Raw genomic sequence first — 57,671 nt, forward strand, 5'->3', positions numbered from 1 at the left:
ACTGGTCATTGCGGTCGGTGCCCGGCCTGACATCCTTGGCGTCCTGCAGCGTGTTGACGATGATGTCGACGTAGCTGCCGGGCAGCGCAAAGCCAGCCACGCCCACCACGTCGTTCACGCGCACGGTGATAGCGCGCTTGCCTTCGCCAATGACTGCGGACAATCCGCCGGCTGTTCCCACCGGGGTGAGCTTGGATTCGAGCACGGGCTCGCCGCGCGTGAGGCTGGCACGCACCACACGGCCGTCGAGCGCGTGCGAGTCGCTGATTGCGCCGGGTGGCAGGCTTGACGTTGGCCAATCGACCAGCTTGACGAAATCGGGTGAAAGGCGTTGGCCCAGGTCAATGTCTGCGGTAGCCACTGCTACCTTGGTGATGCCATTGCTGCTCTGCTGCGTGAGCCAGCGCGATGCGAATACCACCGCTGCCAGCGCGGCAATCGTGGCAATGAACAGCATGGAAAGGATGCGCAGGTTTTTCATTTCCCAACCCCTTCAGTCAATCCTCAATCCCAGCGCCATTTGGACCGCAGGCAGGCGATGGGCAGACAGGGCCGGCCAAGTCGCCGGTCGGCCGCGTGGCGTGTGGACACGGGGGGCGCATGCCAGGACGCACGTGGGCCGCATGTATGGCGAGGCGGTGCCGCGCAGGTCCTGGCTTGCCCATTGGTGCGACTGCATTGACGCATGGCTCTTCCCCTCGCCCGGGCCGCTGTTACGCGGCTCTGAATGTCTTCGTGATGCTGATGCGTGCCTGGGACGTTGTTGACCGATCAGGCTTGAGCGGTGGCCGTCTGCTGCTTGTGTTTGCGCAGCGCTTGGGCACGCACCAGTGTTGCTCCCCTCAACTACATCGCTCCCCACTTCACCAACAACGTGCCCGCTGCAAACGCCACCGCATAGGGCAACTGGATCGTTCCGCCGTGCTTGGGCGCTTGCGCCTCTGTGTGCACGGCTTTGCTACCGGATGCATGCAACATCGGCAGCGATAGCAGCAACGCCGAGACACCCGCCGCCGAACGGCGCGCCTCCTTGCGCAGCATCACCATGACGAGCGCCAGAACACCGCCCGCAAGAAAGCTCACCAGGGCCACGTGAAAGGCGCCGAATGGCCCCATGAACGCGCCGATTGCGCCCATCAACTTCACGTCGCCCGCACCCATGCCACCGAGCGCGTAGAGCCCGAAGCACAGCCCCATGCCGACAGCCGCGCCGCCGAGCCAAGCCAGGCTGCCGGCCCCCGCGCCCATCGTCATGCCTTGCGCGACGAGCGCCGCCACCAAGCCCACACCGACCAGCCAGTTCGGCACGCGGCGCGTCCGCACGTCGTACGCCGCCGCCGTCACCACGAGCAGGGTGAGGCAGAGATTGGCTAGGTTGGCTGAGGTGGTCATGTCAATGTCCTCGCGGGTGCCGTGTCTTGCTTCTCTGTCCGCGCGATGCCGGTGGCGTCGCGGGCCAGGATGGATTCGGCCGGATCAGGTCCGGATGTGCCGGACCTGACCTGGGCACAGAAAAGCTGCTCAGGCGGCGGCCGTCGACAGCTGGGTCGCGATGGTGCTCCAGATAGCGCCGACGGCAGTCTTGACGGTACCGCCCGAGGCCACCATCACCAGTGCCACAAATGCCAGCAGCAGTGCGTATTCCACGCCGGCTGCGCCGTCTTCTTCGCGCACGAAACGCTTGATCATGGCTTTCATGTCCAACTCCTTTGCGTCATGGTTCAAGGAAATGCGCTCCGCTGAAGATCGGGCGCGTTTTAGCCGGCAAGCCGGCTAGGGCCGAATCAGGGGTTCCGGGATTTCGCGAGCGAGTGCCGTCAGCATGCCGACCAAGATCGGCACGTTCCGGATCGCAACGTGATAGATGGCTCCCCCGACTTCACCGTTGCCCGGGAGCAGCGCGAGTGGGCCAGCCACCATCGCCGCTTCGCCGGACGCATCGCCGCAGATGCGACGGCTGCGCCATGGGTGCGGTGAATCGATCCGTATGACCTTCAGGAACCGGTTCACACCCCGGGCGTACTGCTAAACCACTGCTTGCGGTTGTCCGGCAACAGTGCCGGTGCACCGCGGTGGGCATGTGTTCGATGCCACTCGCCCTGTTTTGAACTTCCCCAAGACGCCGCACTTGGCGCCGAATTCTTTTGCTACGTTGGCCCCCTCAGCCCACTAGGGCTGGACGTGCCGCATACCGCATAGGTCAGCCGCCGTGGCCATGACCATGGCCGTTGCCGTTGCCGTTGCCGTTGCCGTTGCCGTTGCCGTTGCCGTTGCCGTTGCCGTTGCCGTTGCCGTTGCCGTTTCCGTTTCCGTTTCCGTTTCCGTTTCCGTTTCCGTTTCCGTTTCCGTTTCCGTTTCCGTCATCGCCGCCGTCACCTCCGGATTGACTTGAGCTGGCCACAGACGACAACCCCGTCGCCGTGTTGTTCCAGATCGTGCCGGTCGACGTTTTGACGCTCAGACGAAACCCGGCCATTGCCAGGGCGACGAACGTCAGCAACAACGCGTATTCAATGCCGGCGGCGCCGAGGCTCTTGCGTTTGCTCCCTGCTGTCTTGGTCTGCACGTCAGCTCTCCTGTGGAGGGGTGATTGCCAGAGGATGGTCCAGACATTCCGGAACAGTGCTCAGCGATGTTGGCGCGGACATATGAGCGATGACCGTGCCATTGCCGCTAAGTCCTTGATTTTCCTAGGCTGGGCAGGCATGCCAGCCTCCAGCCCAGGCAATCGGCCCGCGCTTGTATCCCACGCGTTACGGACACTTTGTGCCGCACACGACACAGCAAACGATGCTGCACATCTTCTTTGCGCAAATAGCAAACGTAAAAGTGGCGTATGCGTGTTGTGCAATGCAAAAAAGGCAGGGGAAACCCCGCTGCCGTGCCAGCGATGGCCGTTCGTGCATTGCTGAAACATGGGGGATCTTGCCGGGACAAGATGCCGCCCGCCGCAGTCGTCTGGCGCGATGTGAGCGCAACGTGACTTGCTGCCTGTCTTGCAGGAAGAGAGGAGTGCTTTATCGGACAGGCGGCCTACAGCGGAACGGCCACCTGATCTTGATGCCCGATGGCCGCGCGGCAGGCGTGTCGTACGGAAGGATTAGGTGGCTGGCCGACAAGGCCGGCGTTCTCAGGGGTATCAAAACCGTTTCAGTCTTGAAACATGGCCCGAAGAACGTGGGCAATGCGACACCCGAACGGGCATCGCTGCCGCTGCAAATGAGAACGGCTACAGCACCAGCGGACGGTCGCTCAGCTCATTGGCGCGCGGGGTGCCGTCGGCAGGAGCATGGGAGGCGAGAAGGTCGTTGATCTGCGCCAGCGCTTCCAGCACCGGCGCCATCGTCACGCGTTGCGCAAAGCCACGCGTGATGGTCTCGCAGGCCGCGCGCCAGGCATGCGCATCGACCTTGGCGGCGATACCGTGATCGGCCAGGATCTCGACCGCGTGGTCGGCCAGGTTGATGTAGAGCAGCACGCCCACGTGTTCGCGCGTGTTCCATACCTCCAGCAGGCCGAACAGCGTACGCGCGCGGTGGCGCGGCGTGACGCCCGCCCATGCATCGCGCACTGGCAGTGAGCTTTCAATGACGACGCGTACTTCACCGCGATGGCGTTGTTCGCCTTCGCGCACAGCGGCCTCAAGCTTTTGCAGCTCGGCCGGCGGAAAGGCACGCTTGGCGTGCGACGAGGTGGTCAGCAGGTGGGTAAGGGCACGGCGTGCGCCGCGAGGGTGTCGGGTTTGAGATGCCATGGTCGTGATTGCGCTCACCCGCTTTTACCAGTTGCCGGAGGCACCGCCGCCACCGAAATCGCCACCGCCGCCGCCACCAAAGCCGCCGCCGGAATCGCCGCCACCGAAACCGCCGCCGCCGCGTCCCCAGCCACCACCAAGTCCGCCACCAATGCCACCGCCAAGTCCACCGATGGTGCCCGGGCCCCAGCCACGGTTGCCCATCACCACGCGCGTGCCGGGCCGGCCACCGGGCAGGCTGCCCGTCACGCGCCCGCCCGAGCGCATGGCCGCGCTCAGCACGAAGAACACGATGATCGCCAGCGGAAACAGCACCGGCAGCCAATCGCCGATGCCGCCGCTGGCTTGCTGGTGCTTGGCGCGCTCGGCCGGCGGCAGACTCTCTTGCGCAACGATGGTCTGGATGGCAGAGATGCCCGCTGACAAGCCGCCGTAAAAATCACCCTGACGGAAGTGCGGCGCCATCACATCCTGCAGGACGCGTTTCGATTGTGCGTCCGTTAGTGCGCCTTCCAGCCCACGCCCGACCTCGATGCGCATCTTGCGCAGCGATGCCGGGTTGTCCTTGGCGATGAGGATGATGGCGCCATCGTCCACGCCCTTGCGGCCGGCCTTCCAGGCATCCGCCACGCGAATGCCGTAGGCCTCGATGGGTTCGGGCGCCGTGGACGGCACCATCAGCACGAAGATCTGGCTGCCGCGCTGCTGCTCGTAGTCGGCCAGTACCTGCTCGAGCGCGCTGCGCTGTTGGGCAGAGAGCGTGCCCGTCAGGTCGGTCACGCGCGCCGCCAGTGGCGGTACGGCCACCATGTCACTCTGCGCGCGCGCAGGCAACGCGGCGGCCAGCCAAAGGGCCGCTGTCAGCAGGAAGGCAAAGAAAGCACGCGCGCGCATCGACATGATCGTCAACTCGTCAGAACTTCACCGCCGGGGCGGTGGAGATGCCCTTCTCGTTCTCGACCGTGAAGTTCGGTTTGACCTGGTAGCCCATCACCTTGGCCGTCAGGTTGGTCGGGAAGCTGCGGGCCAGCACGTTGTAGTCCTGCACCGACTTGATGTAACGCTGGCGCGCCACGGTAATGCGGTTCTCGGTGCCTTCCAGTTGCGATTGCAGATCGCGGAACGACTGATCGGCCTTGAGCTGCGGATAGTTTTCCGACACCGCCATCAGGCGCGACAGTGCGCTGGAAAGCTGCCCCTGCAACTCCTGGAATTTCTGGAACGCCGCCGGATCGTTAAGCACCTCGGGCGTGATCTGGAAGCTGGTGGCTGCGGCGCGGGCCTTGGTCACGGCTTCGAGCGTGTCTTTCTCGTGCGAGGCGTAGCCCTTGACCGTGTTCACCAGGTTCGGGATCAGATCAGCACGGCGTTGGTATTGGTTGACGACCTCGGCCCAGGCGGCCTTGGTGGCTTCATCCTTGGCCTGGAAATCGTTGTAGCCGCAGGCGGACAGGAACGGCGCGGCCAGCACGGCCAGCGACAGCGCCAGCCAGCGCAGCACCGAAAAACGCGTCGAGCGAATGGACAGGGCAAGGGTCATGAATACCTCGTGATCAGACAGTCAGACAAACAATGTGGCATGAGACCGACATCGTCTCATGGTGTTCCGGCGAACTCTAGCCTATACGCTTGACGCTTCAGTCACACATCAGTACGGTGTGGGGACTTTTTTGACAATTTCCATGCGCGCAATTTCCCTTGCTTCGTCGATCTGCATCGCACCGGCACATAGCCTGTCGGTCGCGTCGGCGCGCGCGCATGCCAAAAAAGCCTCCAAACAGCCGCTCGTCTGACCGGAGTGCTGTTCCGTCAGATGGGCGACGGAACAGCGGCTGACCGCCACGTTGGACACGGTTGACCTCTACCCGCATCTCGCGGGCCTAGCATTCCCGATGCTCTCCTGATGGTTCTTGATCGGTCGTTGATTCGTCCAGGAGTGTTGTCGTGCTTGAAAATTCATCCACCAATCTGTCTGCCAGCGCGCGCCCGTCGTATGCCGGCATCTGGGTGCCCATCGTCACGCCGTTTGCCAATGATGCGACACGGTCCGTCGACTACGGTGCGCTGTATACATTAGTGGCGCGATATCGCGCGCAGGGTGTCGCCGGCTTTGTAGCCTGTGGCAGTACGGGCGAGGCTGCTGCGCTCACCGATCAGGAACAGGCTGACGTGCTCGATACGGTACGCGCTGCGGCTGACAGGTTGCCCGTGGTGATGGGCGTCTCAGGCAGCGCCCTGGCGCCCGTGCGTGAGCGCGTGCTCAGGCTTGCCGGGCACCAGCCCGCCGCATTCCTGATACCGGCGCCTTCCTACATCCGCCCGTCGCAGGAGGGGATCATCGAATATTTCACGGCCCTGGCTGATGCCTCGCCCGTGCCGGTGCTGCTGTACGACATTCCGTATCGCACGGGCGCGAGCATCGATGCCGAAACGCTGCTTGCGCTGGCCGCGCATCCCAACATCCACGGCATCAAGGATTGCGGCGGCGATGCCGACAAGACGCAGCGCGTGATTGCCGATGGGCGGTTGCAGGTGTTGGCAGGGGAGGATGCGCAGGTGTTCGGCACGCTGTGCGCGGGCGGTGTGGGGGCCATCATTGCGGCCGCGCATGTTCGTACTGAGCTGTTTGTGGAGATGGTGCGCGCGGTGCAGGAGCAGCGGTTGAATGATGCACGGCGGTTGCATCATGCGTTGGCGCCGGTGATTCGGTTGTTGTTTGCGCAGACCAATCCTGGGCCGTTGAAGGCTTGGCTGGCCGCTGAAGGGCAGGTGAAGAATGTGCTGCGGGCGCCGATGGTGGCGGCTTCTGAAGCGTTGGGGCGGGAGTTGGTGGAGGTGGTTGGGCGGGTTTGAGTTTTTGAATCGGGTCCATCCCCGGCAGGGGATGAAACCAGGGATGCACCATCAGGGCGCATCCCGAAGACCCAAAAATCAAACCGCCTTAAACGCCTTGCGAGCCGCAGCAAAAGTCGCATCCAGAATCGCATCGTCATGCGTGGCCGAAACAAATCCAGCCTCAAACGCAGACGGCGCCAGATAAACGCCCTCAGCCAACATGGCATGGAAGAACGCATTGAAGCGCCCCACATCACTCTTGGTCACTTCAGCAAAGCTGGTCGGCACACCTTCTCGGAAGTAGATGCCGAACATTCCGCCGACGCTGTCAGCGGCAAACGGCACGCCAGCTTCGCGGGCAATGTCGGACAGCCCATCCACCAGCTTGCGCGTCTGTGCAGCCAGGCGGTCGTGGAAACCATCCGCAGCAACCAGTCGCAGCGTGGTGAGGCCAGCCGCCACCGCCAGCGGGTTACCCGACAACGTCCCTGCCTGATACACGCTGCCCAGCGGCGCGAGGAAGCCCATGATGTCGCGGCGCCCGCCAAAGGCTGCGGCCGGCATGCCGCCACCGATGACTTTGCCCAGGCACGTCAGGTCCGGCGTGATGCCGTACAGCGCCTGCGCGCAACCCAGCGCCACGCGGAAGCCCGTCATCACCTCGTCGAAGATCAGCACGGCGCCGTTCTCAGTGCACAGCGAGCGCATGGCCTGGTGGAACTCGGTGCTGCCACGCACCAGGTTCATGTTGCCGGCCACTGGCTCGACGATCACGGCGGCGATCTCGTTGCCATGGCGCGCAAACGCTTCGCGCAGCGCGGCAACGTCGTTGTACGGCAGCACCATCGTGTGCTTGACCACGTCTTCCGGCACGCCGGCGGACGACGGCGCGTTCTGCGTCGTGTCGGCAAAGGTCAGCAGGCCCGAGCCGGCCTTGACCAGCAGGCTATCGGCGTGGCCGTGGTAGCAGCCCTCGAACTTGACGATCAGGTCGCGGCCGGTAAAGCCGCGGGCCAGGCGCAGGGCGCTCATGGTCGCCTCGGTGCCGGACGACACCAGCCGCACTTGCTCGATCGACGGCACGAGCTTGCAGATCTCTTCGGCCATGACGACTTCAGCCTCGGTCGGGGCACCGAACGAGAAGCTGTCGGCCGCCACTTCCTGCACGGCACGCACGACGTCCGGATGCGCGTGGCCGACGATCATCGGGCCCCACGAGCCGACGTAGTCGATATAGCGGGCGCCGTCGGCATCCCACAGGTAGGGGCCGGCTGCCTTGGCAATGAAGCGCGGCGTGCCGCCCACCGAGCGGAAGGCGCGCACCGGCGAGTTCACCCCGCCGGGGATGGTCTTCTGGGCACGTTCAAACAGGGCAGCGCTGCAAGGAGTGGCCAATGAGGGTGTCGACATGGATACAGTTGGAGGAGAGAGGCGCCGCGCAGAACGATGCTGCGGCACGGTTTAAAGACAGGTTTGCGGCGATTATGCGGTGGTTTGACGCAGATCCAGGTTGGATACAGTCAAACACGCTGCGTGCCCGGCGCCTGTTCTGGCGCGCGCGAGCGTGATTCGGTACCATCTGGCCTGCCATTTTAATAGACGGAACCCACCGAAGCTTTACCCTATGAGCGATACCAATACCGAACTCAAGACGTGGATGTGCCTGATTTGCGGCTGGATCTACGACGAAGAACAAGGCGCGCCGGATGACGGCATCGCGCCCGGCACGAAGTGGGAAGACGTGCCCATCAACTGGACGTGCCCCGAGTGCGGCGCACGCAAGGAAGACTTCGAAATGGTGCAGATCTGAGCCGGATCTGACCTGTCTCTCGTTGGCAAGTGAGCGGTTGCCCTCTTGCCGACAGCCAAATATCAGGAAGTGACGGTTCGATCGAATCAAAAACTTCGGGCTCGTCGCTTCCATGCCACAGGCGCTCGGCTAAGGGCTGGCGCCATTAACGGCATCATTGACGGCAGATGGGTGACTTGTCACACTTCGTCAAATTCTGAGCTTTACACTTCATAAGCGGGCCGGGGGGCGTAGTTTTGAAGTCGTCGCCAGCGTGGGCCCTTGCAGCACTTTTGGGGGCACGCTGCGCGTCGATTTGCCGCGATCCATCCGGTCAGAATGGCGTGGCGACCCGTGGTCGCCGTAGTTGCGTATGGCGAGAACATGATGCAATCCGCGCGGGTGGAACAACTGACCGAATCCCAACCGCTGGCGACTTCACCGCTGGCGAACTCCTCGGCACCCCTCACGGGCTGCAAAGTGCTGGTCATTGATGATTCCAGCACCATCCGCCGTACTGCGCAGATTTTCCTGACCCAGGCAGGCTGCCAGGTCGTGCTGGCCGAAGACGGTTTCGACGCCTTGGCTAAAGTTGGCGACCTGAAGCCCGATCTCGTGTTCTGCGACATCCTGATGCCGAACGTGGACGGCTATCAGACCTGCGCACTCATCAAGAAAAGCCCGAAGTTTCATGCCACGCCTGTGATCATGCTGTCTTCGCGCGACGGTATCTTTGACCGCGCGCGCGGCCGATCGGTCGGTGCGGTGGACCATCTCGCCAAGCCTTTCTCCAAGGAAGCGCTGCTGGAGGCGATCCAGACCCATCTGCCGGCGGCGAGCGAATCTCGTGGCGCCACGCAATGAAGGCACCTCTCTAATACGAAGGACTGTTTGTATGGCAATCAAGAAAGTGTTGGTGGTTGATGATTCCCCGACTGAAGCGCTTCACCTGTCGGAGATCCTCGGCAAGGGTGGTTTCAAGGTAACGGTTGCGGCCGATAGCGACCAGGCCATGACCAAGCTCGAAGCCGAAGCCTTCGACCTGATCCTGATGGATGTGGTGATGCCCGGCCAGAATGGCTACCAGGCGACCCGTGCAATCAAGAAGGACGAGCGTTTCCAGGATATCCCCGTGATCATGTGCACGACCAAGGGGCTGGAGACCGACCGCGTGTGGGGCATGCGCCAAGGCGCATCGGACTACATCGTCAAGCCGGTCAAGGCTGAAGAGCTGCTGGACAAGATCGGCAAGCTGCCGCAATAAGCCAAGCCCGCCGCCGACCCGGAACACCACGGACATGAGCCAGACGTGAACGAACCGCGCACCAACCTGACCTCCCGCCAGCGCCTGCATGAATACCAGGCGATGCTGGCACGGCGCCTGCAAGAGGCGCGCGCCAAGTCATCGACGGAAGGCTTTCTGGGCGTGCAGATCGGCGACCAGCACTGGCTGCTGTCGCTGTCGGACACCGGCGAGGTGCTGGACTACCAGCCGCCCGCACGCGTGCCGCTCACGCAGCCGTGGTACCTGGGCCTCGTAAATGCGCGGGGTAACTTGCTGGGCGTGATCGATTTCAGCCTGTTCTGCGGCGAAGCGCCGACGGCAGGCAGTGCCGGCGCCAAGATCGTGGTGCTGTCGAAAGACCCGCAACGCGCGTGCGCGATCATCGTGCCGCGCGTGGCAGGGCTGCGCAGCCTGAGCGATCTGCAGCCAGTCGAGGCCGAACAGGACGAGAGCCGCCTGTGGCAAGGCCGTGCCTGGCGCGATGCGCAGGGCACGCTGTGGCGCGAAATGGATGTGCGCCGCCTGCTGGCCGATCCGGCCTTCCTGCAGGTGGGTCGCAGCCGCGCGTAAGGCGTACTGCAACCGTAGCAAGACCCGGCTGCAGGATGGGCTGGGCAACGAATAAGAAAAGATTGGGCACATCCGCAACGGGAGCGGGTGCGCGCAAAGGGGCAAGATGCGGTGCGTGGTGCGCCAACAGGACGCGCCATTTTGTGCCGATATGCACTGCAGAAGGTGCGGACCACGCCGGTCAAGACAAGGCGAGGCCGCGGACGGGAAATCCATGCTGCTGATCTCGGGAAAACCGGACGGCCGCATCGACAAAACAAGAGGGTCCTATGGGGTTCAAGTGGTTCAACGCAGGTCGCCGAGCTGGGGCGCCGGAGGTTGCAGGAGAGGGCGCATCGGCCACCTCCGCGCAGTTGGCGCAGTTGGACAATGCGCCCCACGAGGATGACGCTGGCACGCCCACGCAGCTGGGCCGCACGCCCATGGATGCCGTGGTCGGCTGGATGGAGCGCGTGCCGTTTGCCGCGCAGCAGCGGGTGTTCACCATCGGCCTGGTGGTCGGCCTGCTGGCCCTGCTGACGTCGGTGTACCTGGATAACCGCCAAGCCAACAACGGCTCGGTGCAGATTGAAATTGCCGGTGACACGCTGATGCACTCGCAGCGTCTGGCCAAGGCGGTTCCGGTGGCATTGCTCGGTAACGTCAACGCCTTCGCGCAGCTCAAGGAGAGCCGCGCGCGCCTGCAGGAAAACCTCGAAGCCCTGAAGAACGGCAACGCCGATCGCGGCGTGCGCGCCACGACCGGCAGCGACTCGGAAGTCCTGCTCGACAAGGCAATCGACGAGTGGAAGCGCAGCGACAAGAGCGCGCAGGCCGTGCTGTCGCAAGAGAAGACCCTGGTGGCGGTGGGTAAGACGCTGAACGTGTTCAACGCGTCCAACCCCGAACTGCTGGAAGAAGCCGAGCAGATCTCGTCGATGAAGCTGCAGACCAACGCGCCGGCCCGTGAAGTGGCCGCCTCGTCGCAGCTCGTGATGTTGACGCAGCGTCTGGGTAAGAACATGAACGAGTTCCTGGCCGGCGAAGGCGTGAACCCGGAAACGGCGTTCCTGCTCGGTAAGGACACCAACACCTTCCGCGAAACCCTGAACGGCCTGCTCAACGGCTCCGAAGCGCTGCGCCTGTCGGCCGCGACCGACCCTGAGACCAAGGGCTACCTGCAAGAGCTGTCGACCCGTTTCGACAACGTGCAGAAGACCACGCAGATCATTCTGGAAAACCTGCCGGGCCTGATCGCTGCCAAGCGCGCCCAGCAGCAGATCTTCAACGACAACGAAAAGCTGCGTGCCGAGCTGGAAGACCTGCAGTCGGCGTATTCGAGCAGCGTGCGTAACCGTCCGTTCACGCTGGGCGCGGTGGTGCTGTCGGCCATCCTGACCCTGGTCTGCCTGGCTGGCCTGGCCGCCCTGTACCTGCGCGATTCGCGTGTGCGTACGATGGAAGCTGAAGCCCGTCAGCGTGAAGCGGAAGAACGCCGGATGGTGGAAAAGCGCAACAACGATTCCACTCAGGCCGCAATTCTGCGTCTGATGAACGAACTGCAGGACATCGCAGACGGTGACTTGACCAAGCAGGCCACCGTGTCGGAAGACATTACCGGCGCCATTGCCGACTCGGTGAACTACACCGTGGAAGAACTGCGCGAGCTGGTCGGCCGGGTGCAGAAGACGGCCGAGCAGGTGACGCAGGCATCGTCGGCAGTGCAGACCACGTCGGAAAGCCTGGTGACCGCATCGGAAGAACAGTCCCGCCAGATTCGCCAGACCGGCCAGTCGGTGGTGGAGATGGCCGACCGCATTACGCAAGTCTCGCGCGGCGCGGCTGAATCGGCCAACGTGGCACGCGCCTCGCTGGCCGCTGCCGAGCAAGGTCAGCAGGCCGTGCAGAACGCCATCACGGGCATGAACGACATCCGTGACCAGATTCAGGAAACCTCGAAGCGGATCAAGCGCCTGGGCGAATCGTCACAGGAGATTGGTGAAATCGTGGAGCTGATCTCGGACATTACCGAGCAGACCAACGTGCTGGCACTGAACGCAGCCATCCAGGCCGCATCGGCTGGTGAAGCTGGCCGCGGCTTCTCGGTGGTGGCAGAGGAAGTGCAGCGCCTGGCAGAACGCTCTGCCGAGGCAGCCAAGCAGATCGGCGCGCTGATCCGCACGATTCAGACCGATACGCAAGACGCGGTGCACGCGATGGAGCGCAGCACGGCGGGCGTGGTGGAAGGGGCGAAGCTGTCCGATAACGCCGGTGCCGCACTGGTGGAGATCGGCCGTGTGTCGCGCCAGCTTGCCGAGCTGATTGAAAGCATTTCGCAGACGACGTCGCACGAAGCCACGCTGGCATCTGACGTGGCGCAGAACATCGAACAGATTCTGCACATCACGGAACAGACGTCGACCGGTACGCGCCAGACCGCCCAGTCGGTGCGCCAGCTCACGCAGCTTGCTGAAGAGCTGCGTGACTCGGTGGCTCGGTTCCGTATCGCGTAATTCGCCTGACATCGGGCCTGACACCGTCGTCACTGGATTTCGGGCGGGAACGCCGAAGGGGTCAACCCGGGGCAACCGCGGCAACCGCCACACGCTTTTTGGAAGCACACATGCGTCATCAATCTTCCGCCCAGCCCGAAGCATCCGAGCGCGCCTCGCTTGAGGCGGCCGGAGCCTCAGCCGGGGGTCCGAAATTCGGTCCGAAGTCTGTTGCGCCGGCGCGCGATCTCTCCGCGCTGGCCTGGGTTGCGCCCAACATGCGCGCCGCGCTGGACGATGCCGTGCGCGAGTTCGGCGAATATGCGGCCGAAGTTATCGCCAACCCGGAAGTCATCGGCGCGCGTGATACCACTTCGCTGCGCCTGGCCGGCCAGTACCTGCACCAAGCCGCTGGCGCGCTGCTGATCGTCGGCCTGCGGGGCATCGACGTGTATTGCCAGGCCGCCAAGCGCCTGCTCGAAGCGGTGGACGCCGGCACTATGCAGGCCGATGCGCACACGCTGGATGTGTTCTCGCGCGCCGTGCAGGCGCTGCAGGAATACGTGGCCGACCTGATGGCCGGCATGGCTGAAGAGCCGCTGCGCCTGTTCCAACCGTATCAAGCCGTGCTCGCACGCCTGGGCGAAGAACGCATCCACCCGGCCGACCTGTGGGCTGACGAGCTGCGCCACCTGCCGGCGCTGCTGCTGCCCTCGCGTGATCTGCCGGGGCTGGCACGCCTGCGCCGCAAGTTCGAACTCGCATTGCTGACGGCCTTACGGGCACCATCCGGCGCGCCGGCATCCACCGCAGACAGCGCCCAGGCCGATCCGGCTGCCGCTGCCGCCGCTTACGCGCCGCTGGAAGAACTGCTGCACGGCATTCGCGCGCTTGAACGCGAACCGCGCCGCGCCGGTGACGACCTGCAGCGCGATCTGTGGCTCGTGCTGGCGCTGACCTTCGGCGCGCTGCGTGCCGGGCTGGTGCCGGCCGACATGACCGCCAAGCGCCTGGCCGCGCGCGTCAACCTGCTGCTGCGCCAGTACTCGCACAACAACATTCACCTGCCGCAGGGCCTGCTGACCGACGCGCTGTACCTGCTGGCCGGCATGGCCTACAACAACGCGCCGGCCGCCCCCGTGGGCGACGACACGCTCGGCCCGGACATCGTCGCCTGTGTGCAGGCTTTTGCAATTCCGCCCACGCACGCGCCGGCCGGTGCGCTGCACACGCGCCAGTACTATGCGCTGCTGCCGGCGGATGCGACCGACACGCTGCAACGCGTGGGCCGCACGCTGGAAACACTGAGCCAGCAACCTGCGCCTGACGCTGAAGAAACCGATGCCGCGCTGCAGACGCTCGCGCTGCATACCGACGCACTGGGCCAGCCCGCACTGCTGGATCTATCGCAGCATCTGGCGCAAGCGCATGGCCAGGGTGTCGCGCCCACGCTGCAATTCCTCTCGCGCATGCTGGCCCGCCCGTGGGCGCTGCATGGCGAATCCGGCGATTTGCGCAGCGCGTGGTTTGCCGCCCGCTGCAATGAGTTGGCCGAACACGCTCGCGCCACGCAGGCAGGTGACACGGTGCCCGCACCGGCATGGCTGCACCTGCTGGCCGAAGAAACCGCATATCGCCGCACGCGCGCAGAGCAGGTGCGCGCGCTGCAGACGCAACTGGCCTCGGCCGAAACGCACCTTGACGCCTTCGAGCGAGAGGGCGAGCAAAGCGGTGGTCTGCAGGAAGCCAGCCGCCTGTTCGGCGAGATGCAGGGAGCCTTTGCTGCCATTGGTGCCCACGAGGCCGTGCACGCCACCGAAGCCGCCCAATCGACCATCGCCGCGCTGGAAGCGGCAGGCGAGGGCGCAGGCGCCGATCGCGAACGCTATCTGGGTGCACTGGCTGCCAACGCCAGCGGCCTGCAGGGCTTTCTCGATGCGCTGTCGGCCGGTACCGAGTTGACCAGCACGCAGATCGACGAGATCGTCATCGCAGGCACGCTTACGCCAACCGAGCGCGAAACGGCCTGGCACGAATTTGCCTTTGATGCGGAATCCGGCATGCTGGCCCGCCGCGAGACGCAGGCCGATGCATACGCCGCTGAGCACGCGGCTGCGGCCGACATTGCGTCGCCACTGCAATCGCTGCTCGACCGCCTGCTCGCCAAACACCCGGTCGACCCGACTGACCCGCTGGCTGCCGAGTTGCGCACCGCGCTGCAGGAAGCACGCGACGCCGCCACTATTGACGATGATCCGGCACGCCGCCGCCGCTTGGAAGAGGCGCTCGCACAGTTCGATGCATGGCAGGTCGGCAGTGCCGGTTCGCTGGAGCGCCTGCAGGCTGCGCTGGCCGCACCGGTTGCTGCACCCGCCGAGGCAGCGCCCGCACCGGCCACTGCCGCGCGCGATACGCAATCCATCGATGCCGAACTGCTCGACATCTTCCTGTCTGAAGCCGAAGAAGTGCTGGCCGGTGTGCGCACCGATCTGCACGCGCTGCATGCCGCGGCCGAGGCCGGCACCGGTGGCGTGGCCGCTGGCTCCGACCTCGACCTGCTGACGCAACTGCGACGCGCATTCCACACGCTCAAGGGCTCGGGCCGCATGGTTGGCCTCACCCGCTACGGCGAGGCCGCCTGGGCCATCGAGCAGGTGATGAACGTGTGGCTGGCCGAGAGCCGCGTGCCCTCGCACGATCTGGCTGCGCTGCTCACCCGCGCTGAATCCGAACTGTCGACGTGGGCGGCCGCCATTGCGCAATCGCCGCAGGCCGATCACCCGATCGAACCGCTAGTCGCCGCCGCCGAGCGTGTGCGTCATGGTGGCCCGTTCGTCTGGCTGGAGGCGGTGCCGGAATCGGAACCGCTTGCACCTGCCGCTGTGGTTGAGCCGGAGCTCTCCGAGCTGGAAGCGGCCGAGCCAGCCAATGACGCATCCTCGCTGGTCTGGGAAGACGAGCCGAAGGCGCTTGAGCCTGAAACGCCGAGCGTTGAGCTTGAAGCTCCGCACGCCGAGTCCGGAACCCCATACGTCGAGTCCGAAACGCCGCCTACCGAGTTCGAAGCCGCGAGCGTTGAGTCCGAAACGCCGCACGTCGAGTCCGACACACCGCAAACCGAGGTCGAAACCCCGGCGCACGCTGCCGATGGCGACGCCAAGGTGATCCCCTTCCCGTTTGCACAGACGGGTGATGCGGAAGAGGCGCCGCACGACGATGGCATGAAGGTTGTCGGCCCGGTGCGCGTGAGCGTGGCGCTGTACAACGTCTACCTGCAGGAAGCCGACGATCTGATCCGCCGCCTGGGCGTGGATTTCTCGGAATGGCGTCACGAAGGCCGCACGCCGCCGAGCGAGTTGGCACTGCGCGCCGCGCACACGCTGCAAGGTAGCTCTGCCGTGGTCGAACTGGAGCCCGTGCGCCAGTTGGCCGATGCGCTGGAGCATGTGCTGCTGAACCTGAACAGCCGTCCGGTGGCGATGCACCCGGGCGACTTCCGTCTGCTCGACCAGGCGGTCGAACGCATGCGCGGCATGCTGCATCAGTTTGCCGCGAGTGTCTGGCCGGACGCCGACGAGCCGCTGCGTCGCGGTCTGGAGGAGCTGTGCGAGCGGGTGCTGGTGCGTCCGCGTCTGCCGCTGGAGCCGGCTCCGCAAGCCTTTGTCGAAATCGCACAGGCTGAGAACGAAACCGCGGGCTTGGCGGATGCCCCGGTTCTGACGCAACTCCAGCAGGCTCAGGATTTGGTGCAACTCGCGCCGGCCTATCAGGCGCCCGTGGCCGAGCCGGCTGTTGGTGAACTGGTTCGCCAGGCGCCGGCTGACGCGCTGGATCCGGCGCTGCTGGAAATCTTCCTGGAAGAGGCGCACGTCGCGCTGCCCGAACTCGGCCAGCACCTGCGCGCGTGGGAAGCCACGCCGCAAGACCGCGCCGCCTCCGGCCTGCTGCTGCGTAACCTGCACACGGTCAAGGGCAGCGCGCGCATGGCCGGTGCCATGACGCTGGGCCAGGCTGCGCACGAAATGGAAAGCGCCATCGAGAGCGGCCTGCGCCAGAACCGCGTGGACGACGCGCTGTTCCGCAAGCTCTACATGTGGTTCGACCGCATCCAAGCGCACGTCGATGCGCTGGGCTCGGGCAAGGTGCTGTCGCTGGATGCAGGCTTGGCCGAAGCAGCAGAGGCATTGCAGACGCAGGATGAAACTCAGGCAGTACCCGGCGCGTCGATGCTGCCGGCTGTGGCCGCCACCACCAACATTGACCTGACCGGCACGCGCAGCGCAGAAGCTGAGGCCCTGGAAGTGGCCGAACGCCAGCGCGCGATGGTGCGTGTGCAGGCCCGTGCGCTCGACTCGCTTATCAATGACGCCGGTGAGGTGGGTGCCGCGCGTGCGCGTCTGGAATCGGAAGTCGATGCGCTCAAGACCTACCTGTCGGAACTGAACGACAACGTGGCGCGTCTGCGCTCGCAGGTGCGCGAGATCGAAATCCAGGCCGAAACGCAGATGGAGTCGCGCATTGCCGATGCGCAAGCGCACGCCGAAGCGTTCGACCCGCTGGAGTTCGACCGCTTTACGCGCCTGCAGGAACTCACGCGGATGATGGCCGAGTCCGTCAACGACGTGGCAACCGTGCAGCAGAACTTGTTCCGCGGTTTCGATCAGGCTTCGCTCGATCTGGAAACCCAGGCGCGCCTTACGCGCGGTCTGCAGCGCAGCCTGATGCGTGCGCGCATGGTGCAGTTCGATACCGTGGCGGATCGTCTGTATCGCGTGGCGCGCCAGGCCGCATCGGAAACCGGTAAGGAAGTCCGCCTGTTCATCAAGGGCGGTACGGTGGAACTGGACCGCAGCGTGCTGGACCGCATGGGCGGCCCGCTGGAGCACATGATCCGTAACGCCGTCGCGCACGGCATTGAATCCGCCGACGAACGCCGCGCCAAGGGCAAATCGCCTGCGGGTGAACTGACGCTGGAAGTGCAGCAGGAAGGCAACGAAGTCGTGCTGCACTTCGTGGACGACGGGGCCGGCCTGAATCTCGACCGCATCCGCGCCCGCGCACTGGAGCGTCAGCTTCTGGGGCCGGATGAAGAGGCCAGCGATGCGCGCCTCACCGAGATGATCTTCACGCCGGGCTTCTCCACCGCCGATCAGGTGTCGGAGCTGGCCGGCCGTGGCGTGGGCATGGACGTGGTGCGTGCCGAGACCGTGGCCTTGGGTGGCCGCATCTCGCTGCAGACCACGCCGGAAGTCGGCACGCGCTTCACCATCCACCTGCCGCTGACCACCGCCATCACGCAGGTGCTGCTGGTGCGTGTGGGCGAGCGTGTGTATGCGATCCCGTCGGGCATGATCGACCACGTGCAGCAGCTGCGTTCGCAGGCGCTGGCCGAGGCCTACAACGCTGCGGCGCTGCAACTGCCGACCGGCCCGGTGCCGTTCCATTACTTCGGCGCGTTGCTTGAAGAAGCGCAACCCGTGACGGGCGCGCGCAAGTACTCGCCCGCCGTGGTGGTGCGCAGCGGTGCCGACCGCGCAGCCGTGCACGTTGACGAAGTGATTGGCAACCGCGAAGTGGTGGTCAAGCACATCGGCCCGCACCTCGCACGTCTGGAAGGTATTGCCGGTGCGACCACGCTGGGTGACGGCGAGATCGTGCTGATCTACAACCCGGTGGTGCTCACGCAGCGCTTTGAGCGCGAAGTGGCCGCGCTGGGTTTGCCGCAGGCCGATCAGGAAACCACGGGCGCCGTGGCAGAGCTCTCGCGCAACGGCAACACCGACGCGGTGCCGGGCCTGGCTACCCAGCCGATCGTCATGGTGGTCGACGATTCTCTCACGGTGCGCAAGGTCACACAGCGTCTGCTGACGCGTTCGGGTTACCAGGCCGTGCTCGCGCGCGACGGTGTGGACGCACTGCGTCAACTGCAGGAAGTCACGCCGGACGCGATGCTCGTCGACATCGAGATGCCGCACATGGACGGCTTCGACCTCACACGCAACGTGCGTGCGGACGAGCGCATCGGCGCCACGCCGATCATCATGATCACCTCGCGTACGGCGGACAAGCACCGCCGCTACGCCGCGGAGATCGGTGTGAACGTCTACCTGGGCAAGCCGTACAACGAAGAGGAGTTGCTGCAGCACCTGCGCAACCTGATCGGCGCGCGCGCGCCAGCGGGCAACGCGGGCTGACGCCACTTGAGGCAGACAGAATGACGGGCCGGTGCATACCGGCCCGTTGTTTTTAGTGCGTTATTGGGCGTCGTTTTTACTCAGCGAGGCGGCTTCGGCGCCTGAAGTGCGATTGGCCTTTGTGACGGCGTAGCGGTCCAGCGTAGCCGCGCGCGCGCCAGCATGGTCGACGATGGGGTGTGGGTACGTCTCGCCAAGCACCACGCCCGCTTTCTTCAACACATCGGCCGGCGCCGTCCACGGTGCGTGGATGTATTTGTCGGGCAGCCCCGCAAGCTGCGGCAGGTACTTGCGGATGAAGCGGCCCTGCGGGTCAAACTTCTCCGACTGCGTGACCGGGTTGAAGATGCGAAACCACGGTTGCGCGTCGCATCCACTCGATGCCGCCCATTGCCAACCGCCGTTGTTGGCTGCGAAATCGAAATCGTTGAGCACGTCGGCAAAGTACTGCTCGCCGCGACGCCAATCGATGCCCAGGTCTTTGATGAGGAAGCTGGCCGCCACCATGCGCAGGCGGTTGTGCATGTAGCCGCTCTGGAAGATCTGCAGCATGGCGGCATCCACCAGCGGATAGCCGGTGCGTGCGGCCTTCCAGGCGTCGAAGCGTGTGTCTCCGGTCTCGCCGTCCACCCAGCGGATGCGATCGAACTCCGGGTGGAATGAGGCGCCGTCCGCCAGGTCTGGGCGGTGGTGCAGGATCATGAAATAGAAGTCGCGCCAGATCAGCTCGGACAGCCACGTCGCCGCGCCACGGCTGCCGCGCAACATGGCGGCATGTGCGCGCGCTGCCAGCGTGCGGATCGACACCGTGCCGAAGCGCAGATGCGTCGACAGATAGCTGGGCCCGCGCACGGCAGGGAAGTCGCGGCGTGCGTGGTAGTCGTCCATGCGGTCTTCGAAATCATCGAGCAGCGTAGCGCCGCCCGACATGCCAGTGGGCAAGGCGATCTCCGCAAGGTCCGAACGCACGAAGCCCATGGCTTCCAGCGAAGGCGTAGCCGGCGCGAGTGCATGCGGCGGCTTGGCCAGCGCGCCGAAGTAGGGTTCCGTCGGATACGCGCGCAGGTCGAACGGCGTGAGCGCGGCCAGCCAGGCATTCTTGTACGGGGTGAAGACGCCGTACGGCTTGCCTTGCCCGTTGAGCACCTCGTCGCGCTCGAAGATCACCTGGTCCTTGAAGTCGAACCACGCGCACGGCTGCTGGGCGAGTGCTTTGCGCACGGCCTCGTCACGGGCCTGCGCGGCGGGCTCTTCGTCGTGGTTGGCGAAGACGGCTTCGACGTTCAGCCTGCGCGCCAGATCGGGAATCGCGTGGCGCGGGTGATCGTGCACGACGATGAGCTCGCCGCCGGCTTCGCGCAGGGCGGTGCGCAGCTCCTCGATGGACGCGCGGATGAACTCGACGCGACGGTCTGCCCTGAGCCCGCGCGCGAGCAGTGCGTCGAGGATGTCGCGGTCGAACACGAACACGCAATAGACCTCGCGGCAGTGGCGCAGGGCATAATGCAGCGCCGCGTGGTCAAAGTGCCGCAGATCGCGTCGGAACCATACCAGTCCGCGCTGAAAATGCGTTCCGATGGCATAGGGCTGGCGTTTTCCGTTGGTGGGTGGCATCGGGCGAGGTCGGCTGTTTTAAAGATTGGCCGAGCGTATCGTAAATATGCCCGGTGAAACCCGGCAAAATCCGGCAAACCACGCCGCATTCCCTCTTCACGTTGTTGTCATGGCTGATTCTTCTGCTCGTCTTCCGCTGTATCGCATTCTGCAATCCCAGGGTTTCGGCACGCGCCGCTATTGCAAGGACCTCGTGCTCGCGGGGCTGGTGTTCATCAACGACGTCGAGATGGAAGACCCCGACGCGCTGGTCGATACCGCCGGCCTGGTGCTCGACGTGGACGGCGAGCGCTGGACGTACCACGCCCGTGCCTACCTGATGATCAACAAGCCGGCCGGCGTGGAGTGCTCGCAAAAGCCGAAGCACCATCCGAGCGTGTACTCGCTGCTGCCGGTGCCGCTGCGCGAGCGCGGCGTGCAGTGCGTGGGCCGCCTCGACCAGGACACCACGGGGCTGCTGCTGCTCACCGACGACGGCCAGTTCGTCCACACGCTCACCAGCCCGCGCCACCAGGTGCCCAAGGTGTACGAAATCACCACCGCCGAGCCGGTGACCGACGCGCAGGTTGCCCAGTTGTGTGCCGGCGTGCTGCTGGACGATGAGGATGAAAACGTCACCGCCGCCTGGGCCGAGCGTGTGGCCACGCATCACCTGCGCATGGCGCTCACGCAGGGCAAATACCACCAGGTGAAACGCATGGTGGCTGCGGCCGGCAACCATGTGACCGGGCTGCACCGGAGCGCCATCGGCGGGCTGTCGCTGGGCGACGATCTCGCGCCGGGCGAATGGCGCTGGCTGGACGCTGCCGACATCGAGGCACTCAACACCACGCCAGAGCGCCAGAGCACCCCGAGTGCGTGAGCCACCACAAAATCCTTACCCCCAAAGCAGGCTCCTCCAAATGAAAGGGGCGACGGCCGGGGGCTTTTGGTAAACTAATCGTATGGCCCTGCCGGACGCACCTATCAATCTCACGAATCAGTTCCTGATCGCTATGCCCGGCATGGCGGACTCCACGTTTTCGGGCACGGTGGTGTACATGTGCGAGCACAACGAGCGCGGCGCGCTCGGCCTCGTCATCAACCGCCCCATCGACATCGACTTGGCGACACTGTTCGACAAGATCGATCTCAAGCTCGAAATCCACCCCCTCGCAGAACAGCCCGTGTATTACGGCGGCCCGGTACAGACCGAGCGCGGCTTTGTGCTGCATGACGCCACGGGCGCGTATTCGTCGTCGCTGGCGGTGCCGGGCGGGCTGGAAATGACCACCTCCAAGGATGTGCTCGAAGCCGTCGCCCAGGGCGGCGGGCCGCAGCGCTTCATCCTGACCCTCGGGTATGCCGGCTGGAGTGCCGGTCAGCTGGAAGACGAACTCAGCCGCAACGGCTGGCTGACCGTCCAGGCGGATCCCGAAATCATCTTCAGTGTGCCGGCCGAAGCGCGGTTTGCCGCCGCGTTGAACCTGCTCGGCATCAACCCCGCCATGCTGTCGGGCGAGGCAGGGCATGCCTGAGCCGGCACGTCCGGCCATCGCCCCCGTGCCCGTAGAAGGCACTTTGCTGGCATTCGATTACGGCGAAAAACGCATCGGCGTGGCGCTGGGCAATACGGTGTCGCGCTCGGCGCGAGCGTTGGAAACGATTCCCAACCGCTCGGTCGATTTCCGTTTCGCGCAGATCACGCGCCTGATCAATGAATGGCAGCCGGTCGCTTTCGTGGTCGGCATGCCGGTGCACCCCGATGGCGACGAGCAACCGATGATCAAGCTCGCCAAACGCTTCGGCAATCAATTGCATGGCCGCTATGGCCTGCCGGTCACCTGGGTGGACGAGCGCTATTCCTCGATCGCCGCGCAGGATGCCGGTGCCTCCGACGATGTACTCGACGCCGAAGCCGCGTGCATCATCCTCCAACAGTTCTTCGACGAATCACACGCATGACATCGCAACAGATCGATGCCGAGGCGCTGTACCAGAGCCTCGTTGCACAGCTGCGCACACGAATGGCCGAGGGCCATGCCTGGTCGGTGGCCGGAATTGTCAGCGGCGGCGCCTGGATCGCCAAGCGCCTGGCGCATGACCTCGGGCTGCCGGAATACGGCGTCGTCAACGTCGCTATGCACCGCGACGATTACGCCAAGAAGGGCCTGCACGCCAAGGCGCAGCCGACCACGCTGCCGTTTGATGTGAACGAGCGCCGCATTTTGCTGGTGGACGACGTGCTGGCAAGCGGCCGCACCATCCGCGCCGCCATCAACGAGCTGTTCGACTACGGCCGCCCGGCTGCGGTGGAACTGGCCGTGCTGGTCGACCGCGGCGAGCGCCAATTGCCAGTCGCCCCCGATTACATCGGTGAGCGCATCACGCTGCCCGCTAACGAATCGCTTGTGCTGAGCGAATCGGGCGAGGGCGCCGCCGCGCGCTTCACCTTCACGCGCGAGCCCAAGGGTGCCTGAGCCGACGCGCCGCATTGCTTCTGTTTTGTCCTGATCTGACCTCGTCGCCTTTCGTTTCTCCATGCCCAAGACTTTCGCCAACCCGCAGCTCACGAAAAACGGCGAGCTCAAGCACCTGCTGTCGATCGAGGGGCTGTCGCGCGACATCCTCACGCACGTGCTGGACACCGCGCAGCAGTTTGTCTCCGTATCGGATTCCGACCGCGAGGTGAAGAAGGTGCCGCTGCTGCGCGGCAAGAGCGTGTTCAACCTGTTCTTCGAGAACTCCACGCGCACGCGCACCACGTTCGAGATCGCGGCCAAGCGGCTGTCGGCGGACGTGATCAACCTGAACATCAACGCGTCGTCCACCAGCAAGGGTGAGTCGCTGCTCGACACGATCAACAACCTGTCGGCCATGCAGGCGGACATGTTTGTTGTGCGCCATGCCAGCTCGGGCGCACCGTACCTGATTGCGGAACACGTCGCACCGCACGTGCACGTGATCAATGCGGGCGATGGCCGCCATGCGCACCCCACGCAGGGGCTGCTCGACATGTTCACCATCCGCCACTACAAGAAGGATTTCTCCAACCTGACGGTGGCGATTGTCGGTGACATCCTGCACTCGCGCGTGGCGCGTTCCGACATCCATGCGCTGACGACGCTGGGCTGCGCCGATGTGCGCGCCATCGGCCCGCGCACGCTGCTGCCGGGCGGCCTGGAGCACATGGGTGTGCGCGTCTTCCACAACATGGAAGAGGGCCTGAAGGGTGTGGACGTGGTCATCATGCTGCGCCTGCAGAACGAGCGCATGAGCGGCGCACTGCTGCCGTCCGCGCAGGAATACTTCAAGGCGTACGGCTTGACGCAGGAGCGCCTGGCGCTGGCCAAACCCGACGCCATCGTCATGCACCCGGGCCCGATGAACCGCGGTGTGGAGATCGACTCCGCCGTGGCTGACGGCGTGCAGTCGGTGATCCTGAACCAGGTGACGTTCGGCATCGCCGTGCGCATGGCCGTGATGGGCATTGTTGCCGGCAACAACGACTAAGAAGACCGATGAAACTGCATATCAAAGGCGGCCGCCTGATCGACCCGGCCAACGGCATCGACGCGCAACAGGATCTGTACATCGCTGCGGGCAAGGTGGTCGGTGTCGGCCATGCGCCGGCGGATTTCCACGCCAACAAGACGGTCGATGCGACGGGCCTGATCGTCAGCCCTGGCTTTATCGACCTGTCTGCGCGCTTGCGCGAGCCGGGCTTCGAATACAAGGCGACACTCGAATCGGAAATGGCCGCGGCCATGGCTGGTGGTGTGACCTCGCTGGTGTGCCCGCCGGATACCGACCCCGTGCTGGATGAGCCCGGTCTGGTCGAGATGCTCAAGTTCCGCGCGCGCAACCTGAACCAGGCGCACGTGTATCCGCTGGGCGCGCTTACCGTTGGCCTGAAGGGCGCGGTGCTGACCGAGATGGCCGAGCTGACCGAATCGGGCTGCGTTGGCTTCTCGCAGACCGATGCACCGATGGCTGATACGCAGGTGCTGATGCGTGCGCTGCAGTACGCGCGCACCTTCGGCTTTACCGTCTGGCTGCGCCCCGAAGATCCATATCTGGGCAAGGGCGGCGTGGCGGCAAGCGGCCCGCTGGCGTCGCGCATGGGCCTCTCCGGCGTGCCCGTGATTGCCGAAACCGTGCGCCTGCACACCATCTTCGAGCTGATGCGCAGCACCGGTGCGCGTGTGCATTTGTGCCGTCTGTCGTCGGCTGCGGGTCTCGAACTCGTGCGCGCTGCCAAGGCAGAGGGCCTACCGGTCACGTGCGACGTGAACGTCCACCACATCTCGCTGACCGACGTCGACATCGGCTACTTCAATTCGCAGATGCGCTTCGTACCGCCGCTGCGCTCAGGCCGCGATCGCGACGGGATTGTGCGCGCACTGGCCGACGGCACCATCGACGCCATCTGCTCCGATCACACCCCCGTGGACGACGACGAAAAGCTGCTGCCGTTTGCCGAGGCCACGCCCGGTGCGACTGGCCTCGAGACCCTGCTGCCGCTGACACTGCGCTGGGCCGCTGAGCACAAGGTCGAGTTGCCGAAGGCGCTGGCACGTATCACCAGCGAACCGGCGCGTGTGCTGGGTCTACAAGCGGGCTCGTTGGAGGTCGGTGCGATGGCTGACGTGTGCGTGTTCGATCCGGACGCCACCTGGAAGGTCGAGCCGCGCAGCCTGCGCAGCCAGGGCAAGAACTCGCCGTACCTGGGTTATGAACTGGCCGGTCGCGTGCGTGCCACGCTGGTTGCGGGCCATCTGGCCTATGACGGGCATTGATCAGCGCGCGGAAGGCGCACCCGCCGAGGTAAGCACGCCGCAGCGCAAGCACCTGCTGCGCAAGCTACGGCTGCTTGTGCATCTGGCCGAAGGGCTCACCACGTGCGCTCTGCTGTTCTGGTGGGTGCGTCCGCACACCAAGCAGGCGCTGATTCAACGCTGGTCGCGCAAGCTGCTGGCGCTGTTCCGCGTCTCGCTTGTCGTGCATGGCGAGCCGGTCGAGGGCAAGGACCTGGCGGGTTCGATGCTGGTGTCCAACCACGTGTCGTGGATCGACATCTACGCCATCAACAGTTGGCACCCGCCGCGCTTCGTCGCCAAATCGGAAATCCGCAGTTGGCCCGTGATCGGCTGGTTGTGTGCGCAGACTGGCGTGCTGTTTGTCGAGCGCGCGCGCAAGCGGGACGCGCACCGCATCATGCACGTGATTGCCGACGCGCTGCGCCGAGGGGATGCGATCTGTGTGTTTCCTGAGGGGACGACGTCGGACGGGCTGCAGCTGCTGCCGTTCCACGCCAACCTGTTCCAGGCACCGGTGACCGCCGCCGCACCGATTCGCCCCGTGGCATTGCGCTATCGCATTGCCGCCACCGGCGAGTTGACGACCATTCCCGCGTACATTGGCGATCTGTCGATGATGGATACGATCAACGCCATCCTGAACGGGCCACCGCTGGTGGTTGAGGTACTCGTGGGCACCACGGTGGCCCCAGAGATGGACCGCCGTTCACTGGCCGCGCACAGCCAGGATGCTGTTGCGGCACTGATCGAACGCGCAGGCTAGGCTGCATGAGATTTCTTCTTGTGGGCGAGCGGGTCTTGCGCCTGCTCGCACGCGACCTGCACCACATCGCGCCCTGCTGGCGCCAGCGAAAGTTTGGCCGCCGACAGTTTCCCGCCCCACACGCATCCCGTGTCCAGGCCGATCAGGTCATCGCGCATGACCAAGCCACGCGTGGACCAATGCCCGAAAACGATCGGCGTGCCGCGTGTGCGGCGGCCCGGCACGTCGAACCACGGCATGTGGCCGTCAGGCGCACCATCGGCGTCTGCCGTTTCGAACTCCATCGAGCCGTCGAGCGTGCAGAAGCGCAGGCGGGTTAGGGCGTTGATCGTCAGGCGAAGGCGGTCCATGCCGACGAGATCGTTGCTCCACTTGGCTGGATGGTTGCCAAACGCGTCGGCCAGGAAGGATTTCCAGTGTGCGCTGCGCAACTCGCGCTCGACGGCGCCGGCCAGTTCCAGCACGTCGCCGGTCGTCCATTGCGGCAGCACGCCGGCGTGCACCATCAGGAAGCCGTTCTCGAAGATGGCGAGCGGCTGGTGTCGCAGCCAAGTGATGAGCTGATCGCTATCGGGTGCGGCAAGAATTTCGGCGATGGTGTCGCGTTTGCCCGGTTTGCGCACGCCCGCAGCGACCGCTAGTAGGTGGATATCGTGGTTGCCGAGCACCGTGCGGGCGCGGCCGGTCTCGCACAGGATGATGACTTTCCGCAGCGTGGCGAGAGACTCGGGGCCGCGGTTGATGAGGTCGCCGACGAAGCGTAGCGGGGCGTTGGCGGGTAGCGCGCTCAGGAGGGACTGGAGGGGCGCGCAGCAGCCTTGGAGGTCGCCGATGGCGTGAGGAGGACTCGACGTGATGGCCATGTGAGATGAGACGAGCGATGCTCGAGACCAACCGAAATCGCAATATTTCAGTTGTGTTACAGCGTGCTACAAAAAGATGACGCCCATTCGCAGGGCTGACCGTGGGGTCAAATAGAATACGACACTTCTAACCGTACGAAATATTCCGCTGCCCTCCCATGGGGGTATTGCTTGGACCCTAATGTGCGTGGCTGGGCCCGCAGCAAGGAGTACAGAGTTTGTCCTACATTCTTGTAACCGGTGGTGCCGGCTTCATCGGCGGCAATTTCGTTCTAAATTGGCTGGCTAATCCTGCTGCTGATGGCATCGTCAACGTAGACAAGTTGACCTATGCCGGTAACCGCAAGACTCTGGCGTCGGTCGAGAACGATCCGCGTCACGTTTTCTCCCAGACGGATATCTGCGACCGCACGGCACTCGACAGTCTGTTTGCCAAGTACAAGCCGCGCGCAGTGCTTCATTTTGCGGCGGAAAGCCATGTAGACCGCTCTATTCACGGCCCGGGTGAATTCATCCAGACCAATATCGTCGGTACGTTCACCCTACTAGAAGCGACGCGTGCTTATTGGGGTGAATTGGATGTCGATGCCAGGGCGGCGTTCCGATTCCTTCACGTCTCGACCGATGAGGTGTTTGGCTCGCTTGGGCCTGGCGACCCGCAATTCTCCGAGACGACACCTTACGCACCCAACAGTCCGTATTCGGCTTCGAAGGCAGCGTCGGACCACCTTGTGCGTGCATACCACCATACGTACGGCTTGCCAGTCCTGACGACTAACTGCTCCAACAACTACGGGCCGTACCACTTTCCGGAAAAACTGATTCCACTGATGATCGCGAACGCGCTCGGCGGAAAACCGCTGCCAGTGTATGGCGACGGCCAGAATGTTAGGGATTGGTTGTATGTGGGGGACCATTGCGCTGCCATTTGCGAGGTGCTTGCGCGTGGACGCCTAGGGGAGACCTACAATGTTGGCGGCTGGAATGAGAAGACCAATCTTGACGTCGTGCATGCGCTGAGTGGCTTGCTCGACGAACTCAAACCGAAGGCTGTCGGATCGTATCGGGATCAGATCACGTTCGTGAGGGATCGCCCGGGTCACGATCGCCGGTACGCGATCGATGCGCGCAAACTGGAGCGCGAACTGGGCTGGAGGCCTGCTGAGACCTTCGAGACTGGATTGCGCAAGACGGTGCTGTGGTATTTGGACAACCAAGCTTGGGTGCAGGACGTGATGTCCGGTGAGTATCGGAACTGGGTGGCGAAGCAATATGCAGCGTAATTCACGCGCCGCTCCCAAGCTTCTTGTCACAGGGAGCCGCGGTCAAGTCGGTTTTGAGTTGCGCCGCAGTCTCGCTCCGCTGGGCGAAGTCGTGGCGCTGGACAGGGCTGCGTGCGACTTGACCCAACCGGATGCGTTGCGCCAATTGGTACGAGAATTCCGTCCTGACGTTATCGTCAACTCCGCGGCCTACACGGCGGTGGACAAGGCGGAGGCCAATGCTGATACCGCTTTTGCCGTCAACGGCACTGCAGTCGGCGTGCTGGCCGAAGAAGCGCACGCGCTGGGCAGCCTCCTCGTGCACTACAGTACCGACTATGTGTTTGACGGTACCAAGGCGACTCCCTATATCGAGACTGACACGGTCAACCCGCAGTCTGTCTACGGCAAGAGCAAGCTTGTTGGTGAACAGGCGATTGTGGCATCTGGTGCCTCCGCGTTGGTATTGCGCACCTGCTGGGTGGCCGGAGCGCATGGTGACAACTTTGCCAAGACTATGCTGAAGCTGGGGTGCGAGCGAGAGAGCTTACGCGTAATTGCCGATCAGTTCGGCGCGCCCACGACCGCTGCGCTGATCGCCGATGTGACGGCACAGGTCATTGCTCGCTCGTGGTTGGCAGCGGACCGCTCCGTCTTTCCCGGCGGCATCTATCACTTGGCCGCGGGGGGCGAGACAACCTGGCATGGCTATGCCACAGAGGTACTGCGATACGCAACTGCACACGGCCTTGAGTTCAGGGTCAATCCTGAAGCGATCGCCGCCATTCCTGCGACAGACTATCCGTTGCCGGCTCCGCGGCCGGCCAATTCGCGTCTCGATACCAGCAAGTTGCGCGAGACGTTCGGCATTCATCTGCCCGATTGGCGTCAAGGCATCCATTTCCTGCTCGACCAAATTCTTTGAAGTTTTGCCACTATGCGTAAAGGGATCATCCTTGCCGGCGGGTCCGGCACGCGTCTATATCCGATTACCCGATCGGTTTCCAAGCAATTGCTGCCGGTTTATGATAAGCCGATGATTTACTATCCGCTATCCACGCTAATGCTGTCGGGGATTCGCGATATCTTGATTATTTCCACACCCGAAGACACGCCGCGCTTTACTGAAATGCTCGGTGACGGCAGTAAATGGGGGATTAATCTTCAGTACGCCGTTCAACCCTCTCCGGACGGTTTGGCCCAGGCTTTCATCATTGGGCGCCAATTTATCGATAACGATCCTTCGACGCTGATCCTTGGAGACAACATCTTCCACGGACATGACTTGGTGCGCCAACTCCACAGCGCAGCAAAAGAAGAAAATGGTGCCACGGTTTTTGCGTATCACGTGCATGACCCGGAACGATACGGGGTCATTGAATTCGACGAACACTTCCGTGCATTGTCTCTAGAAGAAAAGCCGAAAACTCCGCGTTCCAACTATGCGGTGACTGGGCTCTATTTCTACGACAACAGGGTTTGCGATATCGCTGCTGACATCAAGCCGTCGGAGCGCGGTGAGCTTGAGATTACCGATATCAACAAGCGCTATCTCGCATTGGGAGCATTGAATGTAGAGATCATGGGGCGCGGATATGCGTGGCTGGACACCGGCACGCATGATTCCCTGCTTGAAGCAGCTAGCTTCATAGCGACGCTGCAAAAGCGACAAGGATTGATGGTGGCTTGCCCCGAAGAGATCGCCTACCGAAGCAAGTGGATTGATGCAGACCAGGTCGAGGCGCTGGCGGAGCCGTTGGCCAAGAATGGCTATGGCAAATATTTGAGGCAGATCGTTTCGGAGTCAATCAGGTGAGTTTCAACGTTATTCCAACTGCCTTGCCAGAGGTACTTATTCTGGAGCCACAAGTTTTTGGTGATAGTCGTGGCTTTTTCTATGAGAGCTTCAATCTCAAGGAGTTCGAACACGCGACCGGGCAGAAGCGTACGTTTGTTCAGGATAATCATTCACGTTCAGCGCGAAATGTGCTGCGCGGCTTGCACTACCAGATTCAAAATTCTCAGGGAAAACTGGTCCGTGTTGTCGCTGGTGAGGTATTCGATGTTGCAGTCGACATGCGCCGCAGCTCACCGAATTTCGGAAAATGGGTTGGCGTTACCCTATCTTCGGAAAACAAGCGGCAACTGTGGATTCCAGAAGGTTTTGCTCATGGTTTTATTGTGACTTCGGAAACGGCAGAATTTGTATATAAAGTGACCGACTACTGGAGCCCAGTGCATGAACGTAGTTTGATCTGGAATGATCCTGATGTCGGCATTGAGTGGCCGATCGATGGGGAGCCGGTACTGGCCGCCAAGGATGTGGATGGAAAACGGCTTAGTGAGGCAGATCTTTTCAACTAATAACCATTGCGCCGACGGTTTCGTGATATAGGCATACAAAGCTATGCCGCTATTCCGTACCACATGGTGAATGTTGGTCACGTGCGGTTTTGGTGGCGGTATAAAGCTTCTTTCCATGCAGACATTTTCAATTGCTTTTGCGATCTCATTTCTCGCCACTTTGATGGTGATACGCTATTCGAGTATGCACGCTCATATTACGGCGGATTGGGATCTGAACGGGGTGCAGAAATTTCACGCTAAACCGGTTCCGCGGGTTGGTGGGCTCGGTATTGTTCTTGCGTTGATGGGTGTCGGCATTGCCGTATTTTTTCGCGATTCAAAGATCATTGGCATTCCTTTTGCGCTATTGCTGGCCTGCGCGGCCCCTGCGTTCGTGGCAGGATTCATCGAGGACTTGACTAAGCGCGTGAGCCCTAGAGAGCGGTTATTGGCAACGATGATCGCTGCGGCGCTTGCTGCATATTTGCTTGATGCGCGAATTGTCCGAATTGATCTGCATTTTCTGGATAGCGTACTTGCTGTCCCGCTGATTTCAGGGGCGATTACAGTGTTGGCGGTCGCAGGTGTCGCCAATGCGATCAATATCATCGATGGCTTCAATGGGCTTGCCTCGATGGTTGCGATGATGATGTTCGTTTCGCTCGCGTACGTTGCTTTTCAGGTGGGGGATCCGCTAATTGTTACGGCGGCCTTCGCCATGATTGGCGCGATTCTTGGATTCTTCATCTGGAATTTCCCGGCGGGCCATATTTTCCTTGGGGATGGCGGAGCCTATCTGATTGGATTCATACTAGCGGAGTGCGGCATTCTGCTTGTTTTGAGAAATCCGCAGGTGTCGGCATGGTATCCAGTACTGATGCTGATCTATCCAATTTTTGAAACGCTATTCTCTATCTATCGGCGACGCGTTTTGAAGGGAGTGCCCGCGGGTTATCCAGATGGCGTGCATCTCCATACGCTGATTTATCAGCGTCTGATGCGGTGGGCGGTAGGTAGCAAGGACGAGCGGCATATCGTCCGGAGAAATTCAATGACGTCTCCGTATCTCTGGCTTTTGAGTCTTCTGGCGGTATTACCGGCGACGCTATTTTGGAATAATCGCGTAGTTCTGCTAATTTTTATTGGGCTGTTTATTATTTTGTACGTTTGGCTATATTGGAAAATTGTTCGATTCCGATCGCCACGATGGATGATTATCAAGAGGTAGGCTATGGAAACGAAACCAGTTACTGTCCAGCATGCCGATGATGATGGTGTGGTCATCAGAGTTGACGACGTATTGCGTTTTTTCAGACGTTACGCCGGGATGATCTTGGGATTGAGTCTGGCGGGGGCGGCCATTGGCGTCTGCCTAACATATTTCATTCCCAAGCAATGGGAGGCGACGGGGATTCTGCAGGTCGGCCAAGTCGCGAATGAAACGACACCGGCTTCGCCGATCTCGGTCGAGCCCGCTGCGCGAGCACTGGAGCGCTTGAGAACACCGCAATTCACGAACAACGTCTTGAAGCTCCTTGGCGAGCCGAATGGAACTGACGGAAGCGCGGCTTCGGTCTTGGTTCAACGTTCATTGAAGTCGACGCCGCTAAGTGATCCGGGGCTCATTCAGTTTGCGGTACGTGGCTATTCGCCTGACGAGGCCCGACGTGCGGCGCAAGCGGTCGCAGACGAGCTGACTCGCATTCACGCGGGGTTGATGCGCCCGTCCCTGGATAAGCTCGATGCGGATTTGGCAGAGGTGGAACAGGGGTTGATCACAGAGGGCAAGCGACGTGATTCACTCAGCGAACTAGTGAAGACTCGAGGCCAAACGGCGGTCGCCGGAAAGTTTTCCGAGAACGTTCTCCTCAATGAGATGCTTGCCGACAACGATAAAGCGCTTCGTCTTCTGCGGCTTCGGAAGAACGCACTTCAGGAGCTCTTGACCGAGGCGCGTACGTTTAACACCCATCTGCTTGCGCCGGTCGAGGTGAATGGGCGCAACGCATATCCGCGGCTGGCCCCCTTTGGGGCAGCTGGTTTGGCGATTGGGTTGCTTTTAAGTCTGTTGCTCGGCACAGCGATTGAAGTGAAGCGCCGAATGCAGCAGCTGTAACGGCGCAACCTCTGACTCAAGTCGCACAGCGGTTATTTTCGATATCGGAACTGGATGACAAGGACCGCTGTGCAAGGTGTCGCCTAAGGGGTGCCCCCCGCTAGGTGCCGGCAGTTTTCAAAGACAGATTCAAGCATGCATTGCCGCGTCGGCTTGCAGCCAGAAAAATAACGATCGACAGGTTGGTTGCAATGATGCACCAGTATGCGTATCGGAAATCAACTGATGGAACGGCTGCAAGCAAACTGAAATAACAGCCCAGCGCTGAAATATTCAACGCAAATATCTGCATTCTCTCAACAGGCGATTGAATTCTTGTGCCCAAAGAAAGCATCACGATTGAGAGAATCAGCCACGTGTATGGTTTGAACAGTTCGCTGAGAACACCGCTCTGGCTCTTCGCGACATAGTCTTCCATTAGCTGGGCCTGATCGGGGCGAGACAGAGCTATATTCAAATCATTCCGCATGATTCCCGGCTGCCATACATAGGCCGGTGCAAGACTCGGAGAGCGCAGAAAATAGAGGAAAGCATCCCAGCGCATCTTCAGCGATAACAGGGGATGCGCGAGTACCGTATTCTTCCAAAGCCGATGAGTCTCTTCATACGGTGTCACGGTCATAAGGCTGCCGCTTGCATCATAGCCGCGGCTAATAAAGCACAGCGCGCGCTCATACAGAATGGGTTGCTTGGTGCACGCCATGAGGTCGTCTCGCTTTATCCAAGGGAGTAAATTCTCTCCGGTTTGAGCAGAAATTGTTGCGATCTCATCGCCCATGAGCAGAGTCTCATAGTGCTTCCGCTCGGCCTTCAGGAGGCCATAGGTAATCGCGGACACAGCGAGCCAGAAGGCAACGGAGACAGTTGCAGTAATCAGTAGCCCCGAGAGTATTTTCCTGGAGCGCAAGTAACGCAGCGAGGCGAAAAAAATAAGGGGCGCAGTGGCAAGAATCGCGTTGTGCCGCACCGCAAATGCATAAAATAGGAACGGTAAACTCAGCAATGCTAGCTTTCCGCTGTTCTTATGGTTAAACAGCAGCCCTGTTGCCACCAGCAGTGAAAATGCCATTCCAACATCCTTCCAGAGCACGCCGGAGAAATTCAGAATCCAGGGCAGGAAGAAGAGGCTTGGAACGAGTACTTTCAGGTAGGGGTTGGAGATATTTATCTGCCAGATGAATATTCCAATCACCAATAGCACCAGATGCAAGACGAGCAAACTCTGGGGGCCGGAAACCAGCATCAGGCTCAGATGCCACACATAAGACATGATTGCCGGGTGGCTGTCCGAATAGCTTTGATTCAGCGCACTCTGATATTGAGTGATAGAGTCATAGGACATAAAACCTGGGGCAAAGCACGTCCAGATTGTCAGAATAAGCAGGGCGGTTGCCGCACCGGTCAGTAGCTTGCCGTATTTGTTGTTCATCACAATGATGCTTGAGCCACTTTCAATTTTAATAGCATAAGGTCGTTACGCGTTCGACGTCAGAATTACGCCAATCATGATGAAGGCCACGCCGAATGCATATTGCGTTTGAAAACGTTCACCGAAAACGAAATGGCTGCCAAGAGGCACGAGTAGAAAGGCGAGCGCCATTAGAGGGTAAACCTTGCCAAGTTGGGTGCGCTGAAGCACCCACACCCAAGCGAGCGAGGTCAAGCCGTAGAGGCACATTGCCCCAAATAGTGCCGCAAGCGGTTTGAACGTAAGAAAGCTTCCGTCAAGCCGAGAAGCGTTTGCGCTGACTTTGAACAATATTTGGCCACAGGCTAACCCTATGACGCAAATAACGGCCACCACATAGGTCATCATTGTTTGCCTTCCTTTTTTTCGATCCTCGCATGGAACGCAAAGAAAAGATTGATATCGACAGAGGGCAAGGCAAGCGGCCACCACGATCCTTCGCCTTTGGGGAAGTAATGGCGAAGAATCGCGAGGAGATTGGTGCAGGAATTCACGTGCTCCCGGGCCATGATGTAGTCATATGCCAGCCCTCTGGCAAGTGCATTTCGCCGCGGTCCGAGCGTTCTGCCCAGCCGCCAGGCCAGGCCAGGATCTGTGGGAATCAGGATCGACAGCACCCCCCCGTTCTTGATGACTCTGGCCCATTCCTTGATCGCCAGATGGGGGGGGTAGATATGTTCAAGCACGTGGGCTGCGACCACTCTGTCAAACGAGTTGTCCGGGTAGGCTATATCCGCCCCCGCCTGCACTTCAAGTGTCAGCTTGCCTTCATGCAATCCTGCCAGTTTGTGCCTCGCAACGTCCAACGTCTTTGCGTTTTGGTCAGTCAGGACGTATTGATCGAATCTGTGACGAACAAATCCGAGATGCGCGCCTGTCCCCGCACCAATCTCGAGGACGCGCTTGAACTCGTCGTCGGTTCCAAACGGGCGCTCCAATAGTTTGTGACTGGCGCGCATCATCCAGGATTGAAGTGGACTCGAATAGTTTGCACTGTCGTACAAACTATGAAAATTGTCGAGCCAATTAGTCCAGGCCTTATCTTCGTCCTTCATCTGCTTCCTCGTTCAGATTTCGAAATGCCTTCTGCCTGACTTTGCGTCGATGGAGTGGCCGATTGGGAATAGATCCGATGTCATAGGCGAGAAATGCCAGTATCAACTGCAATCCGATGATCACAGGAAGGCCGGCAAGCATTACCGTTCCCGCAGACGCAGGTGCGTGATCATTGAGAGATTGCACCCATTGGGTGGCGCCGAAGATGATGCCAAATGCTAACATCGTCAATCCGATCGGAAGCTCAAGTGAGGCGATTGAAAGATCTCGGAGATAATAGTTGTAAAATATTCGCTTGATAAAATTTCGAATATGTTTGACAAAAAATTCGCCCATGATATTGGTTATCTTCAGGTTGCTGATTTCATCGCCATACTTCGAGTCCATTGGGATGTCGACGACCACGGCTCTAAGAGTATTCAGCCTGAATAGCATATCGGATTCAAAAAAATACCGATGGCTAATCTTTTTCATTGGTAAGTTGCGAATCACCTCACTGTGGATAGCCGTATATCCATTTGTCGGGTCGAATAGATTCCAGTAGCCAGACGACAGCTTGCTCATAAACGAAAGTGCGGCATTCCCGATCAGTCGTGCTCTGGGCATCTGTTCTAGGCTATCGAGATTGAAAAAGCGGTTTCCTTTGGTGTAGTCGGCTTCTCCCGCCAGAATGGGTTCGACGAAGTCGGCGATATATCGGGGGTCCATCTGCCCGTCACCGTCGATTTTCACAACGACTTCCATCCCATCCGCGATGGCAGCCTGATAGCCCGCCATGACGGCGCCGCCAACTCCCAAATTTCTTGGCAGCTTGATGACACGTACTCTGGTGTCCGTACACTCACTTTCGATGATTGCACCGGATGCCTGCGGGCAGCAGTCATCGACGACATAGATGCCGCTGACCAGATCGCCGATTGTCTCGATGACGCTCATGATCTGGTCTCGTACTTTGTATGCCGGTATCACTACCGCTATCTTGGCGGAATGGATTTGTGTCATGTTAAATCGGCAGGGCCCTGCAGGTTCAATGCATCGCCTCTTGCAAGCGAGCCAAGACGGCATCGTATTCGCTCAGGATTCTGCTCCAGAGAAACTGCTCCACACAGCGCTGCTGCGCTGCGTGAATCATGCTGGTCCGCATGGTCGGGTCGGGAGGGTTGTCCAGATGGGCAGCCAGATCGGCCGCGGCCTTGAAGAACAGTCCAGACGTATCACCACCTAGAACCCACCGATTGAAGGGATTGTCGTGTGCCAGAAGCAATGCGCCAGCGGCCATGGCTTCGATCAAGGATGGGTTGGTACCCCCTACCGAATGGCCATGAATGTACAGATTGCTACGACGCCTCAGTTCATTCAGTACACCGGTGTTGTAAACACCGCCGGCGAAATGGACATCCGTGTATTTGGTGCGTAACTGTCGACCGTAGTCATTGATCTCGAAGTTACCCAGAACAACCATGGGCTTCTTCTTCTCGCTGCGTTCAAATGCCTCGAGAATCACGTGAATCTGGTTCTCTGGCTCTGGACGCGCCACAACTAGGGAGAAGCTCTGACTCGGATACTGCGTGAGTAGCGGGTGGGACAGATCGTCTCTGTTTTCGGGTTGCAGGGCATCGTCATCCACACCATATGCAATCATGGTGGATTCCTTACCAAGCTCCTCTTGTAAGTACCGTTGGATTTCTGGGTGATCGGCGATAAGAATATCTGCCTGACGGGCGGCTGACCGCTCATTCATGCGCAGCCAGATGCGCGCAAGTCGTCCCCATTTCTCTCGTCGCCATTCAATACCATCCATGTTGACTGCGTGCGGAATGGATCGTTTTTTCAGGTAACGCTGGAACACACCGGTCCCGTAGCCGAAGATCAATGCCACGGCGTTCTCTGGCACCTCTTTGAACGACCGCCAGTCATACTCAATGGTGCCGAGAGGGCCGCTGCTGCGAACCGAGATAAATCGGCGTCGAACCCCCATCCAAAGATCCTCATCAACGTTGTCTTTATTAACGGTGGGGTCCTGATTGCAGAACACGGTCACGTTGTGCCCCTGCCTAACCAGGTGGGGAGCAAGCACCTCAACCAATCTCTCGAATCCGCCGTAGCGGTTCGGAATGCCGCGTACGCCGATCAGATAAACATTTGCCATAGCCCAGACTTAGTGTAGGTAGCGCCCGCGCAGGACGTCACTCATGATTCGAAGAAGACCTGCCGTGCCGCCGAGGCAATAGCGCAGAAAGCCGGAGGGCCACGAGGATTTCAAGAGCACCCGACGCGCGGTGAATTCACCTTTACGCATCTTCCAGATGGCGCCAGATAATCCCCCGCTAGTGCCAGCGGGACGGTAGACGATAGACAACTCCCGCTCGAGAAAGCGGATTCGCGTATCAGATTGAACGTAGTGAAGAAGGAAGCACCAGTCTTCGCAGTATCGAAGTCGCACCAACCCGAGCCGCCGTTCTCGTCGGACAACCAGCGCGGGTGTGATCACCGGATTCAGGAGCGCAATCCACCAGCTGAATGGGATCCAGCGGCTCAGCGAGTGCGCCCAAAGGCGCGCTAACTTACCATACTTGGGCATCCCTTGAACATCATGAAACAGCAGATCAACTGCAGTGCTGTCGAGCTGCTGAAGTACCAGATCGATCTTGTCCTGCGTGAAGCTGTCGTCGGAGTCAAGGAACGCGATGTGGCTGAACCGCGCTCTTCTGATGCCCAGGTTTCGGGCTGCCTGCGGCCCGCGATTGCGCTCGAACCGATAGCAGCGGATCGGGATGTTGTGGTTGTTGTTTGCTGGAAGCTGAGGACGCAGATCCTCGGTGGAGCCATCATCGATAACGATGATCTCGACGCGATCAGGTTGTTCCGAGGCGACCGATTGGCATGCTCGCAGCACCATCTCCACGCGATTGAGCGTGGGAATGACCACGGACAGACCAGTTGGCCTCGCAGAGGAATTGAATTGCATGATCAGCTGAAGAACGGGAGCTCGCGCATGTAGGTTGATCCGGCTGCCCAGGCGAGCAGGATGAAAACGTTCATAGCCGATAGGGCAATGAATTGACTCCCCGACTTCGTGTAGGGGGTGAGCGACGGGCTGAGCGTCAAAAACAAGATGACAGGGTACATGCCGTAAATGAAGCGGTACCCAAAATAAGGCAACGTCAGGAACGGCGTGCAGATGATTGCCAGCCGAAGCGCAACGACGTAAGACTTATCCGACAGGATGTCGCCGATCTTCGCTCCGTTTCGCCGAAACAGGAGAGGAGCCAACAATGCAGCGACGACGCAGGAAAAGGAAAGGATGCGAATCCAAAGCTCACTGCTTTCGTGCATCGTGTACTTGTTGATCTCGTAAAGAAAACGAGAAACGAAAGGCAGCTCGATCGAGCTATGTAAAAAATGAAGCGTGAGCAGAATCAGGCCTGTCATCAAGGACAGGAACACCTTCCAGTTCTGTCGAGCCAGTAAATATCCGAGTAGCACCAGGCCCGCGCTTGTATGGAAGACCATGGAAAATACACCGAACAACAATGTAAAAAGCAAGGTGACGGGTGCCAGGGAGATACCGAGCACCATCAATCCTACGGACAAGCCTTGTCTCAATGCATTGGTGGATAGCTCAATCCCAATGAGCGATAGCAGGAACGCCGACAAATAGCATAGGCGGACGCGCCATGGAGCCCGGAAAAAGAGCACGGGTAAAACAATCAAGAAAATCCATGCAGCTGGCAGAAAATTGGTATCGCAACTGCCCAACATGGCGAAGTTCAGGGCGTCGGTTGCTATCTGGAAGCTCGATTCACGGTCTTCTATCAAGCCACCTTTACAGAAATCGGTAAATATTCCTGCGTAAGTCACCGTGTCAACCCCAAAGTCGAGGCTGCGAAAGCACATCACGATGATGATGAAGCTGGCTGCCGTGACGCCGCCGATGAGATACGGCGCCGGTTGGCGGACGTTCAACAGGCGAGCGCTGACGCCTGAAGACAGCGACAGCGCGATGGCTATCAAGACAATGTCAGTCAGAAACATAGGATGGTACGTTCCGTTGGCAACGCGCTCACGACAAACGCGATGTGCCAGTAGAGAGCGTCTTATCGATCGCTCTGCGTCAATTCCAGTTTCTTGCCCATTTTTTGAATGTGCTGTGAAGCCACACTGAATGCCTGCTCGGTGTTCAGCACATCACGCAGAACAATCGTGTGATCGGGTTTTAGGCGTTTCAACTGACGCTGGACGAGTGAGCGCCCGATACGCGTCGCTTCGCGTGCCATCGCGCCTAGGAACTCAAATGCCGTTGCCACATAGCCGTTCTCGCGAGCATGCTGCAACATGCATTGCATCACCATGCCCTTGTATTGCGGGTCACTGATCAAGCAGCGCAAATAGAGCATCGAGAAATCCGCCTTTCGGAGCCATTGTGGCTTGTCCTCGATACCTTTCAGTAGTGAGTATCCCCAGACTGTCGGGACGCTGTAGTACTCAGGAACGCGCGCATCCCACACGAGATTCTTGAACGCACCGATGTGCGGATTGTCGCGTAGTCCGCCCACATGGCGACCTTGCGCGCTTTTTCCCGAGGTGCTGCCAGCACATGCACCAGGGACGACAATTGGAAAATCAACGCGGTAGCTTTTCCGGCTTTCGAGCGATATCAGCGCAGCGCTGTAGATGTCCGGACTGACGCCTCCAAATAGTCCGCCATGCGTCGCAACAATACGTTCGACCAGTTGGCGAGAGATCATTCCGGCATAGGCGCGGGGCATGCCGAGCACGCCGCCACCCATGTTTCGTAACGCGACAGACAATTCTGCCTTTGCGTCGAAAGGGGTCACTCGTCCGCCAAATTCGCTAATGACCAGTGTGCTTCCCTCGGCCTTCCATCGTGTTGTACTCGAGAAGGTTGGCCAGTAGTACAACATGGGGAAAGTGAAACTGAAAGCATCAACATGGTTGGCGATCCCCCAGCGTGCGATCTCTGCAATCTGCGCGGATACCAGATCGTCATCTCCGATGAATACGAGGTACTCACCGGTTGCATGGCCCAGCGCGAAATTGAAGTTGTCAACCACGCTGAGCGGTTCACCGGGCCGAAGAAGCTTCAGGCGGGGAATGTCTTTGCCAGCGAATTCAGGGCTGATCTTGTCTTCGCTACTGGTGTCGCTGACAACGACTTCCAGTTCGTCGGAGGCTGCCAGCACGGCACGGATCGTCGAGACCGCGCATTCAGGGCGACCGTGAGTGGGGATGATGACTGATACCAGAGGGCGCATTACTTCTTCACCTGCTTACGAACATACGGCAACGTGAGCAGCAACTGCTTGATGCGCTCCACGTTCAATCGTTCGGTGTTGTGCGAGGTGTAGTCATCCACGTCGTTGGCGTCGGGTTGGCCTTCCAGAATGAACTTGTCGTAGTTCAGGTCGCGATTGTCCGCGATGATTCGGTAGTAGCGGCCCATATCTTCCGCCTTGGCCATTTCTTCACGTGATACCAGTGTCTCGTAGAGTTTTTCGCCGTGGCGAGTACCGATAATCTCGACGGGGGCATCACTGTTGAGGAGTTCCTTCAGCGCCTGTCCGAGGTCCGCGATCGTGGAGGCCGGAGCCTTCTGGACAAAGATGTCCCCTTGGGTGCCGTGCTGGAAAGCATGCAGTACGAGGTCGACTGAGTCTTCCAGCGACATCAGGAAGCGGGTCATCTTGGGGTCAGTCACGGTCAACGGTTTTCCTGCCTTGATCTTGTCGATGAAGAGCGGAATGACCGAACCACGCGAGGCCATCACGTTGCCATAGCGGGTGGCGCAAAGTACCGTGCCACCTTCGCGAACGGTGCGCGACTTTGCAACCATGATTTTCTCGGCCATGGCTTTGGAGATACCCATCGCATTGATCGGATACACCGCCTTATCAGTGCTCAGCACGACAACCCGCTTGACGTTGTTTGCGATGGCAGCGTTCAGGACGTTTTCCGTGCCGACGACGTTGGTAAGTGTTGCCTCCATTGGGTAAAACTCGCAGGAAGGCACCTGCTTGAGCGCCGCGGCATGAAATACGTAGTCGACACCGTCCATGGCGCGTGCGACGCTTTCGTAGTTGCGAACATCACCGATATGAAACTTGACTTTGCGATTGTTGATGGCAATCCGCATGTCTTCCTGCTTCTTCTCGTCGCGGCTGAAAACAATGATCTCTTTTACTGACGAGTGCAGAAAGCGATTCAGAACCGTATTGCCGAACGAGCCTGTTCCACCGGTAATCATCAGGACTTTGTTGTCAAACATTATAAGTATCTCTCAAAAATTCCGAATCAGAAATTGGGCGACCAATGCAATGGCTATGAGTGGCGTGATGAGTTTTAATGTTAATGCGGCTGAATACTTTGCTGCAGCACGCACTTTCTCCAAATTGAATGCTCTGGCCCAACTGATGAGGGTCGATGATGCTTGATAGGCGGCGTATACAAAGCATACGCTTTGGACGCTCTGCTTGTAGGCGGCAAAGGCGGCCAGCGCCAATGTAGCAACACTGAGTGCCATGGATGCTGCAGCTTGGAAGCGGAAATCTTTTGCGTAAAGCAATAGCGTGTAGGGGATATAACCAAATGCGCCCACGACAAAACCGGGCAAGAGTATCCCTACATAGTGGGAAATGATCTTGTCGTCATGATTATGGCCAACCCAGAAACTAATGAGGGGATCTCGCGCCAGCCAGAAAGCCAGGCATGGCAGAGATGTGATCAGAATTGTGCAAAGTACGAATCTTTGGATCGTGACATTGGAAAGGATATCGCCCTCGAGATTCTGATTCAGCACACGAGGCTGAAAATACTGGCTGATGGGGCCGGCCAGTAGCGAGAGCGGCACCATGCAAACAGTCGTCGCCAGAAAGTAGGGTGACACGCTGTTGGCGGAGATCAAGCCAGAGACCAAAGGCTTGTCCAACTGAGTGACGGCCGCGCCTGCCGCGGAGAAGAGTACCAGCGCACGCCCCTTTTTTATCAGCTCGAATGCATCACGGATTCCGGGTCGTTCTAGAACTGACTGTCTCGAGGCATCGATCCAGTATGTGAAACAACGATGGCGCGTGACCAATGCCTGACCAGCGGAAAACACGAGTTGCGTGACGATGAACGCGGTCAGCGTGTTGGAAATGGTCGCCAGGACATAGGCCGTAGCGCAGGCTCTGGCTGCCACGCCCACGACCTGGATCAGGCTCGCCGCCGAATACTCACGACGGGCGAGCATGGTTGCGTAGTACATGTTCTGGAGTACCAGCACCCAAAAGAGCGCGATGGCACCCATGATGGTGCCCCATCCGATACTGGAGAAAGCACCTAGAGCCTTAAGGCAGACAGTGACCGGTATCAGCAGAAAATAGAACCCTGTCAGGCTGATCTCCGCAGTACGCGTGAGCGTCAGCAACTCAACCGGAGAGGAGTGGGCAACTGCGACGTCACGACCGATCAGCGTTGACATGCCCAGATCCAGCATGATCAAGAGATTCTGAAGCGACAGAATGACGGCGACCACGCCGAATTGCTCCGGACCGAGGTGTTGTCGGTAGAACGGCAGGAAGATGAATCCTACAAGCACTGCCGACACTCTGCCGGCATACAGCATCACCATATCGAGCGCAGTGGTACGCAGCAATTTCATCGGTACCTTTTAGCTCTGAATGTGATTCTGCAAGTCGGCAACTGCATGTGCGCAGATCTCGCCGATGGCATCGACGTCTGCCTCGCTCAGCCACCAGCCGCAGGGAAGGGCAATGATGCGGCTCTGCAGATCGGTAGTGTGCGGTAGCGGGGCCTGCCCGATTGCGTGGAAACCGCTGTAGGTGTCATTGCGATGATGAAGGATGGACGCAGAAACGCCCTGGCTCTTCAACCGTTGAAGCAGCGCATCCCGGTTCTCGGCCAGGCAGAGCATGACCCAGTACGCGGCATCTGCGCCACTTGCCACATTCATCGTGGTGATGCCCTTGGCGCCCGCGAGTCGCGTCGCAAGCCTGGCTACGTTGGTGCGCGCCTGGTCGACTCGGCCCCGGGCCGTGTCCAGTTGGGCGCACCCGAGCGCAGCACTCACATTGCTCATCGTGTACGTCCATCCGATCTCAGGAATGTCCGCGGCAGGATTAATTTCGCCGTCCGCTGTACGGAATACCGTGCCGTCAATGCCGAAACGCCGGAGTTGACGTGCCTTCGTGGCCATCTCCGCCGATTTGCAAACCAAGGCCCCCCCGTCGATGCAGTTGATCTGCCGATTGGGGTAGAAGGAGTAGATCGAGAAATCCGCAAGCCCGCCGACGTGCGCGCCATCCTGCAGGGCAAACAGCGCGTTGTTGCAATCCTCGATGAATGCAATACCTCGGGCCTTGCACAATTCAGCCATTTCCCGAGCCGGGCCGGGATAGCCCGCGACGTGATACATGACCACGGCCTTTGTTTTGTCGCTGAGCTTTCGCGCAGCATCGGCGACATCCATCTCAACCGAACTGGGGCATACGTCAACCCATACTGGTACGGCGCCACAATGCGCAATCGCGGAGTTGGTGGACATACAGGAAAACGCGGTGGTCAGGACTTCGTCTCCAGAGCGCACCCCTGCGAGGTGCAGGGCCAGAAACAACGCGCTCGTCATGTCGTGCGTGGATACCACGTGAGACTGGCCGACAAGATTGCCAATGCCTTGTTCGAACATCTGCACATATTTGCCGCTGGCGATCTGGCCGGAGCGCAGAACTTCTAACGCGGCAGCCTCCATTTCAGGGAGACGGGGCACACCAAACAACGGTATCTGTTTCATCTGGCGTCTCCTTACCCTTTCCGGATGACATCAACAATGCGTTCCCGATCTTCATCGCTGATCCACCAGCCGCACGGGATGTGCAGCAGCCTCTTGTAGAACGTGTCCAGCCCCGGCAACTCTCGGCTCGACGCTGCGAAGATGCTATGGAAGCTGTTGGGGCGATGCAGTTTTGAGGCGGCGATCCCCGCGGCATTGAGTGCCTTTTCCAGGCTGGCGCTGTCATCGCACAACAGGGTGTAAATCCAGTAGCTCGGCTCGGCAACTGCATCGCAGCGAGCAAAGTCGACCCCGCTGACGGCGTCCAGTTGAGCATCGTAGAACTTGCCGTTCTGAACGTGGCGGTCAAGAACGGCCGAGATGCCCTGCAACTGAACCCGCCCGATCGTCGCGTTGACGTTGTTCATGTTGTACTTGTAGCCGACGCTAGTGATATCGACTTCGGTACGTGGAACGCCCTTGAGCATGCCGAACCATCGGAACTTCTTTGCCGCTTCCATCTGCGAGTTGTCGTTGAACGTCAGCAGGCCACCATCGACGGTGGTCATATGCTTGATCGCCTGGAAGGAATAGATTCCGTAGTGGCCAATTGTTCCAATCGGCCGATCTTGATAGCGGGCCCCCAGCGCATGGGCACAGTCTTCGATGAGCACAATCCCATACTCATCGGCAAGCTGTTTCAGTTCTGCAAGACGAACCGGGTAACCCGCATAGTGAACGCAAAGAATCGCCTTGGTCTTGCTAGTGATACAGCTTCGGACGGATTCGGGACACATGTTGCCCGATACCGGATCGACATCGGCCCAAACCACTTTTGCGCCGGTATAGAGGATCGTCGTATTGGTTGGCTCTGCCGTCATCGGCGTGGAAATCACTTCATCGCCAGGGCCCACGCCGGCCAACGTCAGCGCCGCGTGAAGGGCACCCGTTCCGCTGCTCATCGCGAGCGAGCGTTCCAGTCCGAATTTCTGATTGAACTCTGACTCGAATCGGTAGACGGACTCGCCCTCGGCGATCATGCCGCTGTACAGGACCTCTTCCAGCGCGGGCATGAGAACCGATTTGGCGGGCATTGCGACTTTGACGATCGGGATCATATTAGTGTCAATTAAATTCGGTTAAGCAGTGAGATGTATGGAAAGTTCGAAAAATCTTTTCCTGAGAGATTGCTGACCATTCGCTGTGAGCTCATTTGCAGCTTCGAGCTATAACCGCGATTGATCAACTCGGTGTAAATTCCCGAGTCATCCGGCGCATTCAGGTTCCACTCATCAGGGAGGGTTTGATCAATAAGCTGAAAAATTGCATCCCAATTGCCCGCCCACTCTATCAGTGTGCATCCCTGTCGGGTCTGGAGCACGGTGATGGAGGCGGTTTGAATGCTGAAAGCCACTACGCTTTGCGCGAATGCCGGAATGCCTTGGCTGGACTTGTCTTCTACCGTGATGCCGGTCACGTCGTGACATAAGAGGCCATCCCTGCCAGTCGCCGCGCGTTTTCGGACGGTCCCGTACCTGTCGTGGCTGTCAACAGTGAAGCCGTGTCTGACATACACATTCGGCTTGTTTGTCCAGAGAACCAGGCAGACATAAGGCTTTTCTTTACCGAAGTTCGTTGCGGCCGAAAGCAATTGGTGACTGAGTCCGCTGCCTCGGAACGCGTCATCAACACACACCAGTCCGACAAGGCCAACGGTCCCTACGTCGGGCAGCGTTTCCTCTTTGATCACGAGCGTTGCGGCCGCCGCGCTTTCTTCGCTCGAGCCATCCTTGTTGATCAGAATGGAGGTGCTCCGGGCACGGTCGCCAATCCACGGGTAATGCATGGGCAAGTCGATTCCACGCCCTCTGGAGCTAAAAAATACCTTCCAGATGAGCGCCCGAGCGGCCGGTGGCACGCCGTGATGTATCGAGTGTTGCAGTGATGGCGTGTTCAAGTTCCGCCTCATCCATCTAGTCTTGGCTGGGAAATATCCTGGTAGCGGATGTTTGATCGAGAAAGCGTTCCAGCACACATCGGGCTAGATATCTCCCTTCTTGACTCCGTTGAAGTCGTCACTCCGAACCTCTGCCCGCAAGGCCTCGATCTCCGATCTCAAGAACTCGTACTCTTCCATCTTGCGTTTCAGAAACTGGCTGGTCAGAGCCGCTTTTTCCGCAATGCCGCGCGGCGTAAGAATGTAGATGTAGCCGAATTTATTCTTGGATTGACTGAAGTTCTGGACCTTAATCCACCCCTTTTCCGTCAGAGCTTTGATGCAGTAATTCAGACCGCCAACGCTTACGCCCAATTTTTCCGCAAGCTCGCGCTGAGTGAGGTCCGGATTTTCTTGCAATATGCGCATGATCCGAAAGTACGTGTCTTCTTGTATCTTGGCTTGGCGACTCGTCATGGAATGGACCCAAGGCTCATATGTCTGATTTCAGTGGCAAGCAAGGCATTGCTGAGAGCTGCGACAAACACGCTCGCACCTACCGGCGGGGGGGGGTGAAAGTGATCTATCGACCACGTTTGTTTGAAGTTGAACAATTTTACTTGGATCCGGTGACATGGTCCACCGTTGAGCAGGCGCTTGCCTGAACGCGTGCGTTTTACGCAGGCGTGATCCATTGCTTACTTGCGCGTTACCTTAAGGCGTGGCGCCCAGGATGGCTGTCCATTGATCAGCAATGGACTCGATCGCAAAATGCCTTGCTTTCGCTTTCCCGTGGGTCGCCAGGCGTTCAGCGATTGCGGGTTCCCTGATCAGTGTGAGCAGCGCATCGGCAAGTGCGGTCTCGTCCTCAACGGGTACCATCAGCGCATCTTCGTGATCTGCCAGTAACTCCCGAGGTCCCTGGTCGCAATTGGTCGAGACGATAGGCAGGCCGAATGCCATGGCTTCGATCAGGACCAGCCCAAAGCCTTCGTAGCGTGAGCTGAGGCAGAAGATAGTGCTTTGTGCGTATGTCTGGGCGATGTCGGTGTGCACTCCGGGTAGTGAAACGCACTGTTCGAGACCGAGTTGATGACATAGTGCCTCCAGTTGTTCTCGCTCCTCGCCTTCGCCGACGATCAGCAGTTTCCAGTCCGGGGCATGTTGGGCCACTTGCTGCCAGGCCTTCAGCAATACATCAAAGCCCTTGGCCCCGGTCAGGCGTCCCACTGCCAAGACCGTCCGTGTATCGCGCGATGTTCGCGCGTTCGGTAATGGAAACGGCAGAGGATTTGGGATGTGCACGATGTTGCAAGGAGGTCGCAAAGCCTCCATCCAACGCATGCGATCACGCTTGGTGAGCACCACGATATCCGTACAAGTTCGAGCGGCGAGGAAGCGGGCCATCTTGCGGACCGGTCTCCCTAGATCTTCGTCAAAATGGCAATGCTCCCACGAAATCCTGCGCACCTTTCGGCCAAGCGTGGCCGGCAGCGTGAACAGCGTCAGCATCGTATCGACTTCGACCAGCACTTCGACGCCATGCTCACGCACAAAGCGACGGATGCCGAGGACGGTCGAAACATATTGACGCTTGAACGAGGGGCGATGCGCGAACAGCGCGCAGTGCTCGACTGCTGGGTGCAACGGAAAAACGCTTGCTCGATCCCAGAGACTCAATATGAGCACCCGGTAGCCGCGTGCGGCCAGCGCATTGGCGATCACTGCGGTCATGCGCTCCGCACCTGCGAAGGCGTTCAGTGTGCCGGTGAGGAAGCAGACGGTTGGCAGCTGAGTCACGCCGATGCCATCCCCGGTGTTGGGCGATGGCGCCACCATAGCGCCATACCGACCATGACCGCCATGCCGTTGCCAAGCGCATAACCAGCGATGGCGCCCCAGACGCCAAGGCGTGGAATGGTGAGCAAATCGAAGACCAGCGTTGTGACCAACACCAGGGTCCATTTCATGGTCACCCAGCGCGGCCGGCGCAGATGGACCGCCAACAGCGTGAGCGCCACGTCGGCGAATACTAGTGCCGAAGCCGCTGCCGCTATGCGCAGCAGCGTCACTGTGGTGCCGAATGCGCTGCCGTAGAGCAAGTGCACGATCCAGGGAGCGCATGCAGCAATGGCCAACCCGCCGACCAATCCGAGTGCGCCGATGCCAAACGCAACACGGCCGATTCTTGCGTGCGCATCGGCAAAGGTTGTGCGCGCGTAGATGTAGCTTGGCGCAATGCCCGCGACCAAGATGGTAGCAACCATTGTGAAGTTGTCCAGGATCTGCATGCAGGCGGCATAGGCGCCGAAATCCACTGCAGATACGGACGGCTGAAGCACCAGTTGGTCTACCCGGCGCGCGCACATCATCAGAATGAAGCTGCCCCAGAACAGCATGCCGGCTCCAACCAGTTCGCGAGCCTGGGGCGGGTGCCAGGCGAAGTCGCGGTCGGGTACGCGAATGAAGTAGTAGCTGGTGAGCAGCACTGCCGAAACCATGGCCTCGAGCGCAAACGCGGCTACGTAGCCTGTGATCTCGTGGATGCCCGTAGCGAACAGGCTACCGACGAGGATCGCCTTGACCACCAACGCAGTAAGACTGAACAGCGTGTTTGGTCGATTGTTGGTATGCGCCTGCATCCAGGCGATCACCACGCCAAATGGTTCCCGCAGCAAGATCGCAATGCCTAGCCATAGCGCAGCATGCCAGACGTCCGGTCCGGGTGACGTCACGCCCAGATAAACGCACATCAACAAGTAACCGGCGACACCACCAGCCAGGCGCAGCAAAAAGGCGTGTGCGAGCAATCTGTGCTGGGTTGCCGCCCCTGGAGCCGCTACGAGGCGGGGCACCACCACCTCGGCTCCGCAGACAAACGCGAAGGACCCGGCGATCAGCACGATCGATTGCGCGTACTGGAAATGCGCGAAACCTGAGGGGCCGAGCGCTCGCGCCAGCATGGCCACGATGGCGATGCCACCGCCAACCTGAAGGCCCCGCTCGGCCAGCATCCAGAGCAGGTTGCTTGCCACTCGCATCAGGTCGCCTCCGTGTGCGGAATGGCCGTGGTGGTGCCAAGGCTCCGGTAAATATCCAACCAGCGTTGTGCTACGGCATCGATCGAAAACCTAGCCGCGATTAGTGTGTGTCGCTGGGCTTGCTGCAGAGCCGACCCTCTGCCTTCACGCAGTGCGACGGTCAACGCCGCAGCCAGTGCCTCGGCATCTCCTCGTGGCACGACCACGCCCTGGTTGCACAGCACCTCTTTAACGCCCGGTGCATCGGTTGCAACCACCGGGCAGCCGCAGGCCAGCGCCTCCACCAGCACCATGGGAAGCCCTTCGATATTCGATGACAGCACGAATGTATCGGCCGCGTTGAGCAGTGCCGGCACATCGCTGCGTGGGCCCAGCAGCGTGACGCGAGACGTCAAGCCCAATGCGGCAATCTGGTCCGTTAGCGCTTGCTGAAGTGGACCGCCGCCGGCAATCAGCAGGTGAACCGGCGGGGCGTCATCGATTTGCGCGAACGCGCGTAGCAGCAGGTCTTGTGCCTTTTCCGGAACCAGCCGCCCGACGTTTAGCGCCAGCCTTGTACCCGCATGGATACCCAGGCGCGCGCGCGTGGCTTCACCTAACGCTGCGTTTGTTTGAAAGCGGTCAATATCGATACCGTTGGGCACGACCGTAATGCGATTGGCCGGCACTGCTCCGACCGCAATCATGCCGTTGCGGCCATCATGGCTGACGTGAGTGGTCAGCGTGCTCCATCGATCCGTCAGCCGATAGCCCAGCATGCGCAACCAGCCACCTTCACGAAAACTGTGTGCTGTGCTGACCAGCGGAGGGCAGCGCACGATCCGTGTCAGTGCCCGCGCGAACACGTTGGCGTGGATCATGTGGGCATGGATAACGTCGGGCTGCCATGATTTGATTAGATCGCGGGCTTGCCAAAGCGCCCGTGCCATCCCCAAGGGGGTTTTGCGCATGGCAAGATCGACAACGTTCGCCGTGGCGGGGATGTCAATTTCCTGGCCGGACGAGAGGCTGATGATGGTGACTGCATGTCCGCGAGCCAGAAACGCTTGAGTGAGAGCCACCACTTGATGTTCAGCCCCACCCATCTTCAAGCCGGTCGTGACCAGCAGAATTCGCATTGGCGCCCCAGCAAGTGCGGTACACGCCATCAACGCGCTCCGTATCCAGTCAGGATCGTGCGCAGGGTCTTGACGCCGATCAGAAGATCGAGTGCGAACGAGCAGTGTTTGACGTAGTAGAGGTCGTAGCTGAGTTTCGTGACGGTTTCCGCATGCGTGCCGACATAGCCTTGTTGCACCTGCGCCCATCCCGACAGCCCCGGTCGCACCAGGTGCCGGTATGGGTAATAGGAGATCGTATCGGCAAACATGTTGGCCATTGGCACCTGCTCTGGACGTGGTCCGATCAAGCTCATGTCGCCAACCAGCACGTTCCAGAGTTGCGGCAGTTCGTCGAGCCGATATTTGCGGATCACTCGGCCCACGCGTGTCACGCGCGGATCATGTTGCTGTGCGAACTGTGCCGGGGCGTCCTGCTGCACACTCATGCTTCGGAACTTGAGCATCGTGAACGGTTCACCAAACCGTCCTACACGCTCTTGGCAAAACAGCATCGGGCCACCCGATTCCAACCTGATCGCTAGCGCGGTCATGATCGATAGCGGCAACGCCAGCGGCGCCAGGCAAACCACGGTAGTGATATCGAGGGTGCGTTTTACGAAACCATAGAAATAGTGGCGCGCATAGTCGTCGAAGAAATTCTCGTCGATATGCTCGAGGCCAACACGCCCTGTCAGCATCTCACCGACACGCTCCACTGAGTACATACGCACGTGACTTAGCTTGAGCTGCGCCAGCGAACGCGTACGCTCGGGGTCGGCAGTGGCCGAGCGATCGAGCATCAATCCATCGCAATACACGGCGTTCTCGATTGAATGGATGAACTCGAGGCGGTTCGGGGAAGGGGGCGTGGCGCCCGGCATGGCAAGGATTGCGTCAAGTTGCTTCAGCGTACCCGGATCGATATAGCCGAACACCGGCACGTAGTTCTGGACGAAACGGCGGTAGCCGATGCCGCTCCAGGCAAGCGTTGTGATGTAGCCGAGTAGTAGGGCGCCACGCGAGTACTCAACATGAAATGCGGCGAAGACGATGAGAAGCAAGCTGTAAGGAAGTGTCGCAGACACGCCGATCAGGCTGTTGCCTTCGAGGGCCGGCAGATGGAGTGAACGGTGCAGTAGCACAAACGTGCACAGGCATGGGATGACCGTCCAGAGTAGCGTACGTGTGAAAACGTAAGTCACGATGCCGGCGTGATAGAGGTATTCCGCCAACGCGATGTTGATCCCGAACAATACCAGTCCAAGCAAGGCCCAGGACAGCATTCGGCTGGCGCGGCGTACGGTCTCGGAGCCGTGGACGTTTGCTGCCATGGTGCGCTGTGCAGTGCCCAGGCGAGCTTCTTGTTTGTCGCTGCTCATGTCACGTGTCTTTTGTCGGCTGCGGGGTTGTTGGAGGCAAGCCGAGCGCACCTTGATAGATTTGCCAGGTCGCTTCGGCCATTGGCGCGATGCCGAAAGCTTGCTCCCAGCGCTTTCTCGCCGCTTGGCCCATGGCTTTGCGGCGGGCTGGGTCGGTCGCCAGCGCCACTAGTATGTCCGCCATGACGGCATCATCGTTGCCGACAACCAGTGCAGCAGGTGTGGTGCCGAATTGCTCGCGAATGCCGGGCAGGTCCGATGCCACCACTGGCAGCCCGGCTCGCATCGCTTCGAGCACTGACAGCGGTAGACCCTCATGGTCCGAAGCCAGCACGAACAACTGTGCCGAGGCTAAAAGACCAGCGACGTCGTTCACATTGCCGGGAAAGCTGACACGGCCGGGGGCTAGCTTATCGGCCAACGCGTGCATGGCGTTACGTGTGGGACCGTCTCCTGCGATGACTAGCTCGCAACGGTCAAGCGCTGCGCGCGCAAATGCCCGAATAACGACGTCGGGTCGTTTGGGCGCTGCGAAGCGCGCCACCATGACGATGCGGCGCAACTGTCCCCCAGGTTCAGGGTGTGCATGGGTGTCAGGAATGCCGTTGTGAATGACGCTGACGCGACTCGCCGGTACTGGCAGGCTGGCAGCCAGCTCGTATTCGGCATTGGCCACACAGATCATATGTGTGGTCAACGGCGCCAGGCACCATTCCACAACACGGGACGCAAGGCGCTGGACCAACGGTGCTGCCGGTTTGAAAGCAAAACCATGTACGGTGTAGATCACGGGAATGCCGAGCATCCAGGCGGCCACGCGCCCCAATGCGCCTGCTTTGGCACTGTGTACATGAATAAGGTCTGGTGCGGCACTGTGCAACGCGGTTTTCAATTGGCGTAGCGTAGCAATTGCCTTCAACGGCGATAGGGCGTTGTCGAGCAGCGGCAGTCGTACCGTTTCGGCACCGGCGGCCTTTGCCGCTGTGAACAGGGGGCCGTTCCCACCGGCAAGCACCACCGCATCAATCCGACCACGCAACGCATGCAGCAGGTCTGCTAGGTGTGATTGGGCTCCGCCAATCTCAGAGCTGGTAATGACATACGCGACGCGGGGCCGAGAGGGGGGCAAGTTCTGCACGAGCGCGGGAAAAAATTGGTGGTGAGGTAGAGGCCCCCTTTACCTGGCTGAAACGCGCCTTGCCGAACCGTGTTGTAGTGCGCGAATCGTTCGAATCGGGACGGGCGAGTGATTATAAGCTCGTGCCGATTCCGTAATCTGGAAATACGATTTGTAGCGCCCTGCTGGCTGTCTATGAGCGGTACTGCACCGTGAGCTTCGTTGCGGGAAGCTATTGCAAATTGATACTGCGAGCTTCAAGGCTCGCCACATCCGAGCATCGTAGGACGCCGTGGACGCGAAGACGGCTCGCCCGATCGGTCGCGCCTTCGGCTTGGCACTGCGCGGCAACGGCGAATCGACCGTTGCCAGCGGTCGTGACGGTCGCCTTCACGGCTGGCTGCTATGCCTAGTGGATATCCGTCAACAGCGCATCGACCCGACGGTGTCGGGCGTCACGCCCATCCCATGAAGATCGACGTTGCGTGCGGTATCGGCGTGGCGTGTTGCGTTTGCGCCGGCGCCGTTCCGCACGATGGGTTGCGACGTGACGGAACTGTTCTGCGAGGTGCATGGCCAATTCCGGAACTACCATCCCCCCCGTATTCGCCTAGGGCCAACAAGCAAGACGTCGTGCGCGCGGCAGGCCACTGACTGCTCACTCGAACTTGTCTTCGAGGCCGACAACTCGAATGGTCGACGGCCATAGTAGAATCGGCCGCCCACACAAAAACGACTGGGCAAGAGGTAACTATGGCAGATATTAAGAAGGTGGGCGATGGTGTTATCGAAGTGGGCCAAAGCTGCTCAATCGGCGATAACGTGCAGGTTATCTTCGCCAAGCCAGCCGTTGTAAAGCTGGGTGACTATGTAGTGCTGGGCGACGGTGTAAAGATGATCGTCGACGGTGGCAACATCACAATCGGCGACTGGACTACGTTGCATGCTGACACGCTGGTGCTGTCAAAGACGGGCGTTAGCATTGGTCAGCATTGTTGGTTCGGCCAGAACACGGTGCTCGACGGTACCGGCGGGTTGACTGTTGAAAACGGCGTGCGCGTGGGCATGTACTCACAGCTCTGGTCGCATGTGGCGGCTGGTGAGCAGATCGAGGGCTGCACCCTGTATGGCGAGCGCCCAATCCATGTCGAGTCGGACGTATGGCTGGTGGGCTCGTGCATTGTGGCGTCAGGCGTGCGCATTGGTCGCCGCTCGGTGGCTCTGATCGGCTCCAACCTTACGAAGGACGCACCGGCAGAGGTTGTGCTTGCCGGCTCACCCGCGAAGGTCAAGGAAGGGCTGAGCTTCTATAAGTCTGTGACGCTCGATGAGAAGTTCGAGATGCTCGCGAAGTGGTTGGAGCAGATTACCGGCGCGCCTGCAATCGATGCTCCTTCCATAACTCATGACGGTGACGCAATCACCGTGCATTGGGATGACATCGAGAAAGTGACGTTCTACAAATTCGCGGCCGACTTCAATAAGGCGACTGCCTCACGCCATCCGAAAACCACGCTTTGCTGTGTAGAGGACAAGCGCTACATCAAAGCTATGACAAGGGCTGAGCGCAGTGTGCTCAAGGCGCTGGCTGGCAACAAGGCGCGCTTTTACTCCTGACACTGGCACACTGGTTCGGGGCTGCGGACTGCGCGAGGAGAGAGGTTATCTCCGGTTGACGCTTGGAACGCAGGGTGGGCGGCTTGCATGCCGCGAAGGAAACACGCAACCAGAGCATGGCGTCGGCAGCCATCCACGTTACTGGAGGAGTGGTCGGCTGTCTGATCTGCGGACACTCGTTGCTCAGGATCGGGGTGACGAAGTGGGCCCTGGTCCATGTAGAACCGAAGCAGAGTATCCGTGGATACACGCTATGCGTATGTTGCCGGTACCCGCCTTGGATTTCTTTGCTGCATCGTCGCTTTGATCGTGACTGTGTTCTTCTGGTCAATTGCCAGCTTGGCTTTGTGATGTAGGTCTCGATACTAGCGAGATTCGCCTGCTCACTGCTCGCAATCTTCTGGAACTGGATAGCAAGAAATCTCGCCGCCGATCGTGGACGTGCGGCGAGGCTTGTAAGAAGGTCATATCTCTTCATACTCTTCCGCAGGAAGGGGGGGGCACTGGAGGGAGTTGAAGCGATGGTGTACCAACTCGATGAGCGACATCGAGTGGCCGAACATGGGCGACACGGCCGGCAGGCGGCGAGCCTACGCCCCTTGGCTCGCTATGAGGCGCTACGGCGAGAGATGTCAACCATTTACAATGGCGCTTATCTCATTTTCTGCATACCCCCCCCTCATGTGTAGCATCAACCCCACCATCTTCAAAGCCTACGACATCCGCGGCATCGTCGGAAAAACCGTCGATGCGCAAACCGCACGCCTGATCGGCCGTGCCTTTGGCTCCGCAGCGCGCGCCAAGGGTGAATCCGCAGTGGTGATCGGCCGCGACGGCCGCCTGTCGGGGCCCGACCTATTGCAAGCGCTGGCGGACGGCCTGCGCGCCAGCGGCGTGGACGTGATCGACCTCGGCCTGGTTGCCACGCCCATGGTCTACTTCGGCACGAACATCGAATTGGCGGGGCGTCGTGCCACCTCAGGCGTGATGGTCACCGGCAGCCACAACCCGCCCGACTACAACGGTTTCAAGATGGTGCTGGCAGGCCAGGCCATCTACGGTGAACAGATTCAAGCACTGCGCACGCGCATCGAACAAGGCGACTTCACCGAGGGCGCTGGCAGCTACGTCCAGGTGGATATCCGCCAACAGTACATCGACCGTATCGTCTCGGACGTCAAGCTGAGCCGCCCGATGAAAATTGCCGTGGACTGTGGCAACGGTGTAGCGGGGGCCTTTGCGCCGGAGCTTTTCCGCGCGATGGGCTGCGAGGTGACGGAGCTGTTCTGCGAGGTGGATGGCCACTTCCCGAACCACCATCCGGACCCGGCCCACGTCGAAAACCTGCAAGACCTCGTCCGCACGCTGCAGACCACCGATTGCGAACTCGGCCTCGCTTTTGACGGCGATGGCGATCGCCTGGGTGTGGTCACCAAGGACGGCCAGGTGATCTTCCCCGACCGTCAGCTAATGCTGTTCGCGCAGGAAGTGCTGTCGCGCAACCCGGGCGGCGAGATCATCTTCGATGTGAAGTGCACGGGCAAGCTGGCACCGTTCATTCGTGAGCACGGCGGCAAGGCGACGATGTGGAAGACGGGCCATTCGCTGGTCAAGGCTAAGCTGAAGGAAACCGGCGCACCGCTGGCTGGTGAAATGAGCGGCCACATCTTCTTCAAGGATCGCTGGTACGGTTTTGACGACGGTCTGTACACGGGCGCGCGCCTGCTGGAGATCGTCTCGCGTCTGGCCGATCCGAGCGCCACGCTCAATGCCTTGCCGAACTCGCATTGCACGCCGGAGCTGCAACTGAAATGCGCTGAGGGCGAAGCCTTCACGCTGCTCGACAAGATCAAGGCCAACGCCACGTTTGCGGGCGCGAAGGAAGTCAATCGCATCGATGGCGTGCGCGTGGAATATGAAGACGGTTTCGGCCTGGCACGCCCGTCCAACACCACGCCGGTGGTGGTGATGCGCTTCGAGGCCGACAATGATGTCGCCATGGCGCGCATCCAGAGCGAGTTCCGCCGCGTGATCCTGGCTGAGAAGCCGGACGCGCAACTGCCGTTCTGATCGCACGGTCCGTACTCATGAAGTTGGGGGAAGGAGTAACGGCATGCGTGTGCTGATCGTCAAGGTATCGTCGCTTGGCGATGTGGTGCATTGCACGCCGGTCGTGGCCGATATCCTGCGGGCCTATCCGGATGCCGAGATCGACTGGGTGGTCGAAGAGGGCTTTGCCGGCATGGTGCGCATCGTGCGCGGTGTGCAGGGTGTGATTCCGTTTGCGCTGCGTCGCTGGCGCAAGTCGCTGGGTTCCGGGAAGACTTGGGGCGAGATGGCAGCCTTTCGCCGCGCGCTGCGCGCCAAGTCGTACGACGCGGTGCTCGATACGCAAGGTCTCATCAAGACTGCGCTGGTTGCGGCCCAGGCCAGGCTGACCCCGAGCGGCTTCGTGGCCGGTTTCGGCAACCGTACCGATGGCGCTGGCTATGAGCCGCTCGCCAAGCTGTTCTACCAGCGCAAGATCATGATGGAGCCGCGCGTGCACGTGGTCGAGCGCTCGCGCCGCATGGTGGCCGAGGCGCTTGGCTACACACTGCCCGCGTCGATCGATTTTGGTCTGCAGCCGTCCGCAGCGTTGTCGTTTGCGATGCCGCGCCCGTACGTTGCGCTGGTGCATGCGACCTCGCGCGCCGACAAGGGCTGGCCCCAGGCAGCCTGGGTGGACGTTGCGCGCGAGCTGCTCGCACGTGACTATGCGATTGCCCTGCCGTGGGGCAGCGAAACCGAGCGCCGTACCAGCGAGGCCATCCGTGAGGCCATCATCGCGGCGGTGCCGGGCACGGTGGGGCGCGTGGTGATTCCACCGCGCATGTCGCTGCCGGACGTGACGGCGTTCCTCAATCAAGCGACGGCTGTGGTGGGCGTGGACACAGGGCTCGTGCACATTGCCGCAGCACTGTGCAAGCCGACAGTGGCGCTCTATAACTTCACGACCGCGTGGCGCACGGGTGGTTATTGGACGCCCAACGTACATGACCTCGGCAGCGCCGAGGCCCACCCCACCAGCGCCCAGGCGCTCGATGCGCTGCGCGCGCTGGGTGTGCTCTGATGCTGCGCTTCCTGTATCGCCTGTTGTGGCGCATTGCGCTGCCTGTTGCATTGCTGCGTCTGTGGTGGCGTGGCCGCAAGGAGCCCGGTTATCGCCAGCACGTTGGCGAGCGGCTCGGCTTCTACCCCTCGCGCGCGAATCCTGATCGCCCGCTGCTGTGGGTGCATGCCGTGTCGGTGGGAGAGACGCGTGCCGCGCAGCCGCTTATCGATGCGCTGCTCGCGCGCTTTCCGCACCACGCTGTGCTGCTGACGCATATGACGCCAACCGGCCGCCGCACGGGTGCCGAGTTCGCGGCGCAGCGTAATGGTCGCGTCATCCAGGCGTATCTGCCGTATGACCTGACTGGGGCCGTTGACCGGTTCTTGCGCCACTTCCAGCCGCGTCTAGGCTTGT

56 protein-coding genes (2 of these 56 running past the window's edge) are annotated in these 57,671 nt (G+C 60.6%); 25 read left to right on the forward strand and 31 right to left on the reverse strand.

Annotated features, from left to right (window positions below):
- The 9 genes from cpaB to C404_RS59550 all read right to left on the reverse strand — a co-directional run.
- Positions 1-481, reverse strand: partial view of a Flp pilus assembly protein CpaB gene (cpaB, locus tag C404_RS51885; protein ID WP_021196732.1) — the 5' portion only. 371 nt of this gene lie to the left of the window's left edge; only the first 481 of its 852 coding nucleotides appear in the window; the start codon lies at positions 479-481; its stop codon lies off the left edge, out of view.
- A gap of 365 nt (positions 482-846) precedes the next feature.
- Entirely contained in the window at positions 847-1,392 is a 546-nt protein-coding gene (locus C404_RS51890) for an A24 family peptidase (RefSeq protein ID WP_021196733.1), read from the reverse strand.
- A gap of 129 nt (positions 1,393-1,521) precedes the next feature.
- Entirely contained in the window at positions 1,522-1,698 is a 177-nt protein-coding gene (locus C404_RS51895) for a Flp family type IVb pilin (RefSeq protein ID WP_021196734.1), read from the reverse strand.
- A 75-nt stretch (positions 1,699-1,773) separates the two neighbouring features.
- Positions 1,774-2,010, reverse strand: coding sequence for a hypothetical protein (locus C404_RS51900; protein WP_021196735.1), 237 nt, complete (start codon positions 2,008-2,010; stop codon positions 1,774-1,776).
- 190 nt (positions 2,011-2,200) lie between these two features.
- On the reverse strand, positions 2,201-2,566 hold the full coding sequence (locus C404_RS61045) for a hypothetical protein (protein WP_021196736.1): 366 nt from the start codon (positions 2,564-2,566) through the stop codon (positions 2,201-2,203).
- A 663-nt stretch (positions 2,567-3,229) separates the two neighbouring features.
- Positions 3,230-3,754 (reverse strand): TPM domain-containing protein, encoded by a 525-nt coding sequence (locus C404_RS51910; protein ID WP_021196737.1) that lies wholly within the window; start codon positions 3,752-3,754, stop codon positions 3,230-3,232.
- A gap of 24 nt (positions 3,755-3,778) precedes the next feature.
- Positions 3,779-4,654, reverse strand: coding sequence for a TPM domain-containing protein (locus tag C404_RS51915; protein WP_021196738.1), 876 nt, complete (start codon positions 4,652-4,654; stop codon positions 3,779-3,781).
- A gap of 13 nt (positions 4,655-4,667) precedes the next feature.
- Positions 4,668-5,294 (reverse strand): LemA family protein, encoded by a 627-nt coding sequence (locus C404_RS51920; protein ID WP_021196739.1) that lies wholly within the window; start codon positions 5,292-5,294, stop codon positions 4,668-4,670.
- 108 nt (positions 5,295-5,402) lie between these two features.
- Positions 5,403-5,606, reverse strand: a complete 204-nt coding sequence (locus C404_RS59550; RefSeq protein ID WP_080981291.1) for a hypothetical protein — start codon at positions 5,604-5,606, stop codon at positions 5,403-5,405.
- Positions 5,607-5,698: 92 nt separating this feature from the next.
- Here C404_RS59550 and dapA point away from each other — a divergent pair, with 92 nt between their 5' ends.
- On the forward strand, positions 5,699-6,607 hold the full coding sequence (dapA, locus tag C404_RS51925; RefSeq protein WP_021196740.1) for a 4-hydroxy-tetrahydrodipicolinate synthase: 909 nt from the start codon (positions 5,699-5,701) through the stop codon (positions 6,605-6,607).
- A 78-nt stretch (positions 6,608-6,685) separates the two neighbouring features.
- Here dapA and hemL read toward each other — a convergent pair whose 3' ends face one another.
- A complete protein-coding gene (gene hemL, locus C404_RS51930) occupies positions 6,686-7,999 on the reverse strand; it encodes a glutamate-1-semialdehyde 2,1-aminomutase (protein ID WP_031329925.1) in 1,314 nt (437 codons plus the stop codon).
- 214 nt (positions 8,000-8,213) lie between these two features.
- On the opposite strand from hemL, the gene C404_RS51935 reads away from it, so the two are divergent.
- The 6 genes from C404_RS51935 (at position 8,214) to C404_RS51960 (ending at position 18,898) form a co-directional block, all read left to right on the forward strand.
- Positions 8,214-8,399, forward strand: coding sequence for a rubredoxin (locus tag C404_RS51935; RefSeq protein ID WP_021196743.1), 186 nt, complete (start codon positions 8,214-8,216; stop codon positions 8,397-8,399).
- Positions 8,400-8,717: 318 nt separating this feature from the next.
- Positions 8,718-9,242: a response regulator gene (locus C404_RS51940; RefSeq protein WP_031329926.1), complete on the forward strand. Its 525-nt coding sequence runs from the start codon at positions 8,718-8,720 to the stop codon at positions 9,240-9,242.
- A gap of 31 nt (positions 9,243-9,273) precedes the next feature.
- Positions 9,274-9,642 carry a response regulator gene (locus C404_RS51945; protein ID WP_021196745.1) on the forward strand — a complete coding sequence of 123 codons (369 nt, stop codon included), beginning with the start codon at positions 9,274-9,276 and terminating at the stop codon, positions 9,640-9,642.
- 45 nt (positions 9,643-9,687) lie between these two features.
- Positions 9,688-10,233 (forward strand): chemotaxis protein CheW, encoded by a 546-nt coding sequence (locus tag C404_RS51950; protein WP_021196746.1) that lies wholly within the window; start codon positions 9,688-9,690, stop codon positions 10,231-10,233.
- 269 nt (positions 10,234-10,502) lie between these two features.
- Positions 10,503-12,725 (forward strand): methyl-accepting chemotaxis protein, encoded by a 2,223-nt coding sequence (locus C404_RS51955; protein WP_031329927.1) that lies wholly within the window; start codon positions 10,503-10,505, stop codon positions 12,723-12,725.
- 110 nt (positions 12,726-12,835) lie between these two features.
- Positions 12,836-18,898 (forward strand): hybrid sensor histidine kinase/response regulator, encoded by a 6,063-nt coding sequence (locus C404_RS51960; RefSeq protein ID WP_021196748.1) that lies wholly within the window; start codon positions 12,836-12,838, stop codon positions 18,896-18,898.
- A 60-nt stretch (positions 18,899-18,958) separates the two neighbouring features.
- Here the strand turns inward: C404_RS51960 and C404_RS51965 are convergent, their stop codons facing one another.
- Positions 18,959-20,512, reverse strand: a complete 1,554-nt coding sequence (locus tag C404_RS51965; protein ID WP_021196749.1) for a cryptochrome/photolyase family protein — start codon at positions 20,510-20,512, stop codon at positions 18,959-18,961.
- Positions 20,513-20,621: 109 nt separating this feature from the next.
- Between C404_RS51965 and C404_RS51970 the strand changes: the two genes are divergently transcribed.
- From C404_RS51970 to C404_RS52000, 7 genes are all read left to right on the forward strand, one after another.
- Entirely contained in the window at positions 20,622-21,374 is a 753-nt protein-coding gene (locus tag C404_RS51970; RefSeq protein WP_021196750.1) for a 16S rRNA pseudouridine(516) synthase, read from the forward strand.
- A gap of 82 nt (positions 21,375-21,456) precedes the next feature.
- Positions 21,457-22,029: a YqgE/AlgH family protein gene (locus C404_RS51975; protein ID WP_021196751.1), complete on the forward strand. Its 573-nt coding sequence runs from the start codon at positions 21,457-21,459 to the stop codon at positions 22,027-22,029.
- A complete protein-coding gene (gene ruvX, locus C404_RS51980) occupies positions 22,022-22,456 on the forward strand; it encodes a Holliday junction resolvase RuvX (RefSeq protein ID WP_021196752.1) in 435 nt (144 codons plus the stop codon). The genes C404_RS51975 and ruvX overlap by 8 nt, the downstream gene beginning before the upstream one ends.
- Entirely contained in the window at positions 22,453-22,971 is a 519-nt protein-coding gene (gene pyrR / locus C404_RS51985; RefSeq protein WP_021196753.1) for a bifunctional pyr operon transcriptional regulator/uracil phosphoribosyltransferase PyrR, read from the forward strand. The genes ruvX and pyrR overlap by 4 nt, the downstream gene beginning before the upstream one ends.
- Positions 22,972-23,032: 61 nt before the next feature.
- Positions 23,033-24,004 carry an aspartate carbamoyltransferase catalytic subunit gene (locus C404_RS51990; RefSeq protein WP_021196754.1) on the forward strand — a complete coding sequence of 324 codons (972 nt, stop codon included), beginning with the start codon at positions 23,033-23,035 and terminating at the stop codon, positions 24,002-24,004.
- 8 nt (positions 24,005-24,012) lie between these two features.
- Positions 24,013-25,290, forward strand: a complete 1,278-nt coding sequence (locus C404_RS51995) for a dihydroorotase (RefSeq protein ID WP_021196755.1) — start codon at positions 24,013-24,015, stop codon at positions 25,288-25,290.
- Positions 25,277-26,074: a lysophospholipid acyltransferase family protein gene (locus C404_RS52000; protein ID WP_021196756.1), complete on the forward strand. Its 798-nt coding sequence runs from the start codon at positions 25,277-25,279 to the stop codon at positions 26,072-26,074. The genes C404_RS51995 and C404_RS52000 overlap by 14 nt, the downstream gene beginning before the upstream one ends.
- Here the strand turns inward: C404_RS52000 and C404_RS52005 are convergent.
- Positions 26,071-26,937 carry a symmetrical bis(5'-nucleosyl)-tetraphosphatase gene (locus C404_RS52005; RefSeq protein ID WP_021196757.1) on the reverse strand — a complete coding sequence of 289 codons (867 nt, stop codon included), beginning with the start codon at positions 26,935-26,937 and terminating at the stop codon, positions 26,071-26,073. The genes C404_RS52000 and C404_RS52005 overlap by 4 nt on opposite strands.
- A 218-nt stretch (positions 26,938-27,155) precedes the next feature.
- Between C404_RS52005 and rfbB the strand changes: the two genes are divergently transcribed.
- From rfbB to C404_RS52030, 6 genes are all read left to right on the forward strand, one after another.
- Positions 27,156-28,220, forward strand: coding sequence for a dTDP-glucose 4,6-dehydratase (gene rfbB, locus C404_RS52010; RefSeq protein WP_021196758.1), 1,065 nt, complete (start codon positions 27,156-27,158; stop codon positions 28,218-28,220).
- Complete coding sequence (rfbD, locus tag C404_RS52015) at positions 28,210-29,124, forward strand: dTDP-4-dehydrorhamnose reductase (RefSeq protein WP_021196759.1); 915 nt, start codon at positions 28,210-28,212, stop codon at positions 29,122-29,124. Before rfbB ends, rfbD begins: the two co-directional genes overlap by 11 nt.
- A 12-nt stretch (positions 29,125-29,136) precedes the next feature.
- Positions 29,137-30,015, forward strand: coding sequence for a glucose-1-phosphate thymidylyltransferase RfbA (gene rfbA / locus C404_RS52020; protein ID WP_031329928.1), 879 nt, complete (start codon positions 29,137-29,139; stop codon positions 30,013-30,015).
- Positions 30,012-30,563 (forward strand): dTDP-4-dehydrorhamnose 3,5-epimerase, encoded by a 552-nt coding sequence (gene rfbC / locus C404_RS59555; protein WP_080981292.1) that lies wholly within the window; start codon positions 30,012-30,014, stop codon positions 30,561-30,563. The genes rfbA and rfbC overlap by 4 nt, the downstream gene beginning before the upstream one ends.
- Positions 30,564-30,678: 115 nt before the next feature.
- Entirely contained in the window at positions 30,679-31,773 is a 1,095-nt protein-coding gene (locus tag C404_RS52025; protein WP_031329929.1) for an MraY family glycosyltransferase, read from the forward strand.
- A 3-nt stretch (positions 31,774-31,776) separates the two neighbouring features.
- Positions 31,777-32,661, forward strand: a complete 885-nt coding sequence (locus C404_RS52030; protein WP_021196762.1) for a hypothetical protein — start codon at positions 31,777-31,779, stop codon at positions 32,659-32,661.
- 100 nt (positions 32,662-32,761) lie between these two features.
- Here the strand turns inward: C404_RS52030 and C404_RS52035 are convergent, their stop codons facing one another.
- The 19 genes from C404_RS52035 to C404_RS52120 form a co-directional block, all read right to left on the reverse strand.
- The gene (locus C404_RS52035) at positions 32,762-34,090 is read right to left on the reverse strand and encodes a hypothetical protein (RefSeq protein ID WP_021196763.1); all 1,329 of its coding nucleotides are present in this window, start codon (positions 34,088-34,090) and stop codon (positions 32,762-32,764) included.
- A gap of 45 nt (positions 34,091-34,135) precedes the next feature.
- Positions 34,136-34,477: a hypothetical protein gene (locus tag C404_RS52040; protein WP_021196764.1), complete on the reverse strand. Its 342-nt coding sequence runs from the start codon at positions 34,475-34,477 to the stop codon at positions 34,136-34,138.
- A complete protein-coding gene (locus tag C404_RS52045; protein WP_031329932.1) occupies positions 34,474-35,184 on the reverse strand; it encodes a class I SAM-dependent methyltransferase in 711 nt (236 codons plus the stop codon). The genes C404_RS52040 and C404_RS52045 overlap by 4 nt, the downstream gene beginning before the upstream one ends.
- Positions 35,168-36,187 (reverse strand): glycosyltransferase, encoded by a 1,020-nt coding sequence (locus C404_RS52050; RefSeq protein ID WP_021196766.1) that lies wholly within the window; start codon positions 36,185-36,187, stop codon positions 35,168-35,170. Before C404_RS52050 ends, C404_RS52045 begins: the two co-directional genes overlap by 17 nt.
- Positions 36,188-36,212: 25 nt before the next feature.
- Complete coding sequence (locus C404_RS52055; protein ID WP_021196767.1) at positions 36,213-37,334, reverse strand: DUF1972 domain-containing protein; 1,122 nt, start codon at positions 37,332-37,334, stop codon at positions 36,213-36,215.
- 9 nt (positions 37,335-37,343) lie between these two features.
- On the reverse strand, positions 37,344-38,153 hold the full coding sequence (locus tag C404_RS52060) for a glycosyltransferase family 2 protein (RefSeq protein ID WP_021196768.1): 810 nt from the start codon (positions 38,151-38,153) through the stop codon (positions 37,344-37,346).
- A gap of 2 nt (positions 38,154-38,155) precedes the next feature.
- Positions 38,156-39,220, reverse strand: a complete 1,065-nt coding sequence (locus C404_RS52065; RefSeq protein ID WP_021196769.1) for an EpsG family protein — start codon at positions 39,218-39,220, stop codon at positions 38,156-38,158.
- A gap of 62 nt (positions 39,221-39,282) precedes the next feature.
- On the reverse strand, positions 39,283-40,461 hold the full coding sequence (locus C404_RS0130320) for a glycosyltransferase family 2 protein (protein ID WP_049286252.1): 1,179 nt from the start codon (positions 40,459-40,461) through the stop codon (positions 39,283-39,285).
- A complete protein-coding gene (locus tag C404_RS52070) occupies positions 40,461-41,471 on the reverse strand; it encodes a polysaccharide biosynthesis protein (protein WP_021196770.1) in 1,011 nt (336 codons plus the stop codon). Before C404_RS52070 ends, C404_RS0130320 begins: the two co-directional genes overlap by 1 nt.
- Positions 41,472-41,483: 12 nt before the next feature.
- Positions 41,484-42,845, reverse strand: a complete 1,362-nt coding sequence (locus C404_RS52075) for a lipopolysaccharide biosynthesis protein (RefSeq protein WP_021196771.1) — start codon at positions 42,843-42,845, stop codon at positions 41,484-41,486.
- Between the two features lie 9 nt (positions 42,846-42,854).
- On the reverse strand, positions 42,855-43,994 hold the full coding sequence (locus C404_RS52080; RefSeq protein ID WP_021196772.1) for a DegT/DnrJ/EryC1/StrS family aminotransferase: 1,140 nt from the start codon (positions 43,992-43,994) through the stop codon (positions 42,855-42,857).
- Positions 43,995-44,005: 11 nt separating this feature from the next.
- The gene (locus tag C404_RS52085; RefSeq protein ID WP_021196773.1) at positions 44,006-45,091 is read right to left on the reverse strand and encodes a DegT/DnrJ/EryC1/StrS family aminotransferase; all 1,086 of its coding nucleotides are present in this window, start codon (positions 45,089-45,091) and stop codon (positions 44,006-44,008) included.
- A gap of 11 nt (positions 45,092-45,102) precedes the next feature.
- Positions 45,103-45,930, reverse strand: coding sequence for a GNAT family N-acetyltransferase (locus tag C404_RS52090; protein ID WP_152524482.1), 828 nt, complete (start codon positions 45,928-45,930; stop codon positions 45,103-45,105).
- 84 nt (positions 45,931-46,014) lie between these two features.
- Positions 46,015-46,386, reverse strand: a complete 372-nt coding sequence (locus C404_RS52095; RefSeq protein ID WP_021196775.1) for a MarR family EPS-associated transcriptional regulator — start codon at positions 46,384-46,386, stop codon at positions 46,015-46,017.
- 237 nt (positions 46,387-46,623) lie between these two features.
- On the reverse strand, positions 46,624-47,748 hold the full coding sequence (locus C404_RS52100; protein ID WP_021196776.1) for a glycosyltransferase family 4 protein: 1,125 nt from the start codon (positions 47,746-47,748) through the stop codon (positions 46,624-46,626).
- Positions 47,706-48,950, reverse strand: a complete 1,245-nt coding sequence (locus C404_RS52105) for a lipopolysaccharide biosynthesis protein (protein ID WP_021196777.1) — start codon at positions 48,948-48,950, stop codon at positions 47,706-47,708. The genes C404_RS52100 and C404_RS52105 overlap by 43 nt, the downstream gene beginning before the upstream one ends.
- Entirely contained in the window at positions 48,950-50,068 is a 1,119-nt protein-coding gene (locus C404_RS52110) for a glycosyltransferase (protein ID WP_021196778.1), read from the reverse strand. The genes C404_RS52105 and C404_RS52110 overlap by 1 nt, the downstream gene beginning before the upstream one ends.
- 29 nt (positions 50,069-50,097) lie before the next feature.
- Complete coding sequence (locus C404_RS52115) at positions 50,098-51,429, reverse strand: sugar transferase (RefSeq protein ID WP_021196779.1); 1,332 nt, start codon at positions 51,427-51,429, stop codon at positions 50,098-50,100.
- A gap of 1 nt (position 51,430) precedes the next feature.
- Positions 51,431-52,567 carry a glycosyltransferase family 4 protein gene (locus C404_RS52120; RefSeq protein WP_049286253.1) on the reverse strand — a complete coding sequence of 379 codons (1,137 nt, stop codon included), beginning with the start codon at positions 52,565-52,567 and terminating at the stop codon, positions 51,431-51,433.
- A gap of 271 nt (positions 52,568-52,838) precedes the next feature.
- Here C404_RS52120 and C404_RS52125 point away from each other — a divergent pair, with 271 nt between their 5' ends.
- From C404_RS52125 to waaA, 5 genes are all read left to right on the forward strand, one after another.
- Entirely contained in the window at positions 52,839-53,018 is a 180-nt protein-coding gene (locus C404_RS52125; RefSeq protein ID WP_021196781.1) for a hypothetical protein, read from the forward strand.
- Positions 53,019-53,299: 281 nt separating this feature from the next.
- Positions 53,300-54,163 (forward strand): acyltransferase, encoded by an 864-nt coding sequence (locus tag C404_RS52130; protein ID WP_021196782.1) that lies wholly within the window; start codon positions 53,300-53,302, stop codon positions 54,161-54,163.
- A gap of 681 nt (positions 54,164-54,844) precedes the next feature.
- Entirely contained in the window at positions 54,845-56,233 is a 1,389-nt protein-coding gene (locus C404_RS52135; RefSeq protein WP_021196783.1) for a phosphomannomutase/phosphoglucomutase, read from the forward strand.
- Between the two features lie 43 nt (positions 56,234-56,276).
- Entirely contained in the window at positions 56,277-57,275 is a 999-nt protein-coding gene (gene waaC / locus C404_RS52140) for a lipopolysaccharide heptosyltransferase I (RefSeq protein ID WP_021196784.1), read from the forward strand.
- Positions 57,275-57,671, forward strand: partial view of a lipid IV(A) 3-deoxy-D-manno-octulosonic acid transferase gene (gene waaA / locus C404_RS52145; RefSeq protein ID WP_021196785.1) — the start only. The gene runs 929 nt beyond the window's last position; the window shows 397 of its 1,326 coding nt (coding positions 1-397); it begins with the start codon at positions 57,275-57,277; its stop codon lies beyond the right edge, outside the window. Before waaC ends, waaA begins: the two co-directional genes overlap by 1 nt.

Source organism: Ralstonia sp. AU12-08, assembly GCF_000442475.1.
In the GTDB taxonomy this organism is placed as follows: Bacteria; Pseudomonadota; Gammaproteobacteria; order Burkholderiales; family Burkholderiaceae; genus Ralstonia; species Ralstonia insidiosa.

What these genes read in the sequence shown, in the direction of transcription:
- C404_RS0130320 (WP_049286252.1), bottom strand. Translation starts at nt 40,461, where the DNA reads ATGCGCCCTCTGGTATCAGTCATCATCCCCACTCACGGTCGCCCTGAA.
- C404_RS52095 (WP_021196775.1), bottom strand. Translation starts at nt 46,386, where the DNA reads ATGACGAGTCGCCAAGCCAAGATACAAGAAGACACGTACTTTCGGATC.
- C404_RS51915 (WP_021196738.1), bottom strand. Translation starts at nt 4,654, where the DNA reads ATGTCGATGCGCGCGCGTGCTTTCTTTGCCTTCCTGCTGACAGCGGCC.
- C404_RS51935 (WP_021196743.1), top strand. Translation starts at nt 8,214, where the DNA reads ATGAGCGATACCAATACCGAACTCAAGACGTGGATGTGCCTGATTTGC.
- C404_RS52075 (WP_021196771.1), bottom strand. Translation starts at nt 42,845, where the DNA reads ATGAAATTGCTGCGTACCACTGCGCTCGATATGGTGATGCTGTATGCC.
- C404_RS51940 (WP_031329926.1), top strand. Translation starts at nt 8,718, where the DNA reads ATGGCGTGGCGACCCGTGGTCGCCGTAGTTGCGTATGGCGAGAACATG.
- C404_RS52065 (WP_021196769.1), bottom strand. Translation starts at nt 39,220, where the DNA reads ATGTTTCTGACTGACATTGTCTTGATAGCCATCGCGCTGTCGCTGTCT.
- C404_RS52035 (WP_021196763.1), bottom strand. Translation starts at nt 34,090, where the DNA reads ATGAACAACAAATACGGCAAGCTACTGACCGGTGCGGCAACCGCCCTG.
- C404_RS51995 (WP_021196755.1), top strand. Translation starts at nt 24,013, where the DNA reads ATGAAACTGCATATCAAAGGCGGCCGCCTGATCGACCCGGCCAACGGC.
- C404_RS51975 (WP_021196751.1), top strand. Translation starts at nt 21,457, where the DNA reads ATGGCCCTGCCGGACGCACCTATCAATCTCACGAATCAGTTCCTGATC.
- C404_RS52055 (WP_021196767.1), bottom strand. Translation starts at nt 37,334, where the DNA reads ATGGCAAATGTTTATCTGATCGGCGTACGCGGCATTCCGAACCGCTAC.
- waaC (WP_021196784.1), top strand. Translation starts at nt 56,277, where the DNA reads ATGCGTGTGCTGATCGTCAAGGTATCGTCGCTTGGCGATGTGGTGCAT.
- C404_RS51960 (WP_021196748.1), top strand. Translation starts at nt 12,836, where the DNA reads ATGCGTCATCAATCTTCCGCCCAGCCCGAAGCATCCGAGCGCGCCTCG.
- C404_RS52060 (WP_021196768.1), bottom strand. Translation starts at nt 38,153, where the DNA reads ATGCAATTCAATTCCTCTGCGAGGCCAACTGGTCTGTCCGTGGTCATT.
- C404_RS52045 (WP_031329932.1), bottom strand. Translation starts at nt 35,184, where the DNA reads ATGAAGGACGAAGATAAGGCCTGGACTAATTGGCTCGACAATTTTCAT.
- rfbD (WP_021196759.1), top strand. Translation starts at nt 28,210, where the DNA reads ATGCAGCGTAATTCACGCGCCGCTCCCAAGCTTCTTGTCACAGGGAGC.
- C404_RS52110 (WP_021196778.1), bottom strand. Translation starts at nt 50,068, where the DNA reads ATGCGAATTCTGCTGGTCACGACCGGCTTGAAGATGGGTGGGGCTGAA.
- C404_RS52040 (WP_021196764.1), bottom strand. Translation starts at nt 34,477, where the DNA reads ATGATGACCTATGTGGTGGCCGTTATTTGCGTCATAGGGTTAGCCTGT.
- C404_RS51970 (WP_021196750.1), top strand. Translation starts at nt 20,622, where the DNA reads ATGGCTGATTCTTCTGCTCGTCTTCCGCTGTATCGCATTCTGCAATCC.
- rfbA (WP_031329928.1), top strand. Translation starts at nt 29,137, where the DNA reads ATGCGTAAAGGGATCATCCTTGCCGGCGGGTCCGGCACGCGTCTATAT.
- C404_RS52080 (WP_021196772.1), bottom strand. Translation starts at nt 43,994, where the DNA reads ATGAAACAGATACCGTTGTTTGGTGTGCCCCGTCTCCCTGAAATGGAG.
- C404_RS52070 (WP_021196770.1), bottom strand. Translation starts at nt 41,471, where the DNA reads ATGTTTGACAACAAAGTCCTGATGATTACCGGTGGAACAGGCTCGTTC.
- C404_RS51990 (WP_021196754.1), top strand. Translation starts at nt 23,033, where the DNA reads ATGCCCAAGACTTTCGCCAACCCGCAGCTCACGAAAAACGGCGAGCTC.
- C404_RS51955 (WP_031329927.1), top strand. Translation starts at nt 10,503, where the DNA reads ATGGGGTTCAAGTGGTTCAACGCAGGTCGCCGAGCTGGGGCGCCGGAG.
- C404_RS51890 (WP_021196733.1), bottom strand. Translation starts at nt 1,392, where the DNA reads ATGACCACCTCAGCCAACCTAGCCAATCTCTGCCTCACCCTGCTCGTG.
- C404_RS52085 (WP_021196773.1), bottom strand. Translation starts at nt 45,091, where the DNA reads ATGATCCCGATCGTCAAAGTCGCAATGCCCGCCAAATCGGTTCTCATG.
- C404_RS52000 (WP_021196756.1), top strand. Translation starts at nt 25,277, where the DNA reads ATGACGGGCATTGATCAGCGCGCGGAAGGCGCACCCGCCGAGGTAAGC.
- hemL (WP_031329925.1), bottom strand. Translation starts at nt 7,999, where the DNA reads ATGTCGACACCCTCATTGGCCACTCCTTGCAGCGCTGCCCTGTTTGAA.
- C404_RS52130 (WP_021196782.1), top strand. Translation starts at nt 53,300, where the DNA reads ATGGCAGATATTAAGAAGGTGGGCGATGGTGTTATCGAAGTGGGCCAA.
- C404_RS52025 (WP_031329929.1), top strand. Translation starts at nt 30,679, where the DNA reads ATGCAGACATTTTCAATTGCTTTTGCGATCTCATTTCTCGCCACTTTG.
- C404_RS51910 (WP_021196737.1), bottom strand. Translation starts at nt 3,754, where the DNA reads ATGGCATCTCAAACCCGACACCCTCGCGGCGCACGCCGTGCCCTTACC.
- C404_RS52005 (WP_021196757.1), bottom strand. Translation starts at nt 26,937, where the DNA reads ATGGCCATCACGTCGAGTCCTCCTCACGCCATCGGCGACCTCCAAGGC.
- C404_RS52100 (WP_021196776.1), bottom strand. Translation starts at nt 47,748, where the DNA reads ATGGTGGCGCCATCGCCCAACACCGGGGATGGCATCGGCGTGACTCAG.
- C404_RS51895 (WP_021196734.1), bottom strand. Translation starts at nt 1,698, where the DNA reads ATGAAAGCCATGATCAAGCGTTTCGTGCGCGAAGAAGACGGCGCAGCC.
- C404_RS51945 (WP_021196745.1), top strand. Translation starts at nt 9,274, where the DNA reads ATGGCAATCAAGAAAGTGTTGGTGGTTGATGATTCCCCGACTGAAGCG.
- C404_RS52030 (WP_021196762.1), top strand. Translation starts at nt 31,777, where the DNA reads ATGGAAACGAAACCAGTTACTGTCCAGCATGCCGATGATGATGGTGTG.
- C404_RS52105 (WP_021196777.1), bottom strand. Translation starts at nt 48,950, where the DNA reads ATGCGAGTGGCAAGCAACCTGCTCTGGATGCTGGCCGAGCGGGGCCTT.
- pyrR (WP_021196753.1), top strand. Translation starts at nt 22,453, where the DNA reads ATGACATCGCAACAGATCGATGCCGAGGCGCTGTACCAGAGCCTCGTT.
- C404_RS52050 (WP_021196766.1), bottom strand. Translation starts at nt 36,187, where the DNA reads ATGACACAAATCCATTCCGCCAAGATAGCGGTAGTGATACCGGCATAC.
- C404_RS51920 (WP_021196739.1), bottom strand. Translation starts at nt 5,294, where the DNA reads ATGACCCTTGCCCTGTCCATTCGCTCGACGCGTTTTTCGGTGCTGCGC.
- ruvX (WP_021196752.1), top strand. Translation starts at nt 22,022, where the DNA reads ATGCCTGAGCCGGCACGTCCGGCCATCGCCCCCGTGCCCGTAGAAGGC.
- C404_RS52115 (WP_021196779.1), bottom strand. Translation starts at nt 51,429, where the DNA reads ATGAGCAGCGACAAACAAGAAGCTCGCCTGGGCACTGCACAGCGCACC.
- C404_RS52135 (WP_021196783.1), top strand. Translation starts at nt 54,845, where the DNA reads ATGTGTAGCATCAACCCCACCATCTTCAAAGCCTACGACATCCGCGGC.
- C404_RS51965 (WP_021196749.1), bottom strand. Translation starts at nt 20,512, where the DNA reads ATGCCACCCACCAACGGAAAACGCCAGCCCTATGCCATCGGAACGCAT.